The organism is Pseudomonas oligotrophica (assembly GCF_021726475.1).
Taxonomy (GTDB): domain Bacteria; phylum Pseudomonadota; class Gammaproteobacteria; order Pseudomonadales; family Pseudomonadaceae; genus Stutzerimonas; species Stutzerimonas oligotrophica.
In genome coordinates, this window is sequence record NZ_JAKJRU010000002.1 from 556,084 (window position 1) to 612,248 (window position 56,165).

A 56,165-nucleotide genomic window follows, 5' to 3' on the forward strand; every position below is an offset into this window, starting at 1 on the left:
TCGAGGATCTCGATGCGCCGGCGCTCGACCGAGATGGTGCCGGCCTCCACCAGGCGATGGAGGATGCGCGAGAAGGTCTCCGGCTGGATGCCGAGCTTGGAGGCGACCAGGCGCTTGGGGACGTCGAGGGTCACCACGCCGTCGCGCTCGCCGGCGGACTGCAGCAGGAAGCGCACCACGCGCCGGCTGGCATTGGCCATGGTCAGGGTGTCGATCTCGACCATCCGCTGGTGCAGGCGCACGCTGAGGGTGGCGAGGATCTCCAGGCAGATGCCGGGCTGCTCCTCGAGGATGCGCCGGTAGTGCGGGCCGTTCAGACTGACCGCCAGGCTGGCCTTGAGCGCGGTGGCGCTGACCGGGTAGTAGGGCGTGCCGCGGAACAGCAGTGCCTCGGCGAAGGAGTCGCCGGCGCGCATCACCTCGACGAGCTTCTCCTGGCCGTCGCAGACCACGCGATGCAGTTTCACCTGGCCGCTGAACAGGTAGTAGAAGCGGTCGGCCTTGTCGCCCTGATGGAACAGCGTGGCGCCGGCCGGCAGGCGTTTCAGGTTGGCCAGCGCACAGACCTCCTGCATCGCGGCATCGGGCAGGCGACTGAACAGGTGGTGGCTGCGCAGCGCGTTGATCAGGGACATTTCGGTAAGCATCGTTCCTCCCCCGGGCGCAGAAGGGCGCGTTCGGTCGAGGGCATGCTAGGAGGCCGCGCCTGCCCGCTTCCTTGACGCCAGACAAGTTCGTCGCCTGTGCGCAACTGTCGCGGCGGGAAATTTTCCGGCCTGCCGGCGGAATTGACGGTCATCAATTTATCTGCGGCCCTTGTGCCTACCATGCACAGCATCTTGTGGTTCCGTTCGTTAATCCAACTAGATGTAGTGAGGAGGCCAGGTGAAGGACTTGACTGGGGGGCAGGCGCCGGTGCGGCTGCGCAAGCGCGATGGCCGCGAGATGCCGTTCAGCACGCAGAAGATCGTCCGTGCCATCGCGGCGGCCGGCCAGAGCACCGGCGAGTTCGAGGAGCCGGCCGCGCAGGCCCTGGCCGACGCAGTGGTCGGCCAGCTGGCGGGGGCGGCGCTGGTGGAGATCGAGCAGGTCCAGGACCGCGTCGAGCGCACGCTGATGCAGGCCGGGCACTTCGATACCGCGCGCGCCTACATCGTCTATCGCGAGCGCCATGCGCGCCTGCGCCGTGACCGCAAGGCGGTGGTCGACGTGGCGGCCTCGATGAACGAGTACCTCTCCCGCGAGGACTGGCGGGTGCGCGCCAACGCCAACCAGGGTTACTCACTGGGTGGGCTGATCCTCAACGTGTCGGGCAAGGTCACCGCCAACTACTGGCTGGACGAGGTCTACAGCCCGGAGATCGGCACGGCGCACCGCGAGGGCGACCTGCACATCCACGACCTGGACATGCTCGCCGGCTACTGCGCCGGCTGGTCGCTGCGCACGCTGCTCAATGAGGGCTTCAACGGCATTCCCGGACGGGTCGAGGCGGGCCCGCCGAAGCACCTGTCCAGCGCCCTCGGGCAGATGGTCAACTTCCTCGGCACGCTGCAGAACGAGTGGGCCGGCGCGCAGGCGTTCAGCAGCTTCGATACCTACCTCGCACCCTTCGTGCGCAAGGACGGCCTCGGCTTTGAGGAGGTGCGCCAGGCGATCCAGGAGTTCGTCTACAACCTCAACGTGCCGTCGCGCTGGGGTACCCAGACGCCGTTCACCAACCTGACCTTCGACTGGGTCTGCCCGGAGGACCTGCGCGAGCAGATTCCCTACATCGGCGGCCAGGAGATGCCCTTCGCCTACGGCGAGCTGCAGGCCGAGATGGAGCTGATCAACCGCGCCTATATAGAAGTCATGCAGGCCGGCGACGGCCTGGGCCGGGTGTTTACCTTCCCGATCCCGACCTACAACATCACCCATGACTTCCCCTGGGACAGCGACAACGCCACGCGCCTGTTCGAGATGACCGCGCGCTACGGCCTGCCGTACTTCCAGAACTTCCTCAACTCGGACATGAAGCCCAACCAGGTGCGCTCGATGTGCTGCCGCCTGCAGTTGGACGTGCGCGAGCTGCTCAAGCGCGGCGGCGGGTTGTTCGGCTCGGCCGAGCAGACCGGCTCGCTGGGCGTGGTGACGATCAACTGCGCGCGCCTGGGCTACCTGCACGCCGGCGACTGGGCCGGGCTGCTGGCGCATCTGGACAGCCTGCTGGAGCTGGCGCGGCAGAGCCTGGAGGTCAAGCGCAAGGTGATCCAGCATCACATGGATGCCGGCCTGTACCCCTACACCAAGCGTTACCTGGGCACGTTGCGCAACCATTTCTCCACCATCGGCGTGAACGGCCTGCACGAGATGCTGCGCAACTACAGCGAGGATGCCGAGGGGCTGCATACCGAGGCGGGGCGGCGCCTGGCGGTCGAGCTGCTCGACCATGTGCGCGCGCGCCTGGTGCAGTTCCAGGAGGACACCGGCCACCTCTACAACCTCGAGGCGACGCCGGCCGAGGGCACCACCTATCGCTTCGCCAAGGAGGATCGCAAGCGCTTCCCCGACATCCTCCAGGCCGGTTCGGCCGCGGCGCCGTACTACACCAACTCCTCGCAGCTGCCAGTGGGCTACACCGACGACCCCTTCGAGGCGCTGGCGCTGCAGGACGAACTGCAGTGCAAGTACACCGGCGGCACCGTGCTGCACCTGTACATGGCCGAGCAGATTTCCTCGGCCGAGGCCTGCAAGAAGCTGGTGCGCAACGCCCTCGGGCGCTTCCGCCTGCCATACCTGACGGTCACGCCGACGTTCTCGATCTGCCCGGTGCACGGCTACCTCGCCGGCGAGCACGAGTTCTGCCCCAAGTGCGACGAAGCGCTGCTGCACAAGCAGCAGGCTGCCGCGGCCGTACCGGCCTGATCCGCGACCCCGTGCCGCGCCGTTCCGTCCGGGGCCGCGCGGCATACTCCACCCCAGCAAAAGGAGAGTCACCATGAGCCAAGCGACCCAACTGCCCCAGGAACTGCGCCAGCGCTGCGAAGTCTGGACCCGCGTGATGGGCTATCACCGCCCGGTGGCGGCGTTCAACCCCGGCAAGCAGTCCGAGCATCGCGAGCGCCTGCACTTCACCGAAGCGGCGGCGCGGTGACCGCAGCGCTGCGGGTCGGGGGCCTGGTGCCCCTGACCACCCTGGATTTCCCCGACCACCTGGCCTGCGTGCTGTTCTGCCAGGGCTGCGGCTGGCGCTGTCGCTATTGTCACAATCCGCAGCTGATCCCGACCTGCGGCAGCGAGGAGCGACCCTGGGCGGAGATTCTCGCCTTCCTCGAGCAGCGCGTCGGCCTGCTCGAGGCGGTGGTGTTCAGCGGCGGCGAGCCGACCCTGCAGAGCGCGCTGCTGGATGCCATCGCCCAGGTGCGCGCGCTGGGCTACAAGGTCGGCCTGCACAGCGCGGGGATCAAGCCGAAGCTGTTCCGCCAGGTGCTGCCGCTGGTGGACTGGGTCGGCTTCGATGTCAAGGCACTGCCCGAGCACAGTGCGGCGATCACCGGTGTCGACGGCAGCGGCCCGGCCAACTGGAAAAGCCTGGATTACCTGCTGGAAAGCGGCGTCGATCACGAGTGTCGCACCACCGTGCACTGGGGGCTGTTCGATGCCGAGCGGCTCTGGGAGCTGGCGCAGCGCCTGCAGCGGCGCGGTGTGGAACGCTTCGCCGTGCAGTGCGTGCGCACCGCGCGCATGCTCGACGAGCAGCTCGCCGACAGCCGCGCGCCCTACGACCAGCAGCGTCTGTGGGAGCGCCTGGATCGGCTGTTCCCGGCTTTCATGCTGCGCGGCTAGCGAGAGGCTGGATGGGCCCCCGGGCGACCATTCGAGGCCGGTCGCCCTCAGCTCCAGCCCCAGAATTGCAGGTACCAGCCATAGCCGACCAGCGCCGTCGCCGCGATCACCGGGGCGAAGGCCAGCAGCCGGCGCAGGCCGTTGGCGCCATACAGGCCTAGCACCTTCCACGCCAGGTACAGGCTCCAGGCGATCGCGCCGAGCAGCAGCGCCGCGCGGGCCGGTTGCGCCCAGGCCAGTGCCAGGCCTTCGTAGCGCAGCAGCTTGACCGTGGTCGCCGAGAGCCCAAGGAACAGCCCGGCGCCACCCAGCGGAATCAGCGCCAGCGCCAGATGCTCGAAGAAGTCGCCGCCGCGGCCCAGCAGCCGGGTCGAGCCGCGCAGCAGCAGCCAGAGCGCGGAGCCGACCAGCAGCGAACTGCCGAAGATGTAGAGCAGGATGACCGAGCCATCCAGCCAGGTGAAGGCATCGTTGGCCTGTGGGTAATGCGTCAGCAGCCACCAGGGGGCGTTGGCCTCCAGCGGCCAGAAGATGTCGCGCTCGACCAGCCACTCGGCCAGGGTCTGCTTGAGCGAGATGAACCAGGGGCTGACCGTCCACTGGAAGGCGCCCATGGCCAGGCCGATCATGCCGAACAGCAGCAGGGTGCTGTCCCAGTGCCGGGTCTGCGGCTGGCTGCCGACGATGAGGATCTCCTGGTTCGGCGAGCGCATGCTCAGTTCCACCGCGCCGCGCTGGCCGCTGCAGCGCCCGCAGGCGTGGCACTCGCTGTTGCCGCGCATGCGGCGGATGTCGATCAGCGGGGCGCAGTTGGGGGTGGCCAGGTGCGGCGGCTGGTTGGCCAGCCAGCGTTGCTCGTCGACCTTGTAGTGCAGCGGCGCCAGGCGCGCCAGCAGGCTGAACACCCCGCTGACCGGGCACAGGTGGCGGCACCAGACGCGCTTGCCGCGCCCGTAGAGAAAGCCCACCAGCATGGCCGCGACGGTGGAGCCGCCGAGGATCAGCAGCGCGGCCTGGGCATAGTCGTAGACGCTGATCAACTGGCCATAGACGGTGGTGAGGATGAACGCCACGGTCGGCCAGCCGCCCCAGCGCACCCAGCGCGGCGTGCCCCGGCCCAGGCCCTTCCAGCTGGCCCATTCGCTGAGCGAGCCTTCGGGGCAGAGCACGCCGCACCAGAGCCGGCCGAAGAAGATCATCGACAGCAGGACGAACGGCCACCACAGGCCCCAGAAGACGAACTGGGCGAACAGCGTGAGGTTGTCGAGCATGCGCGCCTGCGACGGCGGCAGGCTGAGAAAGGCCGGCACTACCAGCAACAGCAGGTAGAAGCCGACCACTATCCATTGCACGGCGCGGATCAGCCTGGCGTGGCGGCGCATCCCGTCGCCGAGTCGGGCCAGCCAGGGTGTCGCGATGTTCATGCCGGCTCCGCGGCCAGCGGGCGCGGTGGGCGCGGCCGCAGCCACAGCCAGACCGCCAGCCAGTAGGCGGCCATCACCAGCACCGCGGCCAGCGACGGCATCGCGCGGTAGCCGGTCAGGCCGGCGAGGGTGCTGCCCAGGGTGCTGCCGTCGTCCAGCAGGGCGGAGCTGTCCCACAGCGGATCGCCGAACACACCGTAGAGTTGCTCGGGCAGTTCCATGCCCATCAGCTGGCCGGACAGGCGGTCCAGCCCGGCCATCAGCAGGGCGGCGCCGAGCAGCAGGAGCAGCACTTCGCTGACCTGGAAGAAGCGCCGCCAGCTGAAGAAGCGGCTGCCGGCCTGCAGCACCGCGTAGCTGACCAGCGCCAGGACGAAGCCCAGCAGCCCGCCGATGACGAAGCCGGTGAGCGCCTGGCCCTGCTGCTGGTTGCCGATGCCGTAGAGGAACACCACGGTCTCGCTGCCCTCGCGGCCGACCGCCAGCATCGCCAGCACCGCCAGGCCAACGCCGCTGCCCTGGCTGAGCTTCTCGGCGGCGCTGTTCTGCAGGCTGGCCTTGAGCGTGCGGCCGTGCTGGTGCATCCAGCCGACCATGTGCAGGATCAGTAGGGCGGCGGTCACCAGCATGGCGCACTGGAACCACTCCCCGGCACTGCCGGCCAGCCATTCGCCAGCCTCCAGCACGCCCCAGGCCAGCAGCAGGGCCAGGCCCAGACCGCCGGCAACCCCGCTCCAGAGCATGCGCAGCGCGCTGCCGGCGTCGGGTTGCTGGCGCAGCCAGGCATGCAGGATGCCGATGACCAGCAGTGCCTCGATGCTTTCACGCCAGACGATGAACAGGGATTGGCCCATGGTGGTCTCCTCGGGATGCGACTACTTGGCGACGATCTCGCCTTCCGGCAGGTCCAGGTGGAACTCGTCGAAGAACGGATAGCGGCCTGGCTTGAGCGGGTGGATCACCACGAAGGAGGTCACGCCCGGGGAGAGCACCTTCTCCACTCGCAGCGGCGTGCTCTCGAACTCGGTGGGGCCGCTGCCGGCGTTGTGCACGACGATCTTGAAGCGCTGGCGCGCCGGCACCTCGATCACCGAGGGCTCGAAGTGGCCGTCGCGGATGGTCAGTTCGAAGGTGGGCAGGCCCGCCTGCGCGCCGGCGGCGAAGCCGGCGAGCAGGGCGGCGCACAAGGCGCGACGCACGGGCATGACCATCAGTAGCCGCCTTTCTTGCCGATGCCGGCGTAGGTGAACTCGTACTTCAGCTCGCAGGCCTCGAACCAGGGACCGACGCCGGTCTCCTTGTCGGTATGGCGGCCGAACATGCCGTGGCCGGCACCCGGCGGCAGGATCTTGTAGGTCAGCTGGTACTTGCCCGGGCCGAGCAGCTTGACGTTGTCGCCATAGTGCGGGCCGTCATTGGCGACCATCGGATGGAAGTCGCCCTTGATCACCTCGTCCGAACCCTTCTTGCGCAGCTCGTACTGGATGCCGAGGTAGGGTACGAAGCTGCCTTCCTGCCAGCCGTTGGGGTTGCCTTCCAGCGCGCTGATGTCGGCCTCCAGGTGCACGTCGGAATCGGCGGCGGCGCGCATCAGCCCGGCCGGGTCCATCTCCACCGGCTGCAGGTACACGGCGCCGACTTCCATGCCGCCGCACTGCTGGGGTTCACCGATGGGGTATTCCTTGGCCTGGGCCAGCGGAGTGAGCAGCAGGGTCGCGGTGGCGAGCATGACGGGATAGCGCATGGGATGACTCCTGGCAGATTTGGGTGGCGCAAATGATTGCGCTTGCGCTTCCTAATGATAATGATTCGCGTCAATTACTAAAGAAATATATTGTTACAGGGACAAAATGTCGCACCTGGGTTCGAGTTCGCGGCTGCGTGCGCGCCCGCGCAGGCGAACCCTCCGTCCGGCAATCCTCTAATATGGTGCACCTCTGCTTTCCGGGGCCCCCATGCACTCTCCTGTCGTACTGGACGCCCGCGCCGCGCGGGTTCTGCCGTGGCTGGTCGCCATCGCCTTCTTCATGCAGACGCTCGACGGCACCATCCTCAATACCGCGCTGCCGGCCATGGCGCGGGACCTGGCCGAGGATCCGTTGCGCATGCAGGGGGTGGTGATCGCCTACATGCTCACCGTCGCGCTGCTGATACCCGCCTCCGGCTGGCTGGCCGATCGCTTCGGTTCGCGAAGGGTATTCTTTGCCGCCATTGCGCTGTTCACCCTGGGCTCGCTGTTCTGCGCGCTGTCGGGCAGCTTCAGCCAGCTGGTGGTCGCGCGCGTGGTGCAGGCCATCGGTGGCGCGCTGATGCTGCCGGTCGGCCGCCTGGTGGTGCTGCGCGCCTTTCCGCGCAGCGAGTTCGTGCGGGTGATGACCTTCGTTGCCCTGCCGGGTATGGTCGGCCCGCTGCTGGGACCGACGTTGGGCGGCTGGCTGGTCCAGTACGCTTCCTGGCACTGGATCTTCCTGATCAACCTGCCGGTCGGCCTGCTCGGCAGCCTGGTGGCCCTGCGCTTCATGCCCGACCTCAGGGGGCCGGAGCGAACCCGCTTCGATGGCCCGGGCTTCGTGCTGTTCGGCGCGGCGATGGTGCTGATCACCATCGCCCTGGAAGGCCTTGGCGAACTGCGGCTGCCGCATGCACGGGTCATGCTGCTGCTGGCGGCTGGCAGCGCCTGCCTGGCGGCCTACTGGCTGCGCGCCGGGCGCATCGAGCAGCCGCTGTTCAGCCCGCGGCTGTTCCGCACGCGCAGCTTCGCCGTCGGCATCCTTGGCAATCTGTTTGCCCGGTTGGGCAGCGGCGCGCTGCCGTTCCTCCTGCCGTTGTTGCTGCAGGTCGCGCTGGGCTACGCGCCGGCGCAGGCGGGGATGATGATGATTCCCCTGGCGGTCGGCGCGATGCTGACCAAGTCCATCGCCCGCCAACTGATCGACCGGCTCGGCTACCGGCGCATCCTGGTGGGCAACACGCTGCTGCTCGGCGCGCTGATCGGCAGCCTGGCGCTGCTCGATCGGGACACGCTCGGGCTCTGGGTGCTGCTGCACCTGGGCCTGATCGGCATGGTCAATTCGCTGCAGTTCACCGCGATGAACACCGTGACGCTGATCGGTCTGAGCAACCGCGATGCGGCCAGTGGCAACAGCCTGCTGTCGGTGGTGGTGCAGCTGTCGATGAGCCTCGGCGTGGCGGTGGCCGGTGCGTTGCTGGGCGGCTTCACTGCACCCGGTGCCGCCGGCGAGGCAGTGATCGACGCGTTCCGCCTGACCTTCCTCTGCATCGGCGCGATGGCGATGCTGGCCTCGGCCCTGTTCCTGCAGCTCGATCATTGGCAGCCCGCGCCGCGCGAGCGCACGCAGGTCGAGGTCGGCGAGTGAGCATCTCGATCTGTCCCGTTTGGCGACACATGGACTGCGCTCGCGGCCGGTTACCGGCGTGATCGCTCTCCGGAGCGCTTCGCCGGCGGCCACCATGCGCACCGATTGTTTACCTGTTCATGTAGCCATTATCGACCTGTCGTTTCATGCGACATATCGTTCCGCTTGCTGACAGGAAAGCAAGGGGAATGCGTGATGATGCAGATGGGGTTGTCGTGGCTGGTGATGTTGCTGTCTTCCTTCGCGGTGTTGCTGATGCTGCTGCTGTGCTGGCTGCAATGGTTGCGCTGCCGCAGCCAGCTCGCCGAGCTGCAGGTGTTGCGCAACCTGATGCAGGGCGTAGGCGAGGTGATCGGGCGGCTCGAACGGCATAACGCCGAACTCGCCTGCGGGCTGCGCGCCGAGCGGGCGCAGGCCGCGCAACTGCGCCGTCAGGTGGAATTGCTGCGGGCGGCGGTGCGCTGAGACAGGTGCCCTTGTCGGCGCCGTGCTATGGTCGCAGCTCCGGCGGGACGACCCGCCGCTGTTTCGCCCATGCGGGGACGGCCCTGCTCGTGCATGGAGTCTGTCCCATGAATACGGCCTGGACCCTGCTGGTGCTCGCCGGCTTGCTGGAAGTTGCCTGGGCGCTCGGCCTCAAGGCTTCCGAGGGCTTTTCCCGCCCGCTGCCCACGCTGTTCACCCTGGTCACCATGGCCGCCAGCTTCTATCTGCTGGCGCAGGCCATGAAGACGCTGCCGGTCGGCACGGCCTATGCCGTCTGGGTCGGCATCGGCGCGGTGGGCACCGTGCTGCTCGGCATCCTCGTGTTCGGCGAGCAGGCCGGCCCCTGGCGCCTGCTCAGCCTGGCACTGCTGCTCGGCGGCCTGATCGGCCTGAAGCTGACGTCCTAGGCGCCGGGGCAGGCAGCCCTTCGTAGTGCTTTGCCGCCCTCGGGCGGCGCGATATGTTTGCTTGCGGTTGCCAGGAAACGGGCGCGCTCGCGCCCGGCGAACAACAAGAGGACATTCCATGAAGACCATTGCGCAGGTGCTCAGCGCCAAGCAGATCCAGGGCATCGTCACCATCGCGCCCACCGACTCGGTGCTCGATGCGCTGCGGCTGATGGCGCAGAAGAATGTCGGCGCGCTGCCCGTGGCCGATGCCGACGGCAGGCTGGTCGGCATCGTCAGCGAGCGCGACTACGCACGCAAGATGGTGCTGCTCGGGCGCTCGTCGTTCGCCACGCCGGTGAGTGCCATCATGACCAGCTCGCTGGTCACGGTGGAGCCGCGCCAGACCATCCGCGAATGCATGCAGATCATGACCGACAAGCACCTGCGCCACCTGCCGGTGGTGGAAAACGGTCGCACCCTCGGCCTGCTCTCCATCGGCGACGTGGTCAAGGAGACCATGGCCGAGCAGGACAGCCTGATCCAGCAGCTCGAGCAGTACATCCGCGGCGAATAGCCGCTGCTGCAGCCCCCATTGCAGACGGTTCGGCGCACAGACAAGGGCGCAGGCCCCGGCGCATGCGGGGTGCGCCGGCTGGTCGCCGGGCCGGGACAAAGCCTGACTACCGCGTTCGGGTTTTTCTTGATCGCTATCAAGCAGATTTCGATAGGTGCCTTCTTACACTGGCCCCGCCAAGCCAAGAGGAGGCGACCATGTCCGAGACCTTCACCAAGGGTATGGCCCGGAATATCTACTTTGGAGGAGGCGTGTTCTTCTTCCTGGTGTTCCTGGGCCTTACCTATCACACAGAGCAGACGTTTGCCGACCGATCCAACGAATCGGAAATGACCGAGGCGGTCGTACGCGGCAAGGCAGTCTGGGAAAACAACAACTGCATCGGCTGTCACAGCCTGCTCGGCGAGGGCGCCTACTTCGCGCCGGAACTGGGCAACGTCTTCGTCCGTCGTGGCGGCGAAGAGGGCTTCAAGCCTTTCCTGCATGCCTGGATGAAGGCCCAGCCGCTGGGCGCTCCCGGTCGTCGGGCGATGCCGCAATTCCATCTGACCGACCAGGAAGTGGACGACATGGCGGAGTTCCTCAAGTGGACTTCGAAGATCGACACCAACAGCTGGCCGCCAAACAGGGAGGGCTGAGGGATGAGCATCATGAATCCGCATCTCAAGTTTCAATCGCAAGCCGTCGCCAAGCCGTACTTCGTGTTCGCGCTGATGCTCTTCGTCGGGCAGATCCTCTTCGGTCTCATCATGGGACTGCAGTATGTGGTCGGCGACTTCCTGTTCCCGCTGCTGCCATTCAACGTGGCGCGGATGGTCCACACCAACCTGCTGATCGTCTGGCTGTTGTTCGGCTTCATGGGCGCGGCCTACTACCTCATCCCCGAGGAGGCAGACCGCGAGCTGCATAGCCCGAAACTGGCACTGATCCTGTTCTGGGTGTTTGCCGCCGCCGGCGTGCTGACCATTCTCGGCTACCTGTTCGTGCCCTACGCCGGTCTGGCGGAGCTGACGCACAACGAGCTGCTGCCGACCATGGGGCGCGAGTTCCTGGAACAGCCGACGATCACCAAGATCGGCATCGTGGTGGTGGCCCTGGGCTTCCTCTACAACATCGGCATGACCATGCTCAAGGGTCGCAAGACCGTGGTCAGCACGGTGATGATGACCGGTCTGATCGGCCTGGCGGTATTCTTCCTGTTCTCCTTCTACAACCCGGAGAACCTGGCGCGCGACAAGTACTACTGGTGGTGGGTCGTGCACCTGTGGGTCGAAGGCGTGTGGGAACTGATCATGGGTTCGATGCTGGCCTTCGTCCTGATCAAGATCACCGGCGTGGACCGCGAGGTCGTCGAGAAGTGGCTGTACGTCATCATCGCCATGGCGCTGATCACCGGCATCATCGGTACCGGCCACCACTTCTTCTGGATCGGCGCACCGGGCGTCTGGCTGTGGCTGGGTTCGATCTTCTCCGCGCTGGAACCGCTGCCGTTCTTCGCCATGGTGCTGTTCGCCTTCAACATGGTGAACCGTCGCCGCCGCGAGCACCCCAACCGCGCTGCCTCGCTGTGGGCGCTGGGTACCACGGTGACTGCGTTCCTTGGTGCCGGCGTGTGGGGCTTCCTGCACACCCTGGCTCCGGTGAACTACTACACCCACGGCTCGCAGATCACCGCGGCCCACGGTCACCTGGCGTTCTACGGCGCCTACGCGATGATCGTGATGACCATGATCAGCTATGCCATGCCGCGCCTGCGCGGGCTGGGTGAGGCACCGGATGCGCGGGCGCAGACCGTCGAAGTCTGGGGCTTCTGGCTGATGACCATCTCGATGATGCTGATCACCCTGTTCCTCACCGCCGCCGGCGTGGTGCAGGTCTGGCTGCAACGTCTGCCTGCCGATGGCGCCGCCATGTCGTTCATGAACACTGCCGACCAGCTGGCCATCTTCTTCTGGCTGCGCCTGATCGCCGGGGTGTTCTTCCTGATCGGCCTGATCTGCTACCTGTACAGCTTCCGCCAGCGTGGCCGAGTGACCGTGGCTGCCACGGCCGCGGCTGCCGCCTGAGGCGGATCGCAGTGAGAACCGACGGCCCGGCTGAGTAGCGGGCCGTCGTCGTTTCCAACGCTACGGAGTGATTGCCATGGCATTCGCCATCGAAGTCGAAGAGTGGGTCGGTAGCGTCTGGCACCGTTTCATCACTCGTCGCGCCAGCCCGGACTTCCCCGAGGCACGCGTCGAGTTGCAGGACATGCAGCGGCCGCTGTCGCTGCTGTTTCGCGCCATGGGCGGCGCCAGCGGGGTGGGCGTCGAGGCGGCCAGCGCGCGCGACCTGCTCGTGCGGCGCAACCTCTTGCAGCAGGTCGCCGGTACCTGCAAGCAGCTGCCGGTGGCCTGGTGCGACCGCGACAACCTGCGCCTGCCGCAGAGCCTGGCGGTGTATCCCGACGCGGCGCTGAATCGCGACCTGTACCGCTGGCTGGCATTGCTGGCGGCGCAGGCCGGCGACATGCGCCACTGGGCGCGTGACAACCAGCGTTGGACGCAGCAGCTGCTCGAGCGCTTCCCGGCCATGCGTGCGCGCTACCGGCGGCTGGTCGAGGCGCACCTGCAGTTGCGCCCCGATCCATCCGAGCTGCCACGTGGCGAGGCCGCCCTGGAAGACGCGTTGTGCCAGGCGCTGCGCGAGCCCGGCAGCGTCGCCCAGTTCCCGCGTAGCGAGCGTGCGCCCTGGCCGGTCCCGCTCTGGCTGTACCCGGCGGAGAATCTCGGCGAGCCGCAGAGCCTGGATCACGGCGCCGACGGCGAAGGTGCCCTGGAAAGCCCGCCGGATGGCCGCAGCCGCCAGCGCAAGCGCGCCCGGCGCGTCGAGGACAGCACCAGCAAGAACGGCCTGCTGCTGTTCCGGCTGGAGAACCTGTTCAGCTGGTCCGAGCATGTCGAGCTGGATCGCTGCGGTGACGACACAGAGGACCTGGATGCCGCGCGGGTCGCCGAGGATCTCGACGAGCTGGCCCTGTCGCGCCAGCGCATGCGCCAGGGTGGCGGGCTCAAGCTCGACCTCGACCTGCCTGCGGCGGACTTCGACGACATTCCGCTGGGCGCCGGTATCAAGCTGCCCGAATGGGACTATCGCAAGCAGTGCCTGCAGAAGGATTTCGTCAGCCTGCAGCCGATGTTGCCGCGCGGATCGGAACCCAAGCCGCTGCCGTTGCACCTGGCCCCGCTGGCACGGCGCCTGCGCCGGCAGTTCGAGCATCTGCGCAACGATCGCCAATGGCTGCGCCAGCAACCCCAGGGCTCGGAGCTGGACATGCAGGCCTGGCTCGATTTCCACGTCGAGCGGCACAACGGCCAGTGCGTCGAGCGCGGCCTGTACATGGAGCAGCGGCAGAACCGCCGCGACCTGGCGACCCTGCTACTGGCCGACCTGTCGATGTCCACCGACGCGCATCTGGACAACGAGCACCGGGTCATCGACGTGATCGGCGACAGCCTGCTGCTGTTCGGCGAGGCGCTGTCGGCCGTCGGCGACCAGTTCGCGCTCTACGGCTTTTCCTCGCTGCGTCGCCAGCAGGTGCGCATGCAGGAGCTCAAGAGCTTCCGCCAGGCCTACGGTGACGAGACGCGTGGGCGTATCCAGGCACTCAAGCCCGGTTACTACACGCGCATGGGCGCGGCGATCCGGCACGCCACCAACCTGCTTGCCGAGTGCAAGCAGCGGCGCAAGCTGCTGCTGCTGGTCACCGACGGCAAGCCGAACGACCTGGATCTCTACGAGGGGCGCTACGGCGTGGAGGACACCCGCCAGGCGGTGCTGGAGGCGCGCCAGCAGGGCTTGCTGCCGTTCTGCATCACCATCGACCGGGAGGCCGGGGATTACCTGCCCTACATGTTCGGCGCCAACGGCTACACGCTGATCAAGGAGCCGCAGCAGCTGCCGTTCCGCCTGCCGCAGTTGTACAAGCAGCTGACCCAGCGCTGAGCGCCCCGGCGCCAGCAGGGCAGAAAAGAAAAGCCCGGCTTGGCCGGGCTTTTCTTCATTCGGTTTCCAGTGGGTCGGGAATCGGCACGGGTACCGGCTCGGCCGCGTCGACCTCGCGCTGGATTTCCTCGAGCAGCGAGCCGGGGGCCGGCCGCTCGACAGGCTGCTCGACCGGCTTTTCGGTGACCGGGGCCGGGGCAGGGGAGGTGCCGAGGATCGCCTCGTCGCGGCTGACACCCGGCATGAAGTCGCCGGCCAGGCCGACCAGCTGGTCGTTGCCGTCGAACACCAGGCTGACACGCTCCTGCTGGCGCTGGCTGCCACCGGGCTGGATGCTATAGAGGTAGTCCCAGCGATTGGCGTGGAAGGTGTCGGTGATCAGCGGATTGCCCATGATAAACCGCACTTGCTTGCGGGTCATTCCGGGGCGCAGCTGATCTATCATGTCCTGCGTGACGACATTGCCCTGTTGAATGTCGACCTTGTATACCCCTGGAAACGAACAACCGGCGAGTGCGAACAGACCCACGAGCGTGAGGCTGGACAGCATGAGCTTGGTGTTTTGCATCGGTGGGTGACTTCCACTATCTTGGCTGGGCAAAGAACCCGGATCATACCCGTATTGAAGGAGGCTGCGAAACAGCAGCAGCGAGAAAGCCAACCATGGTCGAGAACAACGAACTTCGTAAAGCTGGTCTGAAAGTCACCCTGCCGCGGGTGAAGATTCTGCAAATGCTCGATAGCACGGGCCAGCGTCACATGAGCGCAGAAGATGTGTACAAGGCGCTGATGGAGGCTGGCGAAGACGTCGGTCTGGCGACCGTCTACCGCGTCCTGACCCAGTTCGAGGCGGCCGGGCTGGTGGTTCGCCACAACTTCGACGGCGGCCATGCGGTGTTCGAGTTGGCCGATGGTGGCCATCACGACCATATGGTCTGTGTCGATTCGGGCGATGTCATCGAATTCTTCGACTCGGATATCGAGAAGCTGCAGAAAGAGATCGTCGCCCGCCACGGCTACGAGCTGGTTGACCACAACCTGGTGCTCTACGTCCGCAAGAAGAGCTGAGCGACTACCTGAAGAAAAGGCGACCTGCGGGTCGCCTTTTGCATTTCCGGGGCGAAGCGCGCCCGGTCAGGCCTGGGCGGTGGCCACCATCTGCCGGGCGTGGGCCAAGGACTGCTCGGTGAGGTCGACGCCGCCGAGCATCCGTGCAATCTCCTCCACCCGCGCATCACCTTCGAGCGTCTTCACCGCGGTGCGGGTCTCGTCCGTGCCGCGTGCCTTGTGCACGAACAGGTGGTTGTGGCCCTGCGCCGCGACCTGCGGCAGATGGGTGACGGTCAGCACCTGGCCGCGTTCGCCGAGGCGACGCAGCAGCTGGCCGACGATCTCGGCGGTCGGGCCGCCGATGCCGACATCCACTTCGTCGAACACCAGCGTCGGGGTGCGCGAGGTCTGCGCGGTGATCACCTGGATCGCCAGGCTGATGCGCGACAGCTCGCCGCCGGAAGCCACCTTGGCCAGTGGCCGCAGCGGCTGCCCGGGGTTGGCGCTGACCAGAAACTCGATCATCTCCAGACCCTGCGGCGGGTTCTCATCCTGCGCGGCCGGCTTGAGTGCGGCGCTGAACCTTCCGCCGGGCATGCCCAGGCGCTGGATCTCGTCTTCCACCGCGGCCGCCAGCCGGCCGGCCGCCATCTGGCGGATGCCGCTCAGCTCGGCGGCCTTCTCCCGGTAGTGTCGGGCATAGGCCTCGAGTTCCTCGCCCAGGCGCTCGACAGCTTCGTCATCCGCGTTCAGCCCTTCGAGTTCACCCAGCAGGCGCTGCTGCAGGGCAGGCAGCTCGGCGGGCTGGACGCGATGCTTGCGTGCCAGGCTGTAGATGGCGTCGAGGCGTTCCTCCAGTGCCTGCTGGCGCTGCGGGTCGGCATCGAAGTGGTCGATGAAACGGTTCAGCTCGCCGATCGCCTCTTCCACCTGGATCTGCGCGCTGGCCAGCAGGTTGACCGCCTCGCCGAGTGCGCCGGACTGGGCCTGGAAGGCGGTCAGGCGATGCAGGCTGGCGGTCAGCGCCGACAGCACGTTGCCGGCATCGCTCTCGCTGCAAAGCTCCATCACCTGCTGGCAGGCGCCGAGCAGCTGGCCGGCGTTGGCCAGGTTGCGGTGTTCCTGTTCCAGTTGCTCCAGCTCGTTCTCGCCCAGCCCGAGGTTCTCCAGCTCCTCGAGCTGGTAGCTCAGCAGCTGGTGGCGTGCGCGCTGCTCGTCGCTGGCGTTGCTCAGTCGCTCGAGCGTCTGGCGCGTCTGCTTCCAGCGCTGGGCGGCGAGCTGGACCTGGCGCGCCAGCTCCTGGGCGCCGGCGAATTCGTCCAGCAGCCGGCGGTGGGTGTCGGGCTTGAGCAGCGACTGGTGCTCGTGCTGGCTGTGGATATCGATCAGCAGCTCGCCGAGCGCCTTGAGATCGCCCAGCGGGCAGGGCGAGCCGTTGATGTAGCCGCGCGAGCGCCCTTCGGCGGTGATCACCCGGCGCAGGATGCAGGGGCCGTCGCTGTCCAGGTCGCGCTCGGCCAGCCAGGCACGCGCGTCGGCGATGTCGGCCAGGTCGAAACTGGCCAGGATGTCGGCCTTGTCGGCGCCCTGGCGCACCACGCTGCTATCGGCGCGATCGCCCAGCGCCAGGCCGAGGGCGTCGAGCATGATCGACTTGCCCGCTCCGGTTTCGCCGCTGATCACGGTCATGCCCGCCTGCAGCTCCAGGTCGAGGTGTTCGACGATGGCGTAGTTGTGGACCGAGAGATGTACCAGCATGACGGCGCTCCGGATTAAATGGCTGTGTATTTATACAGTGCCGTTTCCCCGGGCTTCAAGCGCCGCCGGGCATCTGCCCCGTCTGTATGTCAGCTTTTTGCGCATATCCGCAGCCGGCGCCTTGAAGCCCGCGACGACGACCCCATATAGCGGCACATGCGCGGGGTCGCCCGCTTTGAAACAGAGATGGAGGACGCATGGCCGACGAGCAGAACCTGGATAACCAGCCCCCGGAGAACCCGCAAGCCGAAAGCACGGCCGCCGAGGACCTGGCCGCGCGCGTGCAGTCGCTCGAAGAGCAGCTGGCCGCCGCGCAGGACCAGTCGCTGCGCGTTGCCGCCGAATTGCAGAACATCCGCCGCCGCGCCGAACAGGACGTGGAGAAGGCGCACAAGTTCGCCCTGGAAAAGTTCGCCGGCGACCTGCTGCCGGTGGCCGACAGCCTGGAGCGTGGCCTGGAGCTGACCAGCCCGGACGATGAGGTCGGCAAGGCGGTGCGCGAGGGCCTGGAGCTGACCCACAAGCTGCTGCTCGACACCCTGGCGCGGCACCAGCTGGTGCAGCTCGATCCGCAGGGCGAGCCGTTCAATCCCGAGCACCACCAGGCGATGGCGATGGAAGAGAGCGTCCATGCCGAGCCGGGCAGCGTGCTCAAGGTGTTCCAGAAAGGCTACGCGCTCAACGGGCGCCTGCTGCGCCCGGCGATGGTCGTGGTCAGCAAGGCGCCGGCGGATGCACCGCCTTCGATCAGCGAGAAGGCTTGAATAACGGCCGCGAGGCCCCATCTGTCAGGCAGGCAAGTTTCAGTGTCAGCCGGCGCCAGCCAAAGGCGCACAACAAGTTTCGGAGAGAGAAATGGGCAAGATCATCGGTATCGACCTGGGGACCACCAACTCCTGTGTCTCCATCATGGAAAACGGCAGCATCAAGGTCATCGAGAACGCCGAGGGTGGCCGCACCACGCCGTCCATCATCGCCTACACCAATGATGGCGAGACCCTCGTCGGCCAGTCGGCCAAGCGCCAGGCGGTGACCAACCCGCAGAACACCCTCTACGCGGTCAAGCGCCTGATCGGCCGCCGCTACGAGGAAGACGTGGTGCAGAAGGACATCAAGATGGTCCCCTACACCATCACCAAGGCCGACAACGGCGATGCCTGGGTGGAAGTGAAGGGCCAGAAGATGGCGCCTCCGCAGATCAGCGCCGAAGTGCTGAAGAAGATGAAGAAGACCGCCGAAGACTACCTCGGCGAGCCGGTCACCGAAGCGGTGATCACCGTGCCGGCCTACTTCAACGACAGCCAGCGCCAGGCCACCAAGGACGCCGGCCGCATCGCCGGCCTGGACGTCAAGCGCATCATCAACGAGCCGACCGCGGCCGCGCTGGCCTATGGCATGGACAAGGCCAAGGGTGACCACACCGTGATCGTCTATGACCTGGGTGGCGGTACCTTCGACGTGTCGGTGATCGAGATTGCCGAAGTCGACGGCGAGCACCAGTTCGAGGTGCTGGCCACCAACGGCGACACCTTCCTCGGTGGCGAGGACTTCGACATCCGCCTGATCGACTACCTCGTCGACGAATTCAAGAAAGAGTCCGGCATCAACCTCAAGGGCGATCCGCTGGCCATGCAGCGCCTGAAGGAAGCCGCCGAGAAGGCCAAGATCGAGCTGTCCTCCAGCCAGCAGACCGACGTCAACTTGCCGTACATCACCGCCGACGCGTCCGGTCCCAAGCACCTCAACGTGAAGATCTCCCGCGCCAAGCTGGAGTCGCTGGTCGAGGACCTGGTCGAGCGCACCATCGAGCCGTGCCGCATCGCCCTGAAGGACGCCGGCATCGACGTGGGCAAGATCGACGACGTGATCCTGGTCGGCGGTCAGACCCGCATGCCGCTGGTGCAGAAGAAGGTCGCCGAGTTCTTCGGCAAGGAGCCGCGCAAGGACGTCAACCCGGACGAGGCCGTGGCCATGGGGGCTGCCATCCAGGGTGCCGTGCTGGCCGGTGACGTCAAGGACGTGCTGCTGCTCGACGTTTCCCCGCTGACCCTGGGCATCGAGACCCTGGGTGGCGTGATGACCGCGCTGATCGAGAAGAACACCACCATCCCGACCAAGAAGTCGCAGGTGTTCTCCACCGCCGACGACAACCAGGGCGCCGTGACCATCCACGTGCTGCAGGGCGAGCGCAAGCAGGCCGCGCAGAACAAGTCGCTGGGCCGCTTCGACCTGGCCGACATTCCGCCGGCACCGCGCGGCGTACCGCAGATCGAGGTCACCTTCGACATCGACGCCAACGGTATCCTGCACGTGTCCGCCAAGGACAAGGCGACCGGGAAGCAGCAGTCCATCGTGATCAAGGCCAACTCGGGTCTGTCCGAGGAGGAGATCGAGCAGATGGTGCGCGACGCCGAGGCCAACGCCGAGGAAGACCGCAAGTTCGAGGAGCTGGTGGCGGCGCGCAACCAGGGTGATCAGCTGGTCCACGCGACCCGCAAGATGCTGACCGAGGCTGGCGACAAGGCCAGCGAGGACGACAAGACCGCCATCGAGAAGGCGCTCGGCGAGCTGGAGCTGGCCATCAAGGGCGACAGCAAGGCCGACATCGAGGCCAAGATCGCCGCGGTGTCCCAGGCATCCACCCCGCTGGCGCAGAAGATGTACGCCGAGCAGCCGCAGGGCGGTGCCGAAGGGCAGCCGGCAGGCGACAAGGCGCAGGGCGGCGACGACGTGGTCGATGCCGAGTTCGAAGAGGTCAAGGACAACAAGTAATCCTGGCTAGGCCCCAGTTGCTGGGGGAGCGGCGGCGCCTTGGCGTCGCCGCGTTTCGCTCCAGCCCGCCCGGTATCCGGGCAGGGTTGACCGCCACGCGGGGGCTCGCTCCCGCGTCGGCGTGTCTGGAGGATCTGAATTCGAGGGTGCAGGAAACTTATGGCCAAACGTGATTATTACGAAGTGCTGGGTGTCGAGCGCGGCGCGGACGAGGCGGAGCTGAAGAAGGCCTATCGTCGTCTCGCGATGAAGCATCACCCGGACCGTAATCCGGGCGACAAGGCCGCCGAGGAAGCCTTCAAGGAGGCCAACGAGGCCTACGAAGTCCTTTCCGACGCGAACAAGCGCGCTGCCTACGACCAGTACGGGCATGCCGGGGTCGATCCGCAGATGGGCGGGGCTGGCGGGGCCGGCTTCGGCGGGGCGAATTTCTCCGACATCTTCGGCGATGTGTTCAGCGACTTCTTCGGTGGCGCGCGCGGCGCCTCGCGGGGCGGCGCCCAGCGCGGCAGCGACCTGCGCTACACGCTGGAGCTCGATCTCGAGGAAGCGGTGCGCGGCACCACGGTCACCATCCGCGTACCGACCCTGGCCGAGTGCCAGGTGTGCCATGGCTCCGGCGCGAAGAAGGGCACCACGCCGGTCACCTGTACCACCTGCGGCGGCATCGGCCAGGTGCGCATGCAGCAGGGCTTCTTCTCGGTGCAGCAGACCTGCCCGCGCTGCCATGGCAGCGGCAAGATGATTTCCGACCCCTGTGGCAGCTGCCACGGCCAAGGGCGCGTCGAAGAGCAGAAGACGCTCTCGGTCAAGGTGCCGCCAGGCGTGGATACCGGTGACCGCATCCGCCTGTCCGGCGAGGGTGAGGCCGGAACCCAGGGCGGGCCGGCGGGCGATCTCTACGTGGTGGTCAACGTGCGCGAGCACGCGATCTTCCAGCGTGACGGCAAGCACCTGTACTGCGAGGTGCCGATCAGCTTCGCCGATGCGGCGCTGGGTGGTGAGCTCGAGGTGCCGACGCTGGATGGCCGGGTCAAGCTGAAAATCCCGGAAGGCACCCAGACCGGCAAGCAGTTCCGCCTGCGTGGCAAGGGCGTTGCACCGGTACGCGGCGGTGCACCCGGCGACCTGATGTGCCGGGTGGTGGTCGAGACGCCGGTCAACCTGAGCAAGCGCCAGCGCGAGATCCTCGAGGAATTTCGCGCCAGCTTGCAGGGCGATACCTCCCATTCGCCCCGTGCCAGTGGCTGGTTCGAGGGTGTGAAGCGCTTTTTCGGTGATGTTTGAGAGGCAGCTGGAAGCTTGAGCCGGAAGCCTGAGGCGCACCGGGGCAACTTCCAGCTTGCAGCTTCCAGCTTGGAGCTTTGAGTTATGCGACGTATTGCTGTAATGGGTGCCGCCGGGCGCATGGGCAAGATCCTGATCGAAGCGGTGCAGCAGACCGCCGGGGCTGCCGGGCTGACGGCGGCGATCGATCGCCCCGACAGTACGCTGGTCGGCGCCGATGCCGGCGAACTGGCCGGTATCGGCCGGCTGGGGGTGCCGCTGACCGGCGATGTCGCCAGGGCGGTCGACGAGTTCGATGTGCTGATCGACTTCACTCACCCCTCGGTGACGCTGAAGAACCTCGAGGTCTGTCGGCGTGCCGGCAAGGCCATGGTGATCGGTACCACCGGCTTCTCGGCCGAGGAGAAGGAGCGCCTGGTCCAGGCAGCGAAGGAAATCCCGATCGTCTTCGCGGCGAATTTCAGTGTCGGTGTCAACCTCTGCCTCAAATTGCTGGATACCGCCGCGCGTGTGCTCGGTGACGAGGTGGATATCGAGATCATCGAGGCGCATCACCGGCACAAGGTGGATGCACCTTCGGGTACCGCGCTGCGCATGGGTGAGGTGGTGGCCAGTGCTCTGGGGCGTGATCTGCAGAAGGTCGCGGTGTACGGCCGCGAAGGCCAGACCGGCGCCCGCGCGCGGGAGACCATCGGCTTCGCGACGGTGCGCGCCGGTGACGTGGTCGGCGATCACACCGTGCTGTTCGCTGCCGACGGCGAGCGTGTCGAGATCACCCACAAGGCGTCCAGCCGCATGACTTTCGCCAAGGGGGCGGTGCGTGCCGCGCTGTGGCTCGAGGGCAAGCCGGCCGGGCTCTACGACATGCAGGACGTGCTCGGGCTGCATTGAGCGCGCTGTCGGCGGCGCTTCTCAGGGTGGACCGCAAAGGGAGGTTTCTGTAAGCTACCCGCTTTAGTGTGTCCACTAAAAGTTGCGCAGAAATGAATCAAACAAAAAAGCGGGATGACCTTCACACGTCATCCCGCTTTTTTACAATCTGCGTCTGCTCCAGCCTTGATCTACGGGAGGTCTCTTGACTAAGCCAGCCATTCTCGCCCTTGCTGATGGCAGCATTTTTCGCGGCGAATCCATCGGCGCCGATGGCCAGACCATCGGTGAGGTGGTGTTCAACACCGCCATGACCGGCTATCAGGAAATCCTTACCGATCCTTCCTATGCCAAGCAGATCGTCACCCTGACCTATCCCCACGTCGGCAACACCGGCACCACCCCGCAGGACGCCGAGTCCTGGCGCGTATGGGCGGCCGGCCTGGTCATCCGCGACCTGCCGCTGGTGGCCAGCAACTGGCGCAACAAGCAGTCGCTGCCCGATTACCTCAAGGAAAACGGCACCGTCGCCATCGCCGGTATCGATACCCGCCGCCTGACCCGCATCCTGCGCGAGAAGGGCGCCCAGAACGGTTGCATCCTGGCTGGAGCTGACGCGACCGAGGAAAAGGCGCTGGAGCTGGCGCGCAGCTTCCCCGGCCTCAAGGGCATGGACCTGGCCAAGGAGGTCAGTGTCAAGGAGCGCTACGAGTGGCGCTCCACGGTGTGGAGCCTGGAGACCGACAGCCACGCCGAGATCCCGGCCAGCGAGCTGCCTTACCACGTGGTCGCCTTCGACTATGGGGTCAAGTACAACATCCTGCGCATGCTCACCGCGCGCGGCTGCCGCGTGACCGTGTTGCCGGCACAGACGCCGGCCAGCGAGGCGCTGGCGCTGAATCCGGATGGCATCTTCCTGGCCAACGGTCCGGGCGACCCCGAGCCTTGTGACTACGCGATCCAGGCGATTCAGCAAGTGCTCGAAACCGATATCCCGGTGTTCGGTATCTGCCTCGGCCACCAGCTGCTGGCGCTGGCCTCCGGCGCCAGGACTGTGAAGATGCCCAATGGTCACCACGGGGCGAACCATCCGGTGCAGGATCTGAAGACCGGCGTGGTGATGATTACCAGCCAGAACCACGGTTTCGCCGTGGACGAGGCCAGCCTGCCGGCCAATGTGCGCGCCACCCACAAGTCATTGTTCGACGGCACCCTGCAGGGCATCGAGCGCACCGACAAGGTGGCATTCAGCTTCCAGGGCCACCCCGAGGCGAGCCCCGGCCCGCACGACGTCGCGCCGCTGTTCGACCGTTTCATCGAAGCCATGGCCAAGCGCCGCTAAGCCTGCCGACTGACCAAAGGATTCGAGAGTAAGAAAATGCCAAAACGTACAGATATCAAAAGCATCCTCATCCTCGGCGCCGGCCCCATCGTCATCGGCCAGGCCTGCGAGTTCGACTATTCCGGTGCCCAGGCATGCAAGGCGCTGAAAGAGGAAGGCTTCCGCGTCATCCTGGTCAACTCCAACCCGGCGACCATCATGACCGACCCGGCCATGGCCGACGCCACCTACATCGAGCCGATCAAGTGGGCCACGGTGGCCAAGATCATCGAGAAGGAGCGCCCTGACGCGCTGCTGCCGACCATGGGCGGGCAGACCGCGCTGAACTGCGCCCTGGACCTCGAGCGCCACGGCGTGCTGGAGAAGTTCGGCGTCGAGATGATCGGTGCCAACGCCGACACCATCGACAAGGCCGAGGATCGCTCGCGCTTCGACAAGGCAATGAAGAACATCGGCCTGGCCTGCCCGCGCTCCGGTATCGCCCACAACATGGACGAAGCCTACGGCGTGCTCGAGCAGGTCGGCTTTCCCTGCATCATCCGTCCGTCCTTCACCATGGGCGGCACCGGCGGCGGCATTGCCTACAACCGCGAGGAATTCGAGGAGATCTGTGCCCGCGGCCTAGACCTCTCGCCGACCAACGAGCTGTTGATCGACGAGTCGCTGATCGGCTGGAAGGAATACGAGATGGAGGTGGTCCGCGACAAGAAGGACAACTGCATCATCGTCTGCTCCATCGAGAACTTCGACCCGATGGGCGTGCACACCGGCGACTCGATCACCGTCGCCCCGGCGCAGACCCTCACCGACAAGGAATACCAGATCATGCGCAACGCCTCGCTGGCGGTGCTGCGTGAGATCGGCGTGGAAACCGGTGGCTCCAACGTGCAGTTCGGTATCTGCCCGGATACCGGTCGCATGGTCGTGATCGAGATGAACCCGCGTGTGTCGCGTTCCTCGGCGCTGGCCTCCAAGGCCACCGGTTTCCCGATTGCCAAGATCGCCGCCAAGCTGGCCGTTGGCTACACCCTCGACGAGTTGTCCAACGACATCACCGGCGGCCGTACCCCGGCATCGTTCGAGCCGTCCATCGACTACGTGGTGACCAAGGTTCCGCGCTTCGCCTTCGAGAAATTCCCCAAGGCCGACGCCCGCCTGACCACCCAGATGAAGTCGGTCGGCGAGGTCATGGCCATCGGCCGCACCTTCCAGGAGTCGATGCAGAAGGCCCTGCGCGGCCTGGAGGTCGGTGCCACCGGCTTCGACCCGAAGCTGAACCTGGAAGACAGCGAGGCCGAGAGCACGCTCAAGCGCGAACTGACCGTGCCCGGTGCCGACCGCATCTGGTTCGTCGCCGATGCCTTCCGCGCCGGCAAGAGCGTCGAGGACGTGTTCGCCCTGACCAAGATCGACCCCTGGTTCCTCGTGCAGATCGAGGATCTGGTCAAGGAGGAGGAGCAGGTCAAGACCCTCGGCCTGTCCGCCATCGACCGTGACCTGATGTACAAGCTCAAGCGCAAGGGCTTCTCCGACGCGCGCCTGGCCAAGCTGCTCGGCGTGACCGAGAAGAACCTGCGCAGCCATCGCCACAAGCTCAAGGTGCTGCCGGTCTACAAGCGCGTCGACACCTGCGCCGCCGAGTTCGCCACGGACACCGCCTACATGTACTCGACCTACGAGGAAGAATGCGAGGCCAATCCGTCCGGTCGCGACAAGATCATGATCCTCGGCGGCGGGCCGAATCGCATCGGCCAGGGTATCGAGTTCGACTACTGCTGCGTGCATGCCGCGTTGGCCATGCGTGAAGACGGCTACGAGACCATCATGGTCAACTGCAACCCGGAGACCGTCTCCACCGACTACGACACCTCCGACCGCCTGTACTTCGAGCCGGTGACCCTGGAAGACGTGCTGGAGATCGTTCGCGTCGAGCAGCCCAAGGGTGTGATCGTGCAGTACGGCGGGCAGACCCCGCTGAAGATCTGCCGGGCGCTGGAAGAGGCCGGGGTGCCGATCATCGGCACCAGCCCGGACGCCATCGACCGCGCCGAAGATCGCGAGCGCTTCCAGCAGATGGTCCAGCGCCTGGGCCTGCGCCAGCCGCAGAACGCCACTGCGCGCAGCGAGGAAGAGGCCATCGCCGCGTCCAAGGCCATCGGCTATCCGCTGGTGGTGCGTCCGTCCTACGTGCTGGGCGGCCGCGCGATGGAGATCGTCTACGAGGAAGAAGAGCTCAAGCGCTACATGCGCGAGGCGGTGCAGGTCTCCAACGACAGCCCGGTACTGCTGGACCACTTCCTCAACTGCGCCATCGAAGTGGACGTCGACGCCGTCTGCGACGGCGAGGCCGTGGTGATCGGCGGCATCATGCAGCACATCGAGCAGGCCGGCGTGCACTCCGGTGACTCGGCCTGCTCGCTGCCGGCCTACTCGCTGCCGCAGCACATACAGGACGAGATCCGCGAGCAGGTGCGCAAGATGGCCCTGGAGCTCGACGTGGTGGGTCTGATGAACGTGCAGATGGCCGTGCAGGGCGAGGACATCTACGTGCTGGAAGTGAACCCGCGCGCCTCGCGGACCGTGCCGTTCGTCTCCAAGTGCATCGGCGAATCGCTGGCCAAGGTCGCCGCGCGCGTCATGGCGGGCAAGAGCCTGGCCGAGGTCGGCTTCACCGGCGAGATCATCCCGGCCTATTTCAGCGTCAAGGAAGCGGTGTTCCCGTTCGCCAAGTTCCCGGGCGTCGACACCATCCTCGGCCCGGAAATGAAGTCCACCGGCGAGGTGATGGGTGTCGGCGACAGCTTCGCCGAAGCCTTCGCCAAGGCCCAGCTGGGTGCCAGCGAGATCCTGCCGACCTCCGGCTGCGCCTTCCTCAGCGTGCGCGAAGACGACAAGCCCTACGTCGAGCAGGTCGCTCGTGACCTGGTTGGCCTCGGCTTCGAGGTGGTGGCCACCGCCGGCACCGCGCGTATCATCGAGGCCGCCGGGCTGCCGGTACGTCGGGTGAACAAGGTGACCGAGGGTCGTCCGCACGTGGTCGACATGATCAAGAATGACGAGGTCACCCTGATCATCAACACCACCGAGGGCCGGCAGTCGATCGCCGACTCCTATTCCATCCGCCGCAATGCCCTGCAGCACAAGATCTGCATCACCACCACCATTGCCGGTGGCCAGGCGATCTGTGAGGCGCTCAAGTTCGGTCCCGAGAAGACCGTGCGCCGTCTGCAGGATCTCCATGCAGGAATCAGCGCATGACGAAATTCCCGATGACCGTCCAGGGCGCGCGCGCCCTGGAAGAGGAGCTCAAGCACCTCAAGAGCGTTCTGCGTCCGCAGATCACTCAGGCGATCGCCGAGGCACGCGAACTCGGCGATCTCAAGGAGAATGCCGAGTACCATGCCGCGCGCGAGCAGCAGGGCATGGTCGAGGCGCGCATCCGCGACATCGAGGGGCGTCTGCAGAACGCCCAGGTCATCGACGTGGCGAGCATCCCGCATACCGGCAAGGTGATCTTCGGCACCACGGTCGATATTGCCAACGTCGACACCGACGAGCAGGTGACCTACCAGATCGTCGGTGACGACGAGGCGGACATCAAGCGGGGCAAGCTGTCGGTGAGCTCACCGATCGCCCGCGCCCTGGTCGGCAAGCAGGAAGGCGACGTGGTGAGCGTGAAGACGCCCAGCGGCGTGGTCGAGTACGAGATTGTCGAGGTTCGCCATATCTGAGTCGTTGCGCGCCAGCGGGATGAGCTGGCAGCTGGCCCAGACGTTCTGGGTCGGCGGGCTCTGGATGCTGCACTTCGTCCTGCTGCCGGCACTGGAGCGGATGGGCTGGGCGCCATTGCTGGTCGAGGATGTGACCCAAGTGCTGCGTCCGCTGCTGGTGGGCTTCGCGGCCTTCTGCATTGCGCTGCAGCTGCTGGTGCTCATGCAGGCCGTGGGCGTCGGCCGCTGCGCTCGCGACTTTCGCGGGCAGCTGCTGTTGATGGCGCTGGTTGCGGCTGGCTGCTTCTTCGGACTACGCGGCTTGCTGCCGCAATCGCCTGCGTTCTGGCCTGTGTTCGCCTATCTGGCGATGGCCGTGCTGGGCGTGGTGCTGGTGTTGCAGCCCACGCCGCGCACTGACTGACGGGCTCAGGCCTGGTAGCGGTGCAGGTTCGACAGCTGCTTGTTGGGCTTGGGGTTGCGGCGGTAGACCAGCGCCATCTTGCCGATGCTCTGTACCAGCTCGCAGCCGGCCGCCTGGCAGAGTTCGTCCATCAGGGCGCGACGGTCGTCGCGCTCGGCGAGGCGGAACTGTATCTTGATCAGCTCGTGATCGTTCAGTGCGCGCTCGAGCTCCGCCAGGACCCCTTCGCTCAGGCCGTTTTCCGCTACGATCAGCACAGGCTTCAGTTGGTGGCCGATGGCCTTGTACTGCTTTTTCTGCTCGTTGGTGAGCGGCATATCACGACCCTTGCGTCAGAATTTGAAACGGCGGCTAGTGTACCCGAGAGGTCCGCAGCCGCACAGATGAGGTAACAGCTTGGCACGCTCCAAGACGAGCCCGCGCTGGCTCAAAGAACATTTCGACGATCCCTACGTGAAAATGGCGCAGAAGGACGGCTATCGCTCCCGTGCCAGTTACAAGCTGCTGGAAATCCAGGAGAAGGACCGCATCCTGCGTCCCGGCATGACCGTGGTCGACCTGGGCGCCGCCCCCGGTGGCTGGTCGCAGGTCACCAGCCGGGTCATCGGCGACAAGGGCCGACTGATCGCCTCGGACATCCTGCCGATGGACGCCATCGCCGACGTCACCTTTATCCAGGGCGATTTCACCGAGGACGAGGTTTTCGCGCAAATCCTCGAGGCCATCGGCGACAATCCGGTCGACCTTGTGATTTCCGACATGGCGCCCAATATGAGTGGAGTGCGGGCTGCCGACCAGCCGCGGGCGATGTTCCTCTGCGAGCTGGCGCTGGACCTGGCGACCCGGGTGTTGCGTCCGGGCGGGGACTTCCTGATTAAGATCTTCCAGGGTGAGGGCTTCGATGCCTACCTCAAGGAGGTCCGGCAGAACTTCGACAAGGTACAGATGCGCAAGCCGTTGTCGTCCAGGGACCGCTCGCGTGAGCAGTACCTGCTGGCGCGGGGTTTCCACGGCGTGGGCGAGTGATCGGCCGCGCTTCATACCGGGTTACAGACGGAATGCCAGTTTCGTCACGTTGTGTAGTAAGTTAGACGGGCAAGGCTTCCGGCCGCCATGCGGGCGTGCGCTGCAGGTCCGCTCCAGAGGGTAGTTACTTTGAACGACATGGCAAAAAACCTGATTCTGTGGCTGATCATCGCCGCCGTTCTGGTCACGGTGATGAACAATTTCTCCACTCCGAACGAGCCGCAGACACTCAACTACTCGGACTTCATCGAACAGGTCAAGGAAGGGCGCGTCGAGCGCGTCACGGTCGACGGCTTCGTGATCATCGGCAAGCGTAACGACGGCGAAACGTTCAAGACCGTGCGCCCGGCGATCCAGGATAACGGCCTGATCGGCGACCTGATCAACAACAACGTGGTCATCGAGGGCAAGCAGCCCGAGCAGCAGAGCATCTGGACCCAGTTGCTGGTGGCGAGCTTCCCGATTCTGGTGATCATTGCCGTATTCATGTTCTTCATGCGCCAGATGCAGGGCGGTGCAGGTGGCAAGGGCGGGCCGATGAGCTTCGGCAAGTCCAAGGCGCGGCTGCTCTCCGAAGACCAGGTCAAGACAACCTTTGCTGACGTCGCCGGCTGCGACGAGGCCAAGGAAGAGGTGCACGAGCTGGTCGAGTTCCTCCGTGATCCCGGCAAGTTCCAGCGACTGGGCGGCCGCATCCCGCGTGGCGTGCTGATGGTCGGCCCGCCCGGTACCGGCAAGACGCTGCTGGCCAAGGCCATCGCCGGCGAAGCCAAGGTGCCATTCTTCACCATTTCCGGTTCGGACTTCGTCGAGATGTTCGTCGGTGTCGGCGCCAGCCGCGTGCGTGACATGTTCGAACAGGCCAAGAAGCATGCCCCCTGCATTATCTTCATCGACGAGATCGATGCCGTCGGCCGCCATCGCGGCGCCGGCCTGGGTGGTGGTCACGATGAGCGCGAGCAGACCCTCAACCAGTTGCTGGTGGAGATGGATGGCTTCGAGATGAACGACGGCATCATCGTCATCGCCGCCACCAACCGTCCGGATGTGCTGGACCCGGCGCTGCTGCGCCCGGGTCGCTTCGACCGCCAGGTGGTGGTCGGCCTGCCGGACATTCGCGGTCGCGAGCAGATCCTCAAGGTACACATGCGCAAGGTGCCGGTGGGCGACAACGTCGATCCGGCAGTCATCGCGCGGGGCACGCCGGGCTTCTCCGGTGCTGACCTGGCCAATCTGGTCAACGAGGCCTCGCTGTTTGCCGCCCGCGCCAACAAACGCCTGGTCGAGATGCGCGAGTTCGAGTTGGCCAAGGACAAGATCATGATGGGCGCCGAGCGCAAGTCGATGGTCATGTCGGAAAAGGAAAAGCTCAACACCGCCTACCACGAGGCCGGTCACGCCATCGTCGGTCGGGTCGTGCCGGAGCACGATCCGGTCTACAAGGTCTCCATCATTCCGCGCGGCCGTGCCTTGGGCGTGACCATGTTCCTGCCCGAGGAGGACCGCTACAGCCTCTCCAAGCGGGCGCTGGTCAGCCAGATCTGTTCGCTGTTCGGCGGCCGGATCGCCGAGGAGATGACCCTGGGTTTCGAGGGCGTGACGACCGGGGCCTCGAACGACATCATGCGCGCGACCCAGTTGGCGCGGAACATGGTGACCAAGTGGGGGCTCTCCGAGAAGCTGGGGCCGCTGATGTATGCCGAGGAAGAGGGCGAGGTCTTCCTGGGGCGCAGCGCCGGCAGCCAGCATGCCAACGTCTCCGGCGAGACGGCCAAGCTGATCGACCAGGAGGTGCGTGCCATCATCGATCACTGCTATGGCACGGCCAAGCAGATCCTCTCGGACAACCGCGACAAGCTCGACATGATGGCCGAAGCCCTGATGAAGTATGAAACCATCGATGCCGAGCAGATCGACGACATCATGGCCGGACGCGAGCCGCGCGAGCCCCGGGACTGGCAAGGTGGCTCGGGTGCTTCCGGCAAGCCGGCGCAGTCCGAGGGCGGCAGGCCCGAGACGCCGATCGGAGGTCCGGCGGGCGAACACTGATCCAGAGAACCCTCAATGACCGATGTCCTGTACCCGACCCGGCTGCCCTGTGGCAGCCGGGTTCTTGATTTGGCCCGTCCGCATGTGATGGGCATCCTCAATGTCACCCCCGATTCGTTTTCCGATGGCGGCCGCTATGCCGGCCACGATGCCGCGTTGCGCCATGCTGCCGCGATGGTCGCCGCGGGGGCCACGCTCATCGATGTCGGCGGCGAGTCGACGCGCCCCGGTGCGCGCCTGGTCTCGCCAACCGAGGAGCTCGAGCGCGTCGCGCCGATCGTCGAGGCGATCGCCCGCGAACTCGACGTGGTCATCTCGGTGGATACCTCGACGCCTGCGGTAATGCGCGAAGTCGCCCGGCTGGGTGCCGGATTGATCAACGACGTCCGCTCGCTGCAGCGTGACGGCGCGCTGGACGCGGCGGCTGCGACCGGATTGCCGGTCTGCCTGATGCACATGCGCGGCGAGCCGCAAAACATGCAGGACAACCCGCACTATGCCGACGTCACCCTCGAGGTCGAGGCGTTCCTGGCCGCTCGCATGGAGGCCTGCGTGGCGGCGGGTATCGAACGCGAGCGCATCGTGCTCGATCCCGGGTTCGGTTTCGCCAAGAGCCTGGAGCACAATCTGGTGCTGTTTAAACACATGGAGAGCCTGGCACGACTCGGGCGCCCGCTGCTGGTCGGCGTGTCGCGCAAGAGCATGATCGGCAAGGTGCTCGGGCGCGAAGTCGGCGAGCGTCTCTACGGCAGTCTGGCCCTTGCTGCGCTTGCCGTGGTCAAGGGGGCCTGTATCGTGCGGGTTCACGACGTGGCAGAGACGGCCGACGTCGTCAGAATGATTACCGCCGTGCAACAGGCGGACTAGGGAAGCGATAGATGAGCAGAAAATACTTTGGCACCGACGGCATTCGCGGCCATGTCGGGCAATATCCCATCACCCCGGACTTCATGCTCAAGCTGGGCTGGGCGGCCGGCATGGCGTTCCGCAAGCAGGGCAAGTGCCGCATCCTTGTCGGCAAGGACACGCGCATTTCCGGCTACATGTTCGAGTCGGCGCTGCAGGCGGGACTGTCGGCCGCTGGGGCTGACGTGTTGTTGCTCGGGCCGATGCCGACGCCGGCGGTGGCCTACCTGACGCGCACCTTCCATGCCGAGGCGGGCATCGTCATCAGTGCCTCGCACAATCCCCACCATGACAACGGCATCAAGTTTTTCTCCGGGCGCGGCACCAAACTGCCCGACGAGGTCGAGCTGATGATCGAGGAGTTGCTCGACGCACCCATGTCGGTGGTCGAGTCGGCCCAGCTGGGCAAGGCGTCGCGGATCAATGATGCGGCGGGGCGCTATATCGAGTTCTGCAAGAGCAGTGTGCCTACCAGTACGGATTTCTCCGGGCTGAAGCTGGTCGTCGACTGCGCCCATGGCGCGACCTACAAGGTTGCGCCGAGCGTCTTCCGCGAGTTGGGTGCCGAGGTCGTGGTGATCGGTGCGCAGCCCGACGGGCTCAACATCAACGCCAATGTCGGTTCCACTCACATCGGCCAGTTGCAGAAGGCGGTGGTGGAGCAGGGTGCCGATCTGGGTATCGCCTTCGACGGTGATGGCGATCGGGTGCTGATGGTCGATCACACGGGGGCGGTGGTCGATGGTGACGAGCTGCTCTACATCATCGCGACGGATCTGCAGGACCGGGAGAAACTGGTCGGCGGCGTGGTCGGAACGCTGATGAGCAACCTCGGTCTCGAGCTGGCGCTCAAGGCGCGAGACATTCCCTTCTCGCGGGCCAAGGTCGGTGACCGCTACGTCATCGCCGAGATGCTCGAGCGAGGCTGGCAACTGGGTGGCGAGAATTCTGGCCATATCGTCTGTTCGCAGCACACCACCACGGGCGACGCCATCATCGCGGCGCTGCAGGTGGTGCTGGCGTTGCGGCGCCGCGGGCAGTCGCTCGCCCAGGAGCGCCTGGCCTGGCACAAGTGCCCGCAGGTGTTGCTGAACGTGCGCCTCTCGGGTGCCGGTGGCGATCCGCTGACTCATCCCGAGGTCCGCTCGGCCTGCGAAGAGGTCGACCAGGCCATGGCGGGGCGCGGGCGGGTCTTGTTGCGCAAGTCCGGCACCGAGCCGCTGGTGCGCGTCATGGTCGAGGGCGACGATGAAGCGCAGGTGCGCCAGCATGCCGAGCGGCTCGCCGGGGTCGTTGCAAAAGTTTGTGCCTGACGGGGTTGTCAGGTGTTCGGGCGTTGAGTAACATCTGCGCCCACTTTGACCGACGAGGTAAAGCATGCGGCGCAAGATGGTTGCTGGTAACTGGAAGATGAACGGTACCCGCGCCAGCGTTGCAGAGCTGATCGAGTCGTTGCGGCAGCAGCAGCTGCCGGGCAGCGTCGAGATGATCGTGTTTCCTTCCGAGTTGCATCTTGGGAGTGTCATCGAAGCGCTGGAGGCAATGCCGGTTGGTGTGGGCGCCCAGGATTGTGCGGTTGAGCGCGGCTTTGGTGCCTTGACAGGCGAATGCTCGGCAACACAGCTGGCTGATGTCGGTGCCGGCTGGGTGCTGGTCGGTCATTCGGAGCGGCGACTGGTTCTTGGCGAAGGCCTTGAAGTGATCAATCGCAAGTTCGCTGCCGCGCAGGCTGAGGGGTTGGTGCCGGTGTTGTGTCTGGGGGAGACCCTGGAGCAGCGCCAGGCCGGATCGACCATGCAGGTGGTAGGTGAGCAGCTGTCCAGTGTGATTGCTGACCGCGGCATTGGCAGCTTCGCCAATGCGGTGATTGCCTACGAGCCGGTCTGGGCCATTGGCAGTGGGTTGACCGCCACGCCGGACCAGGCCCAAGAAGTTCATGCGGCGATCCGCGGGCTGCTTGCCGAGCATGATCCGCAGGTCGCAGCGAGCGCTAGGCTGCTTTATGGCGGCAGCGTGAAAGCGGATAACGCGGCGCAGCTGTTTGCGATGCCGGATATCGATGGGGGGTTGGTGGGTGGCGCCTCCCTGAAAGCGGAAGAGTTCGGTGCGATCTGTCGCGCCGCGGGGAACTGAACAGATGTTGCAGACTGTCGTGATTGTGGTGCATCTGCTGGTTGCCCTGGGGCTTGTAGCGCTGGTTCTCATCCAGCAGGGCAAGGGGGCTGATGCGGGTGCTTCCTTTGGTTCGGGTGCTTCGGCAACGGTATTTGGTAGTCAAGGTAGTACTACCTTTCTTAGTCGGACTACTGCTATACTGGCCGCCATTTTTTTCGTGACTAGCCTGGGTCTGGCATTCTTTGCCAAGCAGCAGGCGAGTGCGCTGACCGACGCAGGCTTGCCTGATCCGGCAGTGCTGGAAGTTCCGGCGAAGGCGCCGAGCACGGGTGATGTACCTGTGCTGGAGAAGCAGGGCGGCGACGTTCCTGCTGCGCAGGAGAAGCCGTAAGGGTTTTGCCGAGGTGGTGGAATTGGTAGACACGCTACCTTGAGGTGGTAGTGGCCATAGGCTGTAGGGGTTCGAGTCCCCTCCTCGGTACCAAACAAGCAGGCCCGCCAAGTGCGGGCTTTCTTGTTTCTGGTCAGGTTGACCTGGCGAGTCAAGTGGTTGTATGATTCGTGCCCAGTTTGGCGCGGGGTGGAGCAGTCTGGTAGCTCGTCGGGCTCATAACCCGAAGGTCGTTGGTTCAAATCCAGCCCCCGCAACCAGTTAGTGAAAAGGCCCCTGTAGAGGGGCTTTTTATTAGCTTCAAGCCAGGCCACCGGCGCTTACAGGTGGCTGTCAGGGATGGGCGTTTCGCCCATTTTTCATTTCTAAAGCATGCGCGAGGGACTTCGATGTCGAGCAAGCTAGAACAGTTGCAGGCCTTGTTGGCCCCGGTTGTCGAGGCGCTGGGCTATCAGTGCTGGGGAATCGAGTTTCTGTCCCAGGGCCGCCATTCGCTGCTGCGGGTGTATATCGATCATCAGGACGGCATCTTCATCGAGGACTGCGAGAAGGTGAGCCGCCAGCTCAGCGGCGTGCTCGACGTCGAAGATCCGATCAGCGTGGATTACACCCTCGAGGTTTCCTCGCCTGGCATGGATCGCCCGCTGTTCACCCTGGAACAATACGCCGCTCATGCCGGCGACCAGGTGAAGATCAAGCTGCGTTCGCCCTTCGAGGGGCGTCGCAATTTCCAGGGCATGCTGCGCGGGGTCGAAGACCAGGACGTGGTCGTGCTTGTGGATAATCATGAGTATTTGCTGCCGGTCGACCTGATCGACAAGGCCAACGTTGTTCCCCGGTTTGATTGAGCGCGGATCCCGCGAACCCAAAGGATTGCGATAGGCGAGGCGTACGATGAGTAAAGAAGTACTGCTAGTAGTGGAGTCGGTATCCAACGAGAAGGGCGTACCGGCCAACCTGATTTTCGAGGCCCTCGAACTGGCCCTGGCAACTGCCACCAAGAAGCGCTACGAGGACGATGTCGATCTGCGGGTGCAGATCAACCGCCAGAACGGCAGCTACGAAACCTTTCGTCGCTGGACGGTAGTGGAGGAGGAGGATTTCGAGGATCCGGCCTACCAGCTGACCTTGGACCTGGCGCAGGCGCGCAAGCCGGACGCCGAGATCGGCGATGTGCTCGAGGAAAAGATCGAGTCCATCGAGTTCGGGCGCATCGCCGCGCAGACCGCCAAGCAGGTCATCGTGCAGAAGGTGCGCGAGGCCGAGCGTGCGCAGGTGGTCGAGGCCTATCGTGATCGCGTCGGCGAGATCATCTCCGGTACCGTCAAGAAGGTCACCCGCGACAGCGTCATCGTCGACCTGGGCAACAATGCCGAGGCGCTGCTGGCCCGCGAGGACATCATCCCGCGCGAGACCTTCCGTGTCGGTGCCCGCATGCGTGCGCTGCTCAAGGAGATCCGTACCGAGAACCGGGGTCCGCAGCTGATCCTCTCGCGTACCGCGCCGCAGATGCTCATCGAGTTGTTCCGTATCGAGGTGCCGGAAATCGCCGAGGGTCTGATCGAGGTGATGGCTGCCTCGCGTGACCCGGGCTCGCGGGCGAAGATCGCGGTACGCTCCAAGGATAAGCGAATCGACCCGCAAGGCGCCTGCATCGGCATGCGCGGTTCGCGGGTCCAGGCCGTCTCCGGCGAGATCGGCGGCGAGCGTGTCGACATCGTCCTGTGGGACGAGAACCCGGCGCAGTTCGTCATCAATGCGATGGCCCCGGCCGAAGTCGCTGCGATCATCGTCGACGAAGACGCCCATGCGATGGACATCGCCGTGGCCGAGGACAACCTGGCCCAGGCCATCGGCCGTGGCGGCCAGAACGTTCGCCTGGCCAGCCAGCTGACCGGCTGGACGCTGAACGTGATGACCGAGGCCGACATCCAGGCCAAGCAGCAGGAAGAAACCGGCGACATCCTGCGCAGCTTCGTCGATGAACTGGACGTCGACGAGGAGTTGGCTCAGGTACTGGTCGAGGAAGGCTTCAGCACCCTGGAAGAGATCGCCTACGTTCCGATGGAGGAAATGCTGGGCATCGAAGGGTTCGATGAAGACATCGTCAACGAGCTGCGCACCCGCGCCAAGGATCGCCTGCTGACCAAGGCCATCGCGACCGAGGAAAAGCTGGCCGACGCCCAGCCGGCGGAGGATCTGCTCGCGCTGGAAGGCATGGACAAGGAGCTGGCGGTCGAGCTGGCAGTCCGTGGCGTCGTTACCCGTGAAGACCTGGCTGAGCAGTCGATCGATGACCTGCTCGAGATAGACGGCATCGATGAAGAGCGTGCCGGCAAGCTGATCATGGCCGCCCGAGCCCATTGGTTCGAGTAAGTAATTAAGCGGCCTGAGGAGAGAAATGCATGACGCAAGTCACGGTGAAAGAACTGGCCCAGGTGGTCGATACACCGGTCGAGCGCCTGCTTCAGCAGATGCGTGAGGCAGGACTGTCGCACACCAGCGCCGAGCAAGTAGTGACCGACAACGAGAAGCAGGCCCTGCTGGCTCATCTGAAGAGCAGCCACGGAGCCAAGGTGGACGAGCCGCGCAAGATCACCTTGCAGCGCAAGACCACCACCAAGCTGAAGGTGGGTGGCAGCAAGACCATCAGCGTCGAAGTGCGCAAGAAGAAGACCTTCGTCAAGCGCAGCGCCGACGAGATCGAGGCCGAGCAGCAGCGCGAACTCGAGCAGCAGCGGGCGGCCGAGGAGGCCGCGCGTGCCAAGGCCGAGGACGAGGCTCGCCAGCGCGCCGAGGAAGAGGCACGCCGCAAGGCCGAGGAGCAGGCGCGTGCCGAGGTCGAGACTCGCGCTTCGCAAGCCGTGCAGGCGCCTGCTCCGGCAGCCGCTGCGCCCGAATCTGCCGCGCCGGCCGCTGCCACCGACGAGCGCAAGCGCGAAGAGGCACGCCGTCCCGAGAAGGCACGCAGCGATGATGACGACCGTCGTGATCGCAAGCATGCCCAGCATCGCCCGTCGCTCAAGTCCAAGGCGCCGCTGACGCGCACCGTACGCAGCGGCGAGGATGACAGCGATGGCTTCCGTCGTGGCGGCCGTGGGGGCAAGTCGAAGCTGAAGAAGCGCAACCAGCATGGTTTCCAGAGCCCGACCGGACCGGTGGTCCGCGAGGTTTCGATTGGCGAAGCCATCACGGTTTCCGAGCTGGCGCAGCAGATGTCGGTCAAGGCCGCCGAAGTCATCAAGTTCATGTTCAAGATGGGCTCGCCTGCCACCATCAACCAGGTGCTGGATCAGGAAACTGCCCAGTTGGTTGCCGAAGAGCTGGGCCACAAGGTCAAGCTGGTCAGCGACAACGCGCTGGAAGATTCCCTGGCCGAGTCGCTGAAGTTCGAAGGCGAGGCCGTCTCGCGTGCGCCGGTGGTGACCGTGATGGGTCACGTCGACCACGGTAAGACCTCCCTGCTCGACTACATTCGTCGCGCCAAGGTGGCCTCCGGCGAAGCTGGTGGCATCACCCAGCACATCGGTGCCTACCACGTGGAAACCGACCGCGGCATGGTCACCTTCCTCGATACCCCCGGTCACGCCGCATTCACCCAGATGCGTGCCCGTGGCGCCAAGGCCACCGATATCGTCATCCTTGTGGTGGCAGCGGACGATGGCGTGATGCCGCAGACCCAGGAAGCCGTGCAGCACGCGAAAGCGGCTGGCGTGCCGATCGTGGTCGCGGTGAACAAGATGGACAAGCCGGAAGCCAACCCGGACAACATCAAGAACGGCCTGGCCGCGCTGGATGTGATTCCGGAAGAGTGGGGCGGTGACGCGCCGTTCGTCCCGGTTTCGGCCAAGGCGGGTACCGGTATCGACGAGTTGCTCGAGGCGGTGCTGCTGCAGGCCGAGCTGCTCGAACTGACCGCAACGCCGACCGCGCCCGGTCGTGGCGTGGTGGTCGAATCCCGCCTGGACAAGGGCCGTGGCCCGGTCGCCACGGTGCTGGTGCAGGACGGTACGCTGCGTCAGGGCGACATGGTTCTGGTCGGCGTCAACTACGGTCGCGTCCGTGCCATGCTCGACGAGAACGGCAAGCCGATCAAGGAAGCCGGTCCGTCGATTCCGGTCGAGATTCTCGGCCTGGACGGCACCCCGGAAGCCGGTGACGAGATGATGGTCGTGGCCGACGAGAAGAAGGCCCGCGAAGTCGCTCTGTTCCGCCAGGGCAAGTTCCGCGAGGTCAAGCTGGCTCGTGCCCACGCCGGCAAGCTGGAAAACATCTTCGAGAGCATGGGCCAGGAAGAGAAGAAGACCCTCAACATCGTCCTCAAGGCCGATGTGCGTGGTTCTCTGGAAGCCCTGCAAGGCTCGCTCAGCACCCTGGGCAACGACGAAGTACAGGTGCGTGTGGTCGGTGGCGGCGTCGGTGGCATCACCGAGTCCGATGCCAACCTGGCGCTGGCTTCCAATGCCGTGCTGTTCGGCTTCAACGTCCGTGCCGACGCCGGTGCGCGCAAGATCGTCGAGTCCGAAGGCCTCGACATGCGCTACTACAACGTCATCTACGACATCATCGAAGACGTCAAGAAAGCGCTCACCGGTATGCTGGGCAGCGACGTTCGCGAGAACATCCTGGGTATCGCCGAGGTCCGAGAGGTGTTCCGTTCGCCGAAGTTCGGCGCGGTGGCGGGCTGCATGGTCATCGAGGGCAACGTCTATCGCAATCGCCCGATCCGCGTGCTGCGCGACGACGTGGTGATCTTCGAAGGCGAACTCGAGTCGCTGCGTCGCTTCAAGGACGACGTTGCCGAGGTCCGTGCCGGCATGGAATGCGGTATCGGCGTGAAGAGCTACAACGACGTGAAGGCTGGCGACAAGATCGAAGTGTTCGAGAAGGTCGAAGTCGCGCGTTCGCTCTGACGGGCAGTTGCAAGTCTCAAGCGGCAAGCTTCAGGAGGTGGCCTGGCCCACCGATTGGGCTTGCCGTTTGGCTTTTGGGTATTTTTCAGCTTCAAGCGCAGCGCTTGGAGCTCGAGGCAGCTTGTTATGGCCAAAGACTACAGCCGGACCCAGCGTATCGGCGACCAGATGCAGCGCGAACTGGCGCTGCTGATCCAGCGCGAGATCAAGGATCCGCGCCTCGGCCTGGTGACCATCACCGGCGTCGATGTGACGCGCGACCTGTCCCACGCCAAGGTGTACATCACCGTGATGGGCAAGGACGACGACGAGCAGGCGATCGCCACCCACCTGCAGATCCTCGGCGAGGCGTCCGGCTTCCTGCGGGCGCAGCTGGGCAAGGCGATGAAGGTGCGCACCATCCCGCAGCTGCATTTCCTCTACGATGCGAGCATTCGCCGCGGCGTCGAGCTGTCGTCGCTGATCGAGCGCGCAGTGGCCGAGGACCGCAAGCACGGCGAAGGCCGCGAGGAGTAAGCGTGGCCCAGGTCAAACGCATCCGCCGTTCGGTGAGCGGCATCATCCTGCTCGACAAGCCCCGCGGTTTCACCTCCAACGCTGCGCTGCAGAAGGTGCGCTGGCTGCTCAATGCCGAGAAGGCCGGGCACACCGGCAGCCTCGATCCGCTGGCGACCGGCGTGTTGCCGCTGTGCTTCGGCGAGGCGACCAAGTTCTCGCAGTACCTGCTCGACGCCGACAAGGCCTACGAGACGGTGATGCAGCTGGGCGTCACCACCAGCACCGCCGATGCCGAGGGCGAGGTGCTCGAACGCCGCCCGGTGGCCGTGACCGCCGAGCAGATCGAGGCAGCCTTGCCGCAGTTTCGCGGCGCCATCCAGCAGGTGCCGCCGATGCACTCGGCGCTCAAGCGCGACGGGCAGCCGCTGTACAAGCTGGCGCGTGCCGGAGAAGTAGTGGAGCGCGAGCCGCGTTCTGTTACCATTACGCGCCTCGAATTGCTCGAGCTGGCCGGCGATCGCGCCAGGCTCGCGGTTTCCTGCAGCAAGGGCACCTATATCCGCACGCTGGTCGAGGACCTCGGTCGTGTGCTGGGCTGCGGTGCCCACGTCGCGGAATTGCGGCGTACCCAGGCCGGGCCCTTCGAACTGGCGGAGACGGTAAGTCTCGAGATGCTGGAGAAGGCGCACGCCGAGGGTGGCAACGAGGCGTTGGATCGCTTCCTCAAGCCGGCCGATTACGGCCTGCAGGACTGGCCGCTGGTGAGCTTTTCCGAGCACAGCGCCTACTACTGGCTGCACGGGCAACCGGTGCGCGCACCCGAGGCGCCGAATGCCGGCATGGTCCGGGTGCAGGACCACAACGGGCGCTTCATCGGTATCGGTGAAGTGGCCGACGACGGGCGCATCGCGCCGCGTCGACTGATTCGGTCGGAATGACCGGTGCGCCCCCGGATCCGGGGGCGTGGGAGGGTGGCTGTCAGCAGGCACGGTCATGCCTCTTTTACTCACACGGGATGAACTCCCGGCCTGTTCACTCAAGGAGCCCATCATGGCACTGAGCGTTGAAGAAAAAGCCCAGATCGTTAACGAGTACAAGCAAGCTGAAGGCGATACCGGTTCTCCGGAAGTGCAGGTTGCCCTGCTGACCGCCAACATCAACAAGCTGCAGGACCACTTCAAGGCCAACGGCAAGGACCACCACTCGCGTCGTGGCCTGATCCGCATGGTCAACCAGCGCCGCAAGCTGCTGGATTACCTGAAGGGCAAGGACACCACTCGTTACAGCAGCCTGATCGGCCGCCTGGGTCTGCGTCGCTAAGACGCAACCGAGCTGGAAGCCAGAAGCTGGAAGCTCGAAGTTGAAAGCCAGGGTGCAACCCGGCTTCCGGCTTCGGGCTTCCAGCTTTTAGCTATCCATGGGGAATGGATCGGGTCCGACTCCCGCCATTCCGCAGATTTCCCAAAGGCAACAAAGAGAAGGAAAACACCGTGAATCCGGTAATCAAGAAATTTCAGTTCGGTCAGTCGACCGTAACCCTGGAGACTGGCCGCATCGCCCGCCAGGCGACCGGTGCCGTGCTGGTCTCGGTCGATGACGACGTCAGCGTGCTGGTCACCGTGGTCGGCGCCAAGAGCGCCGACCCGAGCAAGGGCTTCTTCCCGCTCTCGGTGCACTACCAGGAGAAGACCTACGCGGCCGGCAAGATCCCCGGCGGCTTCTTCAAGCGTGAAGGGCGCCCTTCGGAAAAGGAAACCCTGACCTCGCGCCTGATCGATCGCCCGATCCGCCCACTGTTCCCCGAAGGCTTCATGAATGAAGTCCAGGTCGTCTGCACCGTCGTCTCGACCAGCAAGAAGACCGATCCGGACATCGCCTCGATGATCGGCACCTCCGCTGCCCTGGCGATCTCCGGGATTCCCTTCGACGGCCCCATCGGCGCCGCCCGCGTGGCGTTCCACGAGAGCACCGGCTATCTGCTGAACCCGACCTACGAGCAGCTCAAGGCCTCCAGCCTCGACATGGTCGTGGCCGGTACCGAAGACGCCGTGCTGATGGTCGAGTCCGAGGCCCAGGAGCTGACCGAGGACCAGATGCTCGGCGCCGTGCTGTTCGCCCACCAGGAGTTCCAGGCCGTCATCCAGGCCGTCAAGGAATTCGCCGCCGAGGCCGGCAAGCCGAAGTGGGAGTGGAGCGCACCGGTGGAGAACACCGCGCTGCTGTCGGCGATCAAGGCCGAGTTCGGCGCCGCGATCTCCGAGGCTTACACCATCACCATCAAGCAGCAGCGCTACGGCCGTCTGGACGAGCTGCGCAACCAGGTGATCGCCCGCTTCGCCAGCGAGGAAGAAGGCCAGCCGGGCGTCGGCGAGGTCAAGGAGGCCTTCGGCCTGCTGGAATACCGCACCGTGCGCGAGAACATCGTCAACGGCAAGCCGCGCATCGACGGCCGCGACACCCGTACCGTGCGCCCGCTGAAGGTCGAGGTCGGCGTACTGCCCAAGACCCACGGCTCGGCCCTGTTCACCCGCGGCGAAACCCAGGCCCTGGTCGTCGCGACCCTGGGCACCGCGCGCGATGCGCAGCTGCTGGACACGCTGGAAGGCGAGAAGAAGGACGCCTTCATGCTGCACTACAACTTCCCGCCGTTCTCGGTCGGTGAGTGTGGCCGCATGGGCAGCGCTGGCCGTCGCGAGATTGGCCACGGCCGCCTGGCCCGTCGTGGCGTCGCTGCCATGCTGCCGTCGGCCGACCAGTTCCCCTACACCATCCGCGTGGTGTCGGAGATCACCGAATCCAACGGTTCGTCCTCCATGGCCTCGGTCTGCGGTGCCTCGCTGGCGCTGATGGATGCCGGTGTGCCGATGAAGGCACCGGTCGCCGGTATCGCCATGGGCCTGGTCAAGGAAGGCGAGAAGTTCGCCGTACTGACCGACATCCTCGGTGACGAGGACCACCTGGGCGACATGGACTTCAAGGTCGCCGGTACCGCCAACGGCGTGACCGCGCTGCAGATGGACATCAAGATCCAGGGCATCACCGAAGAGATCATGGAAATCGCCCTGGGCCAGGCCCTGGAAGCGCGCCTGAACATCCTCGGTCAGATGAACCAGGTCATCGCCCAGTCGCGCAGCGAACTGTCGGCCAACGCGCCGACCATGCTGGCGATGAAGATCGACCAGGACAAGATCCGCGACGTGATCGGCAAGGGCGGCGCCACCATCCGCGCCATCTGCGAGGAGACCAAGGCTTCGATCGACATCGAGGACGACGGCTCGATCAAGATCTTCGGCGAGACCAAGGAAGCGGCCGAGGCGGCCAAGCAGCGCGTGCTGGGCATCACTGCCGAGGCCGAGGTCGGCAAGATCTACGTCGGCCGCGTCGAGCGCATCGTCGACTTCGGTGCCTTCGTCAACATCCTGCCGGGCAAGGATGGCCTGGTGCACATCTCGCAGATCAGCGACCAGCGCATCGAGAAGGTCACCGACGTGCTCAAGGAAGGCGAGGAAGTGAAGGTACTGGTACTGGACGTGGATAACCGCGGCCGTATCAAGCTCTCCATCAAGGATGTCGCCGCGGCGGAAGCCTCCGGCGTCTGATGCGACAGCTGTGTTGAAGAAAGGGCCTGCGGGCCCTTTTTTCATGCCTGGTCGTTGCCGTGTCGCTTGCAGATTGCACGCCCGTTGCGGCCGCTGATTGCACTCTGCAAGCTACCGCTAGCTGCGGTATTTTTTTAACTATTTGATTTATAAGGATTATATTTTTTTAGGAAACCTGTCGTATGGCTTGCGACTCTGATTAAGAGTACCGAGGCCGGAGCACAAGTCTCGGAAACCACGAGAACAGGAGTGACAGCTATGAAAATCCAGACTCTTACTGCCGCCGCCGTTACCGCCGCTCTGAGCCTGTCGGGTGCCAGTCTGGCACTGGCCGACAGCACGCCTGCAATCGACAACAGCCAGGCGACGATGCTGGCCGCCACCGATGCATCCCGCGAGGCAGGCCAGGCAGTGGATAACGCCGGCGATGCCGTCTCCGATGGCTGGATCACCACCAAGGTGAAGTCGGTGCTGCTGGTGGAAGATGCTACCCCGGGCATGCAGATCGAAGTGGAAACCAAGGATGGCGTGGTTTCGTTGTCCGGAACCGTGGCCAACGAAGCCGAGAAGGAAGCGGCGATCAGCAAGGCCAAGGGCGTCAAGGGCGTCCGCGAGGTGGCTGCCGACGGCCTGAAGGCTGCCGAATAAACGCCTCCCGCTCGTACGAACCCCATCCTCGGATGGGGTTTTTTGCGCTCAGCGGCCGCGTTGGCTGTCGATCGCGCGCAGGCGATTGCCCTCGAAGCGCAGGTAGTGGTACATGCCATGGTTCGGTCCGTAGACCCATTCCTCCACCGCGACCTCGTGGCGAAAACCGTAGTCGTCGACGATCTCCCGGTAGCCGACTGTCGTGCGCTGCCGCGGCTCGCCGCATTTGTCCACCACCTCCATGCTGGGTGCATCGAGGCTGACCAGACGGCTGCCGCAACGGTAGGTCGAGCTGGCCTCGGCGGCGCCGCCGAGGAGCAGGCCCAGCAGCAGCCATGGCATTCGGTTCATGGGGTCCTCATCGAGCGCGGCGGGTTTCCACGCGCACCAGCCGGTTGGCTTCGAAGGTCAGGATGCTGAGCATGCCATTGCTCGGTCCGTACACCCATTCCTCGATGAGGAATTCGCGGCGCTGCCCCGGCCCCAGCGTATAGCCCAGCGGTTCGCGCTGCGCTGGCGCGCCGCATTTGCGTTCGACCTCGAAGGTGCGCTCGCCGCTGCTGACCAACTGGCTGCCACAGCGGAAGGTATCGGCGCTGGCTAGCAGCGGGCTCATGGCGAGCGGCAGCAGCAGCGCCCAGGCGGATGCATTCATCAGTCGCTTCCCAGGTGCAGTGCGGTGCCGATCCTGCCGTCGGCTTGCGCCTCGGTGGTACTGGTGTCGAGCAGGTAGACACGTTGCGGGTCCAGCCCAAGGTCAGCCAGGCGATCCTTGATCGCGGCAGCGCGTTCGCGGGCGAGGTTGCGAAGCAGCACGGAGCTCGATGCCCAGGACTCGATCACCGCCTCGCGCAACTTCTGTGCGCGAGGCTCCTCGTCCAGCTCGCGCCACTCGGCAGGCGGCTGCTGCCCGAGCCGGCTGCGGTAGATGCCTTCGAGCAGGGCGGGCTTGTCCTCGTCGGCGACCACCAGTTGCTCCGGCGCGCTCGGTACCTTCTCGCCGCGCCGTTGCAGCAGACGATACAAGGTGCGCTGGTACTCGCGCTCCAGGCGCTGCTCGGCCAGCTGGCGGCCCTCGACCGCCGCGCTGCGGCCCTCGACTTCCAGGCGCAGCTGCGGACGCTGTTCCAAGGCCTTGGCCAGTGTTTCCAGCGCCGCCTGCGCCGGGGCGTCGAGCGTGCTGCTGGCCGGCGCGAAGGTGATCTGGCTGAGGTCGGCCTGCGCGCCGTCGACCAGCCCGGCGAGAAACTTGAAGGGCGCCTGGGCGGCGCGCAGCACCAGGTTGCGCAGGGTCTGCCAGACGATGGGCATCACGCTGAACTGTGGGTCGTTGAGGTTGCCCTGCACTGGCAGCTCGATGTCGATGGTGCCGTGGGTGTCCTTCAGCAGCGCCACGGCGAGGCGGACCGGCAGGTCCACCGCATCGGGGCTGTCGACCTTCTCGCCCAGCTGCAGTTGCTGGATCACCACCTTGTTCTGCGCGTTGAGCTGGCCGTTCTCGATGCGGTAGTGCAGGTCCAGGTCCAGGCGGCCCTTGTGGATGCGGTAGCCGGCGAACTTGCTCGAATAGGGCGTCAGGGTGGTCAGCTCGACCTGGCGGAAGCGGGTGGCGATATCCAGGCTCGCCAGGGGATCGAAGGGTGTCAGGCTGCCCTTGATGGTCACCGGCGCGTAGCGGTCGACCTTGCCCTGGATATCCACGGGAGCGGCTTTCGGCGAGCGGTTGTCCAGTGTGCCGATGCGCCCGTTGAGTTCCTGGATCGCAGTGGCAAACGGCGGTCGCAGGCTGAAGTCGGCGAAGTTGGCCGAACCGTCGACCAGCTCGATCTCGCCGACATGCAGCGCCAGCGGCGTGCTGGCCGGGGCGGTATCGGCGCTGCCCGGGGCAGGGGCCTCGGGCTGTGCGACGAGCAGCTCGTTGATGTTGGTCGTCAGGTCCTGGTTGATGATGAAGCGCGCATAGGGCTGGCGCACGGCGACCTTGTCGATCGACAGCCGCTGGGGCTGGTGGCGGTAGTCGATGCCCTGTAGCGTGAGCCGTTCCCACTTGGCCAGATCGCGCCCCTGCAGCGTGTCGAGGGTGTGCAGCTGGCTGACCTCGGCCTGGCCGCGGGCGGAGAATGCCAGCGGCTCGGTGCCCTGCAGGTCGAGTGCCAGCTCGCTCGACAGCATGCCGCTGCGTAGTTCGAGGTGGACGAAGGGGTTGAGATAGGCCTGCGCCAGGCGCAGGTCGATGTCCTGGGTGATCACTTCGAGCCGGCCGCTGGGCGGACTCAGCTGGAGGTCGCCCTTGGCCTGCAGCCGGCCCTGGCGGCCGACGCCGGTATCAAGGGCGACCTGGAAGGGCTCCTGCCCGAGGCTGTCGAACTGCCGAACCACCAGGTCCAGCGGAGCGATATCGAGGCTCACGTCCTCCTCGGGCTGGCGGTCGTTCAGGTGGACGCGGTAGCCGCGCAGCTGGGCTTCGTCGAGGCTAACGCGCCAGGGCTGCTGCGCCGGTTCCTCGCTGGTGGCCTGGGGTGGCCCGCTGGCGAACAGCTTCTGCCAGTTGAGCGCGCCCTGTGTGTCGCGTTCCACCCAGGTCTCCAGCGCCTGGCTGGCCAGCGTGCCGATGTGCAGGTGCTGCTCGGCCAGATCCAGCGAGCTGTCGGCGATTTCCAGGCGCTCCAGACGCAGCAACGGATTGCCGCTCAGGTCGTCCACCGCCAGCGGCGCCAGGCTGCCGCCGAGCCGGGCAAGGCGCAGCTGCAGCGTTTCGCGCATGTCCAGCCGGTAGTCGGTGCTCAGGTTCAGCGTGCCCTGCTCGAGCGCCAGCGGGGCGGCATCGCGCACGTAGGGCCAGAAATCCTTCAGTGCGATGGCCTCCAGGCTCAGCGTGCCGCTCGATTGCAGCGCAGAAGGGTTCAGCTGGCCTTGCCAGGCGATTCGCCCACCACTGGGCCCGGCCGCAGTGAGGCTGGCGTCGGCAGCGCCATCGCCGCGGGTCAGCAGGTTGTGCAGCTCGAGGTCCAGCGACTGGTAGAGCAGGTCGATCGGTTCGCCCGGGCGGCGGTCGGTGAAACGCAGCTGGCCGTCGACCAGCCGGACGCGATCCAGGCGCAGGGGAAAGGCTTCGCCGGCATCGTCCTCCGGCGCTTGCGGCTCAGGCTGGCGGAACAGCTGGGCCAGGTTGAGGCTGCCGTCCTCGGCGAAGCGCAGCTGTACGCGCGGTGCCTGCAACTGCGCCTCGCTCAGGTGCAGCGTGCGCTGCAGCAGGCTGTCCCAGGCGAGATCCAGGTAGAGGCGGGCGAAGCCCAGCTCCGGTTCCTGCGGCGCACCCACCTGCAGGTCGAAGACCTGCAGCTCGAGGCTGAACGGGTTGAACTCCAGGCGACCGATGCTGGCCGGTACCGTTGCGTAGTGCGCCAGCTGCTGGTTGGCGATCCGCTGCGCTGCGCCGGGCAGGATGAGAAAGCCAAGCAGGCCATAGCAGAGGATGGCCGTACTCGCTCCGATAACCAGGCGCTTCAATCCGTTGGGCATTTACCAGGGTCCTCTGGGTAGGTTGCCTTGGAGTATGGCATGCCGTCCGGGTTCCTCGGTGCGACGCCGATTACGCGCCGCGAATCAGCGTGGCGGCAGCCCCATTCGCCGTCTGGCACGGTGCACGGAGCCGTTGCGCACCGCCCAGCGCAGCAGCTTGGCGGTCAGTCGCACGGCCGTACGGACCAGCCAGCGACGCGCGGGCGACATCGACAGGCCGAACATCTGCTGGGCCCAGTGCGGCAGCAGGTCGATGCCGGCCTGCAGCATCAGCGCGGCGAAGGGACGCGCGAGTAGGCTGGGCGCCGGTGCGCTGCGCAGGATGCGGAGGATCTCCCCGGCGCGCTGATCGCAGCGCAGCTCGCCGCGGCTGGCCTCGAGGTAGCGTGCCACCGCCTGGCGGTCGGCGGGCACCGCGCTGGCGCCCAGCCGCCTGGCAATGTCGGCGACCTCGGCGTAATAGCGGTCCTGTGCCTCGCCCGGCAGGCCCGGGTTCAGGTAGCGCAGGTGCGCCTGCAGGAAGCAGCTGACCTCGGCCACGTGCACCCAGGTCAGCAGTTCGGGATCGGAAGCGGCATAGCGGCGGCCGTCCTCGGCCTGGCCGTGAACGGCGAGATGGATGTGGCGGACCCGCTCGATCAGCCGCTCGGCATCGTCACGACTGCCGAAGATGGTGCTGGCGATGAACTGCCCGGTGCGGCGCAGCCGGCCGAGCAGGTCGTCACGAAAGCTGGAGTGGTCCCAGACGCCGGCCAGCGCCAGCGGATGCAGCGCCTGCAGCAGCAGGGCGGCGATGCCTCCGGCCAGCATCGAGGTGAAGTCGCCGTGCACCCGCCAGCACACCGCGTCGGGGCCGAACAGCCCGGGGTCGCCAGGCGGGTTCAGGTAGTCGACGCCGGGCAGGGCCAGGCCGGTGAGGCTCAGTACCTGCGCTTCGATGCGCTGCCGCAGCCACTCCATGGCGGCGGATCAGCCGCGGTGGCGACCGCGGAAGTAGTCGATCAGACCCTGGGTCGAGGCGTCTTCGGCGGGCGAGCTCTCGAAGCTGGTCAGGCGGCCATAGACGCCCTTGCCCAGATCCTTGCCGAGCTCCACGCCCCACTGGTCGAAGGAGTTGATGCCCCAGATCACGCCCTGGACGAACACCTTGTGCTCGTAGAGGGCGATCAGCGCGCCGAGACGGCCGGGACTGATGCTTTCCATGACCAGGGTGTTGCTCGGGCGGTTGCCAGGGATCACCTTGTGCGGCGCCAGGCGCTGGATCTCCGCCTCGGCCATGCCCTTGGTACGCAGTTCGGCCTCGGCTTCCTCGCGGGTCTTGCCCTGCATCAGCGCCTGGCTCTGCGACAGGCAGTTGGCGTACAGCCATTCGTGGTGGTCGGCCACCGGGTTGTGGCTGACCACCGGGACGATGAAGTCCGCCGGGATCAGCGGCGTGCCCTGGTGCAGCAGCTGGTGGTAGGCGTGCTGGCCGTTGCAGCCGACGCCACCCCAGATCACCGGGCCGGTGTTGCAGGAAACCGGCGTACCGTCCTGGCGCACGCTCTTGCCGTTGGACTCCATGTCCATCTGCTGCAGGTGTTTGACGAAGTTGCGCAGGTAGTGGTCGTACGGCAGGAAGGCGTAGCTCTGGGCGCCCCAGAAGTTGTGGTACCAGACGCCGAGCATCGCCAGCAGCACCGGCATGTTGCTCTCGAACGGCTCGCTGCGGAAATGGCAGTCCATGCCGTAGGCACCGGAGAGCAGGTCCTTGAAGTTGTGCATGCCGATGGCCAGCGCGATTGGCAGGCCGATGGCCGACCACAGCGAATAGCGACCGCCGACCCAGTCCCACATCGGGAAGATGTTCTTCTCGCGGATGCCGAAGTCGATGGCCGCCTGTTTGTTGCTGGTCACCGCGATGAAGTGCCGGTACAGCTTCTCCTCGGTACCGCCCTTGCCCAGGTACCAGCTGCGCGCGGCCTGGGCGTTCTTCAGCGTCTCGAGGGTGCCGAAGGTCTTGCTGGAAATGATGAACAGCGTGGTTTCGACGTTGAGCTTGGCGGTCACCTCGCGGAATTCGCTGCCGTCGATGTTGGCCAGGTAGTGGGTGCGCACGCCGTGCTGGGTGAACGGCAGCAGCGCCTCGGAGACCAGCTGCGGGCCGAGGAAGGAGCCGCCGATGCCGATGTTCACCACGTCGGTGATGGTCTTGTCGCTGAAGCCGCGCCAGAGGTTGTTGTGGATGCGGGTGACGATGTCGGTCATCTGCGCCAGTGCCGCATGCACGTCGCGCATGACGTTGCGCCCGTCGACCAGCACCGAGTCGCCCATCGGGCGGCGCAGCGCGGTGTGCAGCACCGGGCGACCCTCCGAGGCGTTGATCCGCTCGCCCTCGAACATCGCGTGGGTGGCCTGCTCGACGCCGGCTTCGCGGGCCAGGTTGACCAGCAGCGCGCGGGTCTCGGCAGTGATCAGGTTCTTCGAGTAGTCGAGGAACAGCCCGCAGCAGGAAGCCGACAGTTCGTCGAAACGATGCGGGTCGGCCTGGAAGGCCTCGCGCATGTTGAAATGCTGCATGACCAGGCGATGTTCTTCCAGGGCTTTCCAGGATGGCAGGGCGGTGACATCGAGAGGGTGCTGGTAGTAGCTCATGGGGAGGCGGCTTCCTTTGCTATGTCGGGCCATCATAAGACGATGCATGAAGGCGGGGGCGATGCGCAGCCTGCGCCATCGTCGAGTCTGCTCTGACCCGTGCCTTGCCGCTGCGTTCCCGCCGGCGCGCCGTCGACCCGACTATACGAAAAAGCCCGAAGCACAGGGGGTGCTTCGGGCTTTCGGGGTATCGCCGTGGCAGGTCAGGCGACCTGGACGGGAATGGCGTTGCTGGTGTGGCTGAGGTCACCGTCGGCGCCCATGTAGAGGACGTGCGGCTTGAAGTTCGCCAGCTCGGCTTCGCTGTAGTGGGCGTAGGTGCAGATGATCAGCCGGTGGCCAACGCCGGCCTTGTGCGCCGCTGCGCCGTTCACCGAGATGATCCTGGAGCCTTCCTCGCCGCGGATGGCGTAGGTGGTGAAGCGCTCGCCATTGTCGACGTTGTAGATCTGGATCTGCTCGTACTCGCGGATGCCGGCGAGGTCGAGCCATTCGCCGTCGATGGCGCAGGAGCCCTCGTAGTCGAGTACGGAATGAGTCACCACGGCGCGGTGCAGTTTTGCCTTGAGCATGATGGCGTGCATGGCAGGGTCCTCCGGGGAGCGCAAGCGGCGCAGAGTGTGCCCGAAGCCTTGGGTGGGTTCAAGGCTGCGGGACGAAGGGTTCAGTGGGTGTCGGCGCCGGTTTCCACCAGCACGTTGTCGAGCAGGCGCGTCTTGCCGAGGAACGCCGCGGCGAGGATGGCCACCTCCCGCGAGGCGGCGTCGGCCGGCTGCAGGTCGACGGCATTGCGCACTTCCAGGTAGTCGGGGCGCAGGCCGGCCTGGCTGAGCTGGGCCAGGCCGCGCGCGACCAGCGCCGGGTAGTCGCGCTCGCCGCCGGCGATCGCGTTGCGCAGGTCGTTCAGCGTGCGATACAGCGCCGGTGCCCTGGCGCGCTCCTCGGCGCTGAGGTAGCCGTTGCGCGAGGACAGCGCGAGGCCATCCTCGGCACGCACGATGGGTTCGGAAATGATCTGCACCGGCATGTTCAGGTCGCGCACCATGGTGCGGATTACTGCCAGCTGCTGGAAATCCTTCTGGCCGAACACCGCGAGGTCGGGCTGGACCATGTTGAACAGCTTGCTGACTACCGTCGAGACGCCGTCGAAGTGGCCCGGACGGCTGGCGCCGCAGAGGCCCTCGGAAACGCCCGGCACGTGCACCAGGGTCTGGTTCGCCTGGCCGTGGGGGTACATTTCCGCCACGTTCGGGGCGAACAACAGCTGGCAACCGGCATCGACCAGTTTTTCCTGGTCCGCGGCGAGGGTGCGCGGGTAGCTGTCCAGGTCCTCGTTGGGGCCGAACTGCAGCGGGTTGACGAAGATGCTCGCCACGACGAAGTCGGCGCGCTGGCCGGCCTTCTTCACCAGGGCAATGTGCCCGGCGTGCAGGTTGCCCATGGTCGGCACGAAGCCGATACGCTTGCCCTCGCCGCGGGCGCGCGCCACGGCGGCGCGCAGGTCGGCGACGGTCTTGACGATGTTCATGCGGAGAACCCGTGTTCTGCTGCAGGGAATTCGACGCTCTTCACGGCGCGCACATAGGCGGCGATGGCGGCCGGGATGCTGCCGGTCTCGCCCATGAAGTCCTTGACGAACTTCGGCACGCGCCCGCTCAGCGACAGGCCGAGCATGTCGTGCAGCACCAGCACCTGGCCGTCGGTGCCACTGCCGGCGCCGATGCCGATCACCGGGATGCGCACCGCCTGGCTGATCCGCGTGGCCAGCTCGCTGGGCACGCACTCGAGCAGCAGCATCGCCGCGCCGGCGGCTTGCAGGGCGCGGGCATCGGCGAGCATCTGCTCGGCCTGGGCCTGCTCGCGGCCCTGTACCTTGTAGCCGCCGAAGAGGTTGACCGCCTGCGGCGTCAGGCCCATGTGGGCGCACACCGGGATGCCGCGCTCGGCCAGCAGGCGGATCGATTCGGCCAGCCAGCCGGCGCCTTCGAGCTTGATCATGTGGGCTCCGGCCTGCATCAGCGTGGCGGAGTTGGCCAGGGTCTGTTCCACGGTGGCATTGGCCATGAACGGCAGGTCGGCGACGATCATGGCGCCACGGTTGCCGCGCTTGACGCTGGCGGTGTGGTAGGCCATGTCTGCCACGCTCACCGGCAGCGTGCTGTCGTGGCCCTGCAGGACCATGCCGAGCGAGTCGCCGATGAGCAGCATTTCCACGCCTGCCTCGCACGCGGTGCGCGCGAAGGTGGCGTCATAGCAGGTGAGCATGACGATCTTTTCGCCCTTCTGCTTGAGCCCCTGCAGGGTGGTCAGGGTTACGTCTGGCATTACGCCGTCCTCTTCGTGCCTCTGAGGTCTGTTGCCGGCCGTGCGCGGCTTTCGCCTGCGACAATCGGTCCAGCGAAGGGCGCTTATAGTCGGGTTGACGCCCAGCTAAGTCAATGACGGGTGTTACCACCGTGTTACGGCCGTTACCGCCGCGCGTTACGCATCGGCCTCGAGCCGCTCCAGTCCGGTGAAGGGGCAGTTGGCGAGCAGCTCGGCCAGGCGGCGACCATCGGGCAGGCGGAACCCGGCCGGCAGCAGTTCGGCCAGCGGATAGAGGACGAAGGCGCGCGCCTGCATGTGGTAGTGCGGGACCTGCAGGCGCGGCTCGTCGATTCGCTGCTCGCCGAACAGCAGGATGTCCAGGTCGAGGGTTCGCGGCCCCCAGCGCTCGGCCTTGCGCTGCCGCCCCTGGGTCTGCTCGATGGCCTGCAGCGCATCGAGCAGGGCCACAGGTTCGAGCTCGGTATCGATGGCGGCGACTGCGTTGAGGTAGCGCGGCTGGTCGCTCGGGCCTAGCGGGTCGCTGGCATAGAAGGACGAGACCCCGGCGAGCCGGGTGCGCTCGATCCTGTCCAGCGCGGCAAGCGCTTCGCGAAGCTGGCGCTGCGGCTCGGCCAGATTGCTGCCAAGCCCTATATAGGCACGGTTCATCAATCGGACGCGGCCGGGGCGTCGCTGCCGCCGCGCTTGCGCCGGCCGCCGGAGCGACGGCGCTTGCGCGGTGCGGCGCCGTCCTCGCGGCTGCCGATGTCGCGGATCATGCGGCGGCGCTCGCTGTCGTCGACCTCCTGGTAGCGCGTCCACCAGTCACCCAGGCCGTGGGTCTGCTCGCCGGCGCTCTCGCGCAGCAGCAGGAAATCGTAACCGGCACGAAAGCGCGGGCTTTCCAGCAGTTGGTCGGCACGCCGCCCCTGGCGCCGAGGCAGGCGCTCCTGCATGTCCCAGATCTCGCGCATGGGAATGGTGAAGCGCTTGGGGATCGCGGTGCGCTGGCACTGTTCCCAGATGATGTCGTGGGCCGCTTCCTGCATCGCCGGGATCGGCGGCATGCCGCGGTCCTGCAGCTCGAGCACGCGCGCCGGTAGCGCCGGCCACAGCAGCGCGGCGAAGAGGAACGCCGGGGTGACCGGCTTGCCCTGCTGGATACGCAGGTCGGTGTTGATCAGCGCGTTGCGGATCAGCGTCTCGGCATACTCGGGGTTGCGCTCCATGGCCGCGGCGCTGGCGGGGAACAGCGGGGCGAAGAGTCCATATTCCTGCAACAGGTCGAAGGTGCGCTCGGCACTGCCGCCGAGGAACAGCTTGAGGACTTCCTCGAACAAGCGTGCGGCGGGGATGTCCTCCAGCAACTCGGCCAGTTCATGGATGGGTTCGGCGCTGTGCCGCTCGATCTCGAAGTCCAGCTTGGCGGCGAAGCGCACGGCACGCAGCATGCGCACCGGGTCTTCCTGGTAGCGCTGCTCGGGGTCGCCGATCAGGCGCACCAGGCGGTTGCGGATGTCGTGCACGCCGTGGGTATGGTCGAGGATGCGCTCGCTGCTGGGGTCGTAGTACAGCGCGTTGATGGTGAAGTCGCGCCGCTGGGCATCGTCTTCCAGCGTGCCGTAGACGTTGTCGCGCAGGATGCGGCCGCTCTCGTTGCGCGCCGCCTGGTGGCGGTCCTGCTCGTCATCCTCCTGCGGATGGCCGGCGCGGAAGGTCGCCACCTCGATGATCTCGCGGCCGAAGTGCACGTGGACCAGCTTGAAGCGGCGGCCGATCACCCGTGCGTTGCGGAATTCCGCCCGGACCTGCTCCGGCGTTGCGCTGGTGGCGACGTCGTAGTCCTTGGGGTCGAGCTGCAGCAGCAGGTCGCGCACGCAGCCACCGACCACGTAGGCCTCGTAGCCAGCCTGTTGCAGGCGCTCGACCACACTCACCGCATGACGGCTGATTTCGTTGCGATGCAGCGAGTGTTGCCGGCTGGTCAGTATTTCGGGAGCGCGACGGGCATGCGGGATGCGACGCAGGGGAAGGCGAAATGACTGGAACAGCTTTTTCAGCATGAGAGGTACTGTAGGCAGGATGGCGGATCGGCATGCGAATGCCGGCAAACGTGCACGGATTCTAGCATCCGGCAGCAGGCGATGGTGCAGGAAGGAGGCGGGGGTGTCAAAACTGTGAGCGGATAGCACAGAGGGGAGCCTAGGCTCCCCTCTGGAAATTTTGTCGCGTGCTGTTGTTATTGTTCGCAGGCGTTTGTTCTTGTTTTCGCCTGTCCCCGCGGTCAGTCCCTGCGGGGAAGCGCTCCGAAAGGGAGCCAATAGCAAACGGATTTCTTTGGTCGCTGAGTTGCCGATTGCCGGTACGGGCACTGCTCAGGCAGTTCTTGTTGTTCTCGGTCCGGTCAGCTGGCCAGGGGCCGTGGCAAGTCCTCTCCAAAAGAATCAGTTAGCTGCGCCTCCGCGTTGTTGTCGTTGTTTTGCTGGAGTCGTTACGTCTTGTTCTTATTGTGGGGTCGCTTGTTATTGTTGTTGTGCCAATAAGAAAGCAGATGCCGTGCCAGTTTTTAAAAACCCTTTAAATTCAATGAGTTGACCGCATTTGGTTGCCGCGAGGCATAAAAAAACCGGGTTCGTCGTTACCGATGAACCCGGTTTGCTGTTACGCGTGGAGCAGGGCGGTAACACCCTGCGGGGCACCTGGCCCGGTCAGCTGGCAGCGCCTGACTTGCGGCGCGGTATACCCAGGCGCTGGCGCCGCTCCCACAGGCACTTGCGGCTGATGCCCAGCTTGCGCGCCAGTTCGGTCTCGGTCATGTGGTCCTGGTGTTCGAGGACGAAGTGCTGGAAGTAGTCTTCCAGCGACAGGTCCTCGGTCGGCTCGCTGGCGGCGCTGGCCGATAGCGGCGTGCATTCGCCTTCGAAGTCGTCGTCGAGGTCGTCGATCTCGATGTCGATGCCCAGCAGGTCGGCGTTGATTTCCGTACCCTCGCTGAGGATCGCAGCCCGCTCGATGGCATTTTCCAGTTCACGCACGTTGCCGGGCCAGGCGTAGTGGCGGATCGCCTGCTCGGCCTCGCGGGAGAAGCGCATCGCTTCGCTGCCCATGCGCTGGCACTGGCGGTCGAGAAAGGCGTTGGCGATCTCCAGCACGTCGTTGCCGCGCTCGCGCAGTGCCGGCAGCTTGAGCGCGATGACGTGCAGCCGGTAGTAGAGGTCTTCGCGGAACTGGCCGGTCTTGGCCAGCGTCTTCAGGTCGCGATGGGTCGCGGCGATCAGGCGCACGTCGACCTTTTGCGAATGGACCGAGCCGACGCGGCGGATCTCGCCCTCCTGCAGCACGCGCAGCAGGCGCGCCTGGGCTTCGAGTGGCAGCTCGCCGATCTCGTCGAGGAACAGGGTGCCGCCGTCAGCCGCCTCCACCAGGCCGGCACGCCCGGCGCTGGCGCCGGTGAAGGCGCCCTTCTCGTGGCCGAACAGCTCGGATTCGATCAGGGTTTCCGGAATGGCTGCGCAGTTCACCGAGATCATCGGCGCCTTGGCGCGGCGCGAGAGGTTATGCAGGGCGCGGGCGACCAGCTCCTTGCCGGTGCCCGACTCGCCCTGGATCAGCACGTTGGAATCGGTTGGCGCGACCTTGCGGATCTTGCCGAACAGGTCGAGCATCGGCGGGCAGTGGCCGATGATGCCGATGTCGGCCGCATCGCTGGCGACGCCGGCCGGGGCGGATGCCGTCTCGCGCGCTGCGATGGGTTGGCTCGCGGCCTGTTGGCGGTCGCTGAGGATGCGCGCGACGGTCTGCAGCATCTCGTCGTGGTCGAACGGCTTGGCGATGTAGTCGACCGCGCCGAGCTTCATGGAATCCACCGCCGAGCGCAGGCTGGCGTAGCTGGTCATGATCAGCACGGGCGTGCCTTCGGCCAGCCTGATCAGCTCGGTGCCCGGCGCGCCGGGCAGGCGCAGGTCGCTGACGATCAGATCGAAGGCCGGGATGCTGTAGCGCTCCTGCGCCTCCTGCACCGAGCCTGCCTCGCTGACCTCGTAATGATTGCGTTCGAGCAGCCGGCGCAGGGCGGAGCGGATGATGGTTTCGTCTTCGACGATCAGGATATGTGACATCAGTACTCTCTCGACGGTCTGGAGGCGCATCGGCCCGGGGCCGATACGACGGGCGCCTCTTCAACTTGCGGCATGCGACGCCTCGACATGCCGCGGCAGGGTGATGCGGAACCGGGTGCCGCGCTGGGTCAGCGGGTCGGCCGGGCTGTCGATATCGATCTGGCCAT

Annotated in this window: 53 protein-coding genes and 2 tRNA genes (2 of these 55 only partly in view); 35 read left to right on the top strand and 20 right to left on the bottom strand. The window is 65.8% G+C overall.

Features of this window, described 5'->3' with window-relative positions:
• On the bottom strand, positions 1-647 hold the 5' portion of the coding sequence (locus tag L3N39_RS06525; protein ID WP_237256463.1) for a Crp/Fnr family transcriptional regulator. The gene continues 31 nt to the left of window position 1, outside the view; 647 of the gene's 678 nt are visible here — the first part of the coding sequence; the start codon lies at positions 645-647; its stop codon lies beyond the left edge, outside the window.
• Positions 648-885: 238 nt separating this feature from the next.
• On the opposite strand from L3N39_RS06525, the gene L3N39_RS06530 reads away from it, so the two are divergent.
• The 3 genes from L3N39_RS06530 to L3N39_RS06540 all read left to right on the top strand — a co-directional run bounded on the left by L3N39_RS06530 (position 886) and on the right by L3N39_RS06540 (position 3,825).
• Complete coding sequence (locus tag L3N39_RS06530; protein ID WP_348983390.1) at positions 886-2,904, top strand: ribonucleoside triphosphate reductase; 2,019 nt, start codon at positions 886-888, stop codon at positions 2,902-2,904.
• Between the two features lie 73 nt (positions 2,905-2,977).
• A complete protein-coding gene (gene nrdD / locus L3N39_RS06535; protein ID WP_237256464.1) occupies positions 2,978-3,133 on the top strand; it encodes an anaerobic ribonucleoside-triphosphate reductase in 156 nt (51 codons plus the stop codon).
• Positions 3,130-3,825, top strand: coding sequence for an anaerobic ribonucleoside-triphosphate reductase activating protein (locus L3N39_RS06540; protein WP_237256465.1), 696 nt, complete (start codon positions 3,130-3,132; stop codon positions 3,823-3,825). Before nrdD ends, L3N39_RS06540 begins: the two co-directional genes overlap by 4 nt.
• Before the next feature lie 47 nt (positions 3,826-3,872).
• Here L3N39_RS06540 and L3N39_RS06545 read toward each other — a convergent pair whose 3' ends face one another.
• Genes L3N39_RS06545 through L3N39_RS06560 form a run of 4 tightly spaced genes read right to left on the bottom strand, consistent with a single transcriptional unit; the run spans position 3,873 to position 6,993 of the window.
• Entirely contained in the window at positions 3,873-5,249 is a 1,377-nt protein-coding gene (locus L3N39_RS06545; RefSeq protein ID WP_237256466.1) for a 4Fe-4S binding protein, read from the bottom strand.
• Positions 5,246-6,103: an FTR1 family iron permease gene (locus tag L3N39_RS06550; RefSeq protein ID WP_237256467.1), complete on the bottom strand. Its 858-nt coding sequence runs from the start codon at positions 6,101-6,103 to the stop codon at positions 5,246-5,248. Before L3N39_RS06550 ends, L3N39_RS06545 begins: the two co-directional genes overlap by 4 nt.
• Positions 6,104-6,124: 21 nt before the next feature.
• A complete protein-coding gene (locus tag L3N39_RS06555; protein ID WP_431978004.1) occupies positions 6,125-6,460 on the bottom strand; it encodes a cupredoxin domain-containing protein in 336 nt (111 codons plus the stop codon).
• Positions 6,460-6,993 (bottom strand): iron transporter, encoded by a 534-nt coding sequence (locus tag L3N39_RS06560; protein ID WP_237256468.1) that lies wholly within the window; start codon positions 6,991-6,993, stop codon positions 6,460-6,462. The genes L3N39_RS06555 and L3N39_RS06560 overlap by 1 nt, the downstream gene beginning before the upstream one ends.
• Positions 6,994-7,204: 211 nt before the next feature.
• On the opposite strand from L3N39_RS06560, the gene mdtD reads away from it, so the two are divergent.
• The 7 genes from mdtD (at position 7,205) to L3N39_RS06595 (ending at position 14,059) form a co-directional block, all read left to right on the top strand.
• Positions 7,205-8,626 carry a multidrug transporter subunit MdtD gene (mdtD, locus tag L3N39_RS06565; RefSeq protein WP_237256469.1) on the top strand — a complete coding sequence of 474 codons (1,422 nt, stop codon included), beginning with the start codon at positions 7,205-7,207 and terminating at the stop codon, positions 8,624-8,626.
• A 195-nt stretch (positions 8,627-8,821) separates the two neighbouring features.
• The gene (locus L3N39_RS06570) at positions 8,822-9,091 is read left to right on the top strand and encodes a hypothetical protein (RefSeq protein WP_237256600.1); all 270 of its coding nucleotides are present in this window, start codon (positions 8,822-8,824) and stop codon (positions 9,089-9,091) included.
• Positions 9,092-9,198: 107 nt separating this feature from the next.
• Positions 9,199-9,519 (top strand): quaternary ammonium compound efflux SMR transporter SugE, encoded by a 321-nt coding sequence (gene sugE / locus L3N39_RS06575; protein WP_237256470.1) that lies wholly within the window; start codon positions 9,199-9,201, stop codon positions 9,517-9,519.
• A gap of 118 nt (positions 9,520-9,637) precedes the next feature.
• Positions 9,638-10,075 carry a CBS domain-containing protein gene (locus L3N39_RS06580; protein ID WP_237256471.1) on the top strand — a complete coding sequence of 146 codons (438 nt, stop codon included), beginning with the start codon at positions 9,638-9,640 and terminating at the stop codon, positions 10,073-10,075.
• 197 nt (positions 10,076-10,272) lie between these two features.
• Complete coding sequence (locus L3N39_RS06585; protein ID WP_237256472.1) at positions 10,273-10,713, top strand: c-type cytochrome; 441 nt, start codon at positions 10,273-10,275, stop codon at positions 10,711-10,713.
• A 3-nt stretch (positions 10,714-10,716) separates the two neighbouring features.
• Positions 10,717-12,141, top strand: a complete 1,425-nt coding sequence (locus L3N39_RS06590; RefSeq protein WP_237256473.1) for a cbb3-type cytochrome c oxidase subunit I — start codon at positions 10,717-10,719, stop codon at positions 12,139-12,141.
• A 76-nt stretch (positions 12,142-12,217) separates the two neighbouring features.
• Positions 12,218-14,059, top strand: a complete 1,842-nt coding sequence (locus L3N39_RS06595; RefSeq protein ID WP_237256474.1) for a nitric oxide reductase activation protein NorD — start codon at positions 12,218-12,220, stop codon at positions 14,057-14,059.
• A gap of 55 nt (positions 14,060-14,114) precedes the next feature.
• Here L3N39_RS06595 and L3N39_RS06600 read toward each other — a convergent pair whose 3' ends face one another.
• Positions 14,115-14,627 carry an outer membrane protein assembly factor BamE gene (locus tag L3N39_RS06600; protein ID WP_237256602.1) on the bottom strand — a complete coding sequence of 171 codons (513 nt, stop codon included), beginning with the start codon at positions 14,625-14,627 and terminating at the stop codon, positions 14,115-14,117.
• Between the two features lie 95 nt (positions 14,628-14,722).
• On the opposite strand from L3N39_RS06600, the gene fur reads away from it, so the two are divergent.
• Entirely contained in the window at positions 14,723-15,127 is a 405-nt protein-coding gene (fur, locus tag L3N39_RS06605) for a ferric iron uptake transcriptional regulator (RefSeq protein WP_237256475.1), read from the top strand.
• 66 nt (positions 15,128-15,193) lie between these two features.
• Here fur and recN read toward each other — a convergent pair whose 3' ends face one another.
• The gene (gene recN / locus L3N39_RS06610) at positions 15,194-16,867 is read right to left on the bottom strand and encodes a DNA repair protein RecN (RefSeq protein ID WP_237256476.1); all 1,674 of its coding nucleotides are present in this window, start codon (positions 16,865-16,867) and stop codon (positions 15,194-15,196) included.
• Positions 16,868-17,064: 197 nt separating this feature from the next.
• Here recN and grpE point away from each other — a divergent pair, with 197 nt between their 5' ends.
• From grpE to L3N39_RS06650, 8 genes are all read left to right on the top strand, one after another.
• Positions 17,065-17,631 (top strand): nucleotide exchange factor GrpE, encoded by a 567-nt coding sequence (gene grpE, locus L3N39_RS06615; RefSeq protein ID WP_237256477.1) that lies wholly within the window; start codon positions 17,065-17,067, stop codon positions 17,629-17,631.
• A 91-nt stretch (positions 17,632-17,722) separates the two neighbouring features.
• Positions 17,723-19,639, top strand: a complete 1,917-nt coding sequence (gene dnaK, locus L3N39_RS06620) for a molecular chaperone DnaK (protein ID WP_237256478.1) — start codon at positions 17,723-17,725, stop codon at positions 19,637-19,639.
• Positions 19,640-19,798: 159 nt separating this feature from the next.
• Positions 19,799-20,926, top strand: coding sequence for a molecular chaperone DnaJ (dnaJ, locus tag L3N39_RS06625; protein WP_237256479.1), 1,128 nt, complete (start codon positions 19,799-19,801; stop codon positions 20,924-20,926).
• A gap of 84 nt (positions 20,927-21,010) precedes the next feature.
• The gene (gene dapB / locus L3N39_RS06630) at positions 21,011-21,817 is read left to right on the top strand and encodes a 4-hydroxy-tetrahydrodipicolinate reductase (protein ID WP_237256480.1); all 807 of its coding nucleotides are present in this window, start codon (positions 21,011-21,013) and stop codon (positions 21,815-21,817) included.
• A gap of 184 nt (positions 21,818-22,001) precedes the next feature.
• The gene (gene carA, locus L3N39_RS06635; protein WP_237256481.1) at positions 22,002-23,138 is read left to right on the top strand and encodes a glutamine-hydrolyzing carbamoyl-phosphate synthase small subunit; all 1,137 of its coding nucleotides are present in this window, start codon (positions 22,002-22,004) and stop codon (positions 23,136-23,138) included.
• Between the two features lie 36 nt (positions 23,139-23,174).
• Positions 23,175-26,396 (top strand): carbamoyl-phosphate synthase large subunit, encoded by a 3,222-nt coding sequence (gene carB, locus L3N39_RS06640; RefSeq protein ID WP_237256482.1) that lies wholly within the window; start codon positions 23,175-23,177, stop codon positions 26,394-26,396.
• On the top strand, positions 26,393-26,869 hold the full coding sequence (greA, locus tag L3N39_RS06645) for a transcription elongation factor GreA (protein WP_237256483.1): 477 nt from the start codon (positions 26,393-26,395) through the stop codon (positions 26,867-26,869). The genes carB and greA overlap by 4 nt, the downstream gene beginning before the upstream one ends.
• A 19-nt stretch (positions 26,870-26,888) precedes the next feature.
• Positions 26,889-27,272 (top strand): DUF4149 domain-containing protein, encoded by a 384-nt coding sequence (locus L3N39_RS06650; RefSeq protein ID WP_237256484.1) that lies wholly within the window; start codon positions 26,889-26,891, stop codon positions 27,270-27,272.
• A 5-nt stretch (positions 27,273-27,277) separates the two neighbouring features.
• On the opposite strand, the gene L3N39_RS06655 is transcribed toward L3N39_RS06650, so the two are convergent.
• The gene (locus L3N39_RS06655) at positions 27,278-27,589 is read right to left on the bottom strand and encodes a YhbY family RNA-binding protein (RefSeq protein ID WP_237256485.1); all 312 of its coding nucleotides are present in this window, start codon (positions 27,587-27,589) and stop codon (positions 27,278-27,280) included.
• A gap of 79 nt (positions 27,590-27,668) precedes the next feature.
• Here L3N39_RS06655 and rlmE point away from each other — a divergent pair, with 79 nt between their 5' ends.
• The 16 genes from rlmE to L3N39_RS06735 all read left to right on the top strand — a co-directional run bounded on the left by rlmE (position 27,669) and on the right by L3N39_RS06735 (position 43,417).
• Positions 27,669-28,298 carry a 23S rRNA (uridine(2552)-2'-O)-methyltransferase RlmE gene (gene rlmE / locus L3N39_RS06660; protein WP_237256486.1) on the top strand — a complete coding sequence of 210 codons (630 nt, stop codon included), beginning with the start codon at positions 27,669-27,671 and terminating at the stop codon, positions 28,296-28,298.
• A 138-nt stretch (positions 28,299-28,436) separates the two neighbouring features.
• Positions 28,437-30,347, top strand: a complete 1,911-nt coding sequence (gene ftsH, locus L3N39_RS06665) for an ATP-dependent zinc metalloprotease FtsH (RefSeq protein WP_237256487.1) — start codon at positions 28,437-28,439, stop codon at positions 30,345-30,347.
• 15 nt (positions 30,348-30,362) lie between these two features.
• On the top strand, positions 30,363-31,214 hold the full coding sequence (gene folP, locus L3N39_RS06670; protein ID WP_237256488.1) for a dihydropteroate synthase: 852 nt from the start codon (positions 30,363-30,365) through the stop codon (positions 31,212-31,214).
• A gap of 11 nt (positions 31,215-31,225) precedes the next feature.
• A complete protein-coding gene (gene glmM / locus L3N39_RS06675; protein ID WP_237256489.1) occupies positions 31,226-32,566 on the top strand; it encodes a phosphoglucosamine mutase in 1,341 nt (446 codons plus the stop codon).
• 64 nt (positions 32,567-32,630) lie between these two features.
• A complete protein-coding gene (tpiA, locus tag L3N39_RS06680; protein WP_237256490.1) occupies positions 32,631-33,386 on the top strand; it encodes a triose-phosphate isomerase in 756 nt (251 codons plus the stop codon).
• A 4-nt stretch (positions 33,387-33,390) separates the two neighbouring features.
• Complete coding sequence (gene secG, locus L3N39_RS06685) at positions 33,391-33,759, top strand: preprotein translocase subunit SecG (protein WP_237256491.1); 369 nt, start codon at positions 33,391-33,393, stop codon at positions 33,757-33,759.
• 7 nt (positions 33,760-33,766) lie between these two features.
• Positions 33,767-33,852: transfer RNA gene (locus tag L3N39_RS06690), tRNA-Leu, on the top strand.
• Positions 33,853-33,942: 90 nt separating this feature from the next.
• Positions 33,943-34,019: transfer RNA gene (locus L3N39_RS06695), tRNA-Met, on the top strand.
• A 129-nt stretch (positions 34,020-34,148) separates the two neighbouring features.
• A complete protein-coding gene (gene rimP / locus L3N39_RS06700; protein WP_237256492.1) occupies positions 34,149-34,607 on the top strand; it encodes a ribosome maturation factor RimP in 459 nt (152 codons plus the stop codon).
• A gap of 46 nt (positions 34,608-34,653) precedes the next feature.
• Positions 34,654-36,135, top strand: a complete 1,482-nt coding sequence (nusA, locus tag L3N39_RS06705; protein ID WP_237256493.1) for a transcription termination factor NusA — start codon at positions 34,654-34,656, stop codon at positions 36,133-36,135.
• Positions 36,136-36,164: 29 nt separating this feature from the next.
• The gene (gene infB / locus L3N39_RS06710; protein ID WP_237256494.1) at positions 36,165-38,672 is read left to right on the top strand and encodes a translation initiation factor IF-2; all 2,508 of its coding nucleotides are present in this window, start codon (positions 36,165-36,167) and stop codon (positions 38,670-38,672) included.
• Between the two features lie 126 nt (positions 38,673-38,798).
• Positions 38,799-39,188 carry a 30S ribosome-binding factor RbfA gene (rbfA, locus tag L3N39_RS06715; RefSeq protein WP_237256495.1) on the top strand — a complete coding sequence of 130 codons (390 nt, stop codon included), beginning with the start codon at positions 38,799-38,801 and terminating at the stop codon, positions 39,186-39,188.
• Positions 39,189-39,190: 2 nt separating this feature from the next.
• Complete coding sequence (gene truB, locus L3N39_RS06720; RefSeq protein WP_237256496.1) at positions 39,191-40,108, top strand: tRNA pseudouridine(55) synthase TruB; 918 nt, start codon at positions 39,191-39,193, stop codon at positions 40,106-40,108.
• A gap of 112 nt (positions 40,109-40,220) precedes the next feature.
• Entirely contained in the window at positions 40,221-40,490 is a 270-nt protein-coding gene (gene rpsO, locus L3N39_RS06725) for a 30S ribosomal protein S15 (protein ID WP_237256497.1), read from the top strand.
• Between the two features lie 170 nt (positions 40,491-40,660).
• Positions 40,661-42,769 carry a polyribonucleotide nucleotidyltransferase gene (gene pnp, locus L3N39_RS06730; RefSeq protein WP_237256498.1) on the top strand — a complete coding sequence of 703 codons (2,109 nt, stop codon included), beginning with the start codon at positions 40,661-40,663 and terminating at the stop codon, positions 42,767-42,769.
• Between the two features lie 258 nt (positions 42,770-43,027).
• Positions 43,028-43,417, top strand: a complete 390-nt coding sequence (locus L3N39_RS06735) for a BON domain-containing protein (RefSeq protein ID WP_237256499.1) — start codon at positions 43,028-43,030, stop codon at positions 43,415-43,417.
• Between the two features lie 48 nt (positions 43,418-43,465).
• Here the strand turns inward: L3N39_RS06735 and L3N39_RS06740 are convergent, their stop codons facing one another.
• The 12 genes from L3N39_RS06740 to L3N39_RS06795 form a co-directional block, all read right to left on the bottom strand.
• Complete coding sequence (locus L3N39_RS06740) at positions 43,466-43,768, bottom strand: DUF2845 domain-containing protein (protein ID WP_237256500.1); 303 nt, start codon at positions 43,766-43,768, stop codon at positions 43,466-43,468.
• Positions 43,769-43,775: 7 nt separating this feature from the next.
• Positions 43,776-44,072, bottom strand: coding sequence for a DUF2845 domain-containing protein (locus L3N39_RS06745; protein ID WP_237256501.1), 297 nt, complete (start codon positions 44,070-44,072; stop codon positions 43,776-43,778).
• Positions 44,072-46,939 (bottom strand): DUF748 domain-containing protein, encoded by a 2,868-nt coding sequence (locus L3N39_RS06750; protein WP_237256502.1) that lies wholly within the window; start codon positions 46,937-46,939, stop codon positions 44,072-44,074. The genes L3N39_RS06745 and L3N39_RS06750 overlap by 1 nt, the downstream gene beginning before the upstream one ends.
• A gap of 84 nt (positions 46,940-47,023) precedes the next feature.
• Complete coding sequence (locus L3N39_RS06755) at positions 47,024-47,899, bottom strand: oxygenase MpaB family protein (RefSeq protein WP_237256503.1); 876 nt, start codon at positions 47,897-47,899, stop codon at positions 47,024-47,026.
• A gap of 9 nt (positions 47,900-47,908) precedes the next feature.
• Positions 47,909-49,573, bottom strand: coding sequence for a glucose-6-phosphate isomerase (gene pgi, locus L3N39_RS06760; protein WP_237256504.1), 1,665 nt, complete (start codon positions 49,571-49,573; stop codon positions 47,909-47,911).
• Between the two features lie 203 nt (positions 49,574-49,776).
• Entirely contained in the window at positions 49,777-50,157 is a 381-nt protein-coding gene (gene panD, locus L3N39_RS06765) for an aspartate 1-decarboxylase (protein WP_237256505.1), read from the bottom strand.
• 80 nt (positions 50,158-50,237) lie between these two features.
• Positions 50,238-51,101 (bottom strand): pantoate--beta-alanine ligase, encoded by an 864-nt coding sequence (panC, locus tag L3N39_RS06770; RefSeq protein WP_237256506.1) that lies wholly within the window; start codon positions 51,099-51,101, stop codon positions 50,238-50,240.
• Positions 51,098-51,898, bottom strand: a complete 801-nt coding sequence (panB, locus tag L3N39_RS06775) for a 3-methyl-2-oxobutanoate hydroxymethyltransferase (protein WP_237256507.1) — start codon at positions 51,896-51,898, stop codon at positions 51,098-51,100. Before panB ends, panC begins: the two co-directional genes overlap by 4 nt.
• Before the next feature lie 156 nt (positions 51,899-52,054).
• On the bottom strand, positions 52,055-52,549 hold the full coding sequence (folK, locus tag L3N39_RS06780) for a 2-amino-4-hydroxy-6-hydroxymethyldihydropteridine diphosphokinase (protein WP_237256508.1): 495 nt from the start codon (positions 52,547-52,549) through the stop codon (positions 52,055-52,057).
• Positions 52,549-53,943: a polynucleotide adenylyltransferase PcnB gene (locus L3N39_RS06785; protein WP_237256509.1), complete on the bottom strand. Its 1,395-nt coding sequence runs from the start codon at positions 53,941-53,943 to the stop codon at positions 52,549-52,551. Before L3N39_RS06785 ends, folK begins: the two co-directional genes overlap by 1 nt.
• 645 nt (positions 53,944-54,588) lie before the next feature.
• Complete coding sequence (locus L3N39_RS06790; RefSeq protein WP_237256510.1) at positions 54,589-55,998, bottom strand: sigma-54-dependent transcriptional regulator; 1,410 nt, start codon at positions 55,996-55,998, stop codon at positions 54,589-54,591.
• Positions 55,999-56,058: 60 nt separating this feature from the next.
• On the bottom strand, positions 56,059-56,165 hold the 3' portion of the coding sequence (locus L3N39_RS06795; RefSeq protein ID WP_237256511.1) for a sensor histidine kinase. The gene runs 2,848 nt beyond the window's last position; only the last 107 of its 2,955 coding nucleotides appear in the window; its start codon lies off the right edge, out of view; the stop codon is at positions 56,059-56,061.

Coding starts and splice junctions, on each gene's coding strand:
- nrdD (WP_237256464.1), top strand. CDS start 2,978: ATGAGCCAAGCGACCCAACTGCCCCAGGAACTGCGCCAGCGCTGCGAA.
- L3N39_RS06545 (WP_237256466.1), bottom strand. CDS start 5,249: ATGAACATCGCGACACCCTGGCTGGCCCGACTCGGCGACGGGATGCGC.
- L3N39_RS06550 (WP_237256467.1), bottom strand. CDS start 6,103: ATGGGCCAATCCCTGTTCATCGTCTGGCGTGAAAGCATCGAGGCACTG.
- L3N39_RS06555 (WP_431978004.1), bottom strand. CDS start 6,460: ATGGTCATGCCCGTGCGTCGCGCCTTGTGCGCCGCCCTGCTCGCCGGC.
- L3N39_RS06560 (WP_237256468.1), bottom strand. CDS start 6,993: ATGCGCTATCCCGTCATGCTCGCCACCGCGACCCTGCTGCTCACTCCG.
- mdtD (WP_237256469.1), top strand. CDS start 7,205: ATGCACTCTCCTGTCGTACTGGACGCCCGCGCCGCGCGGGTTCTGCCG.
- L3N39_RS06570 (WP_237256600.1), top strand. CDS start 8,822: ATGATGCAGATGGGGTTGTCGTGGCTGGTGATGTTGCTGTCTTCCTTC.
- sugE (WP_237256470.1), top strand. CDS start 9,199: ATGAATACGGCCTGGACCCTGCTGGTGCTCGCCGGCTTGCTGGAAGTT.
- L3N39_RS06580 (WP_237256471.1), top strand. CDS start 9,638: ATGAAGACCATTGCGCAGGTGCTCAGCGCCAAGCAGATCCAGGGCATC.
- L3N39_RS06585 (WP_237256472.1), top strand. CDS start 10,273: ATGTCCGAGACCTTCACCAAGGGTATGGCCCGGAATATCTACTTTGGA.
- L3N39_RS06590 (WP_237256473.1), top strand. CDS start 10,717: ATGAGCATCATGAATCCGCATCTCAAGTTTCAATCGCAAGCCGTCGCC.
- L3N39_RS06595 (WP_237256474.1), top strand. CDS start 12,218: ATGGCATTCGCCATCGAAGTCGAAGAGTGGGTCGGTAGCGTCTGGCAC.
- L3N39_RS06600 (WP_237256602.1), bottom strand. CDS start 14,627: ATGCAAAACACCAAGCTCATGCTGTCCAGCCTCACGCTCGTGGGTCTG.
- fur (WP_237256475.1), top strand. CDS start 14,723: ATGGTCGAGAACAACGAACTTCGTAAAGCTGGTCTGAAAGTCACCCTG.
- recN (WP_237256476.1), bottom strand. CDS start 16,867: ATGCTGGTACATCTCTCGGTCCACAACTACGCCATCGTCGAACACCTC.
- grpE (WP_237256477.1), top strand. CDS start 17,065: ATGGCCGACGAGCAGAACCTGGATAACCAGCCCCCGGAGAACCCGCAA.
- dnaK (WP_237256478.1), top strand. CDS start 17,723: ATGGGCAAGATCATCGGTATCGACCTGGGGACCACCAACTCCTGTGTC.
- dnaJ (WP_237256479.1), top strand. CDS start 19,799: ATGGCCAAACGTGATTATTACGAAGTGCTGGGTGTCGAGCGCGGCGCG.
- dapB (WP_237256480.1), top strand. CDS start 21,011: ATGCGACGTATTGCTGTAATGGGTGCCGCCGGGCGCATGGGCAAGATC.
- carB (WP_237256482.1), top strand. CDS start 23,175: ATGCCAAAACGTACAGATATCAAAAGCATCCTCATCCTCGGCGCCGGC.
- greA (WP_237256483.1), top strand. CDS start 26,393: ATGACGAAATTCCCGATGACCGTCCAGGGCGCGCGCGCCCTGGAAGAG.
- L3N39_RS06650 (WP_237256484.1), top strand. CDS start 26,889: ATGAGCTGGCAGCTGGCCCAGACGTTCTGGGTCGGCGGGCTCTGGATG.
- L3N39_RS06655 (WP_237256485.1), bottom strand. CDS start 27,589: ATGCCGCTCACCAACGAGCAGAAAAAGCAGTACAAGGCCATCGGCCAC.
- ftsH (WP_237256487.1), top strand. CDS start 28,437: ATGGCAAAAAACCTGATTCTGTGGCTGATCATCGCCGCCGTTCTGGTC.
- folP (WP_237256488.1), top strand. CDS start 30,363: ATGACCGATGTCCTGTACCCGACCCGGCTGCCCTGTGGCAGCCGGGTT.
- glmM (WP_237256489.1), top strand. CDS start 31,226: ATGAGCAGAAAATACTTTGGCACCGACGGCATTCGCGGCCATGTCGGG.
- tpiA (WP_237256490.1), top strand. CDS start 32,631: ATGCGGCGCAAGATGGTTGCTGGTAACTGGAAGATGAACGGTACCCGC.
- secG (WP_237256491.1), top strand. CDS start 33,391: ATGTTGCAGACTGTCGTGATTGTGGTGCATCTGCTGGTTGCCCTGGGG.
- rimP (WP_237256492.1), top strand. CDS start 34,149: ATGTCGAGCAAGCTAGAACAGTTGCAGGCCTTGTTGGCCCCGGTTGTC.
- nusA (WP_237256493.1), top strand. CDS start 34,654: ATGAGTAAAGAAGTACTGCTAGTAGTGGAGTCGGTATCCAACGAGAAG.
- infB (WP_237256494.1), top strand. CDS start 36,165: ATGACGCAAGTCACGGTGAAAGAACTGGCCCAGGTGGTCGATACACCG.
- rbfA (WP_237256495.1), top strand. CDS start 38,799: ATGGCCAAAGACTACAGCCGGACCCAGCGTATCGGCGACCAGATGCAG.
- rpsO (WP_237256497.1), top strand. CDS start 40,221: ATGGCACTGAGCGTTGAAGAAAAAGCCCAGATCGTTAACGAGTACAAG.
- L3N39_RS06735 (WP_237256499.1), top strand. CDS start 43,028: ATGAAAATCCAGACTCTTACTGCCGCCGCCGTTACCGCCGCTCTGAGC.
- L3N39_RS06740 (WP_237256500.1), bottom strand. CDS start 43,768: ATGAACCGAATGCCATGGCTGCTGCTGGGCCTGCTCCTCGGCGGCGCC.
- L3N39_RS06745 (WP_237256501.1), bottom strand. CDS start 44,072: ATGAATGCATCCGCCTGGGCGCTGCTGCTGCCGCTCGCCATGAGCCCG.
- L3N39_RS06750 (WP_237256502.1), bottom strand. CDS start 46,939: ATGCCCAACGGATTGAAGCGCCTGGTTATCGGAGCGAGTACGGCCATC.
- L3N39_RS06755 (WP_237256503.1), bottom strand. CDS start 47,899: ATGGAGTGGCTGCGGCAGCGCATCGAAGCGCAGGTACTGAGCCTCACC.
- pgi (WP_237256504.1), bottom strand. CDS start 49,573: ATGAGCTACTACCAGCACCCTCTCGATGTCACCGCCCTGCCATCCTGG.
- panD (WP_237256505.1), bottom strand. CDS start 50,157: ATGCACGCCATCATGCTCAAGGCAAAACTGCACCGCGCCGTGGTGACT.
- panC (WP_237256506.1), bottom strand. CDS start 51,101: ATGAACATCGTCAAGACCGTCGCCGACCTGCGCGCCGCCGTGGCGCGC.
- panB (WP_237256507.1), bottom strand. CDS start 51,898: ATGCCAGACGTAACCCTGACCACCCTGCAGGGGCTCAAGCAGAAGGGC.
- folK (WP_237256508.1), bottom strand. CDS start 52,549: ATGAACCGTGCCTATATAGGGCTTGGCAGCAATCTGGCCGAGCCGCAG.
- L3N39_RS06785 (WP_237256509.1), bottom strand. CDS start 53,943: ATGCTGAAAAAGCTGTTCCAGTCATTTCGCCTTCCCCTGCGTCGCATC.
- L3N39_RS06790 (WP_237256510.1), bottom strand. CDS start 55,998: ATGTCACATATCCTGATCGTCGAAGACGAAACCATCATCCGCTCCGCC.